This is a genomic window from Jannaschia aquimarina, from assembly GCF_000877395.1.
In the GTDB taxonomy this organism is placed as follows: Bacteria; Pseudomonadota; Alphaproteobacteria; order Rhodobacterales; family Rhodobacteraceae; genus Jannaschia; species Jannaschia aquimarina.
This window is the reverse complement of the sequence record NZ_JYFE01000025.1, coordinates 1-56,133: the sequence shown is the minus strand read 5'-3', so window position 1 is coordinate 56,133 and position 56,133 is coordinate 1. Positions and strand designations below refer to the sequence as shown.

Here is a 56,133-nt window from a genome sequence, read left to right as displayed (position 1 = left end):
ATGTCGAGAAAGCAGAGTTCGTCCGCGCCCGCCGCATCATAGGCGCGCGCGCTTTCGACGGGGTCGCCCGCATCGACGAGATCGACGAAGTTCACGCCCTTCACGACCCGTCCATCGGCGACGTCGAGACACGGAATGATGCGGGTCTTCAGCATGGTCCGGGTGATGAACCGGGTGGCGTCCGGTGACAAGGCCCGGCGACAGCGCGGGCATCGCGCTCATGCTCGCGGGATCCTGGGAAACTTCAATTGTCGGGAAATGGGCTGCATGCCGTCGACGGCTGTTAATCCCGCGTTCATGAAACCTTCATATCGGTTACAGGACATATTTCAGCGCCAAACCACCTCTTCGAATGTGCGTACGCCACCCCACCACGCCGCACCAAGAGAGGAGCTCGGAAATGTTCATCGACAGATCGATTTCACGACGCCCCAGGGTCGCGCTTTATTCGCACGACACGCTCGGCTTTGGACATTTGCGCCGCAACCTCCTTCTTGCGCGTCGCCTCCGCGACCTGCCACAGGCGCCCGATGTCCTGCTGATCGCCGGAATGCGCGAGGCGGGGGCCTTCGATCTTCCCGAAGGCGTCGATCTGCTCAGCCTGCCGGGCTACGCGAAAGATTGCGGCGGAACCTACGCCGCGCGCCATCTGGGTCTGTCGCTTTCGGAATTGGCGTCCCTCAGGTCGCAAACGATCCGCTCTGCGCTGCTTGGCTACAAACCAGACCTCGTGGTGGTCGACAACGTGCCCCTTGGGGCTCAGGGAGAGTTGGAGCCGGCGCTTCAGGCGCTGCGCGCCGCAGGTGAAACGCGGATCGTGCTCGGCCTGCGCGACGTGATCGACGATCGGCGCAAGGTACGCAGCCAGTGGATCCGCGCACGCAATTTCGAGACCCTCCGCGAGCACTACGACCAAGTCTGGATCTACGGCGATCCCGGGTTCTACGATCCCGTCGCAGAATATGGGCTGGGCGAAGCGATCGCGGCGAAAACACGCTATACTGGGTATCTGCGCCGCGATGTGCCTGCCACTTCGGGCGTGACGGATGCCGGGCGCGCCTCGGACGAGGCGCCGCTCGTGCTCTGCACCGTCGGGGGTGGACGTGACGGCGTCGCGCTGGCCGAGGCCTTCGCCCGCGCCGCGCTCCCTGACGGAATGCAGGGCCTCTTGGTGACCGGGACGCAGATGGATGCGGCCGCGCAGGATCGGATCGCAGACCTGGCCGCACGAAACCCGGCCATCACCGTCGTTCCGTTCATGAAGGATCTCGTGTCCGTGATGTCCGGCGCCGAGCGGGTGATCGCCATGGGCGGCTATAACACGATCTGCGAGATCCTGTCGCTCCGCCGGCCGGCTCTGATCGTGCCCCGCACGGCACCCCGCCGTGAACAGGCAATTCGCGCTGAACGTCTGGCGGCGGTCGGTGCGCTGGACATGCTGCTGCCCGACGATCTGACGCCCCGCGCTCTGACGGATTGGCTCGCCGGACCGGCTTGCGCCGGGACGGGCGACCTGCGGTTCGATCTGAATGGGCTGGACCGCTTCGCGGCCTTCGCATCCGAAGCGCTGAGACTCGCCGAAATCGCAGTGCAAGCCGCCTGAGGAGAGATGCCATGCCCATCGAGCCGCCCAAGGTCGGATACGTTCTCAAACGCTATCCCCGCTTCTCGGAGACATTCGTCGTCAACGAGATCCTTGCCCACGAAGCGGCCGGCTGGAACCTGGAGATCTTCGCGCTCGGCCCCGTCGAAGAGACGCACTTCCAGGATGCGATCGCACACGTACGCGCGCCGGTCACACGGTTGATCCGTCCAGAACGTTCCGGTGCGGGTTGGTCGATGCTCATGCGGGCGGCGCAGCGATTTCCCGGCGCGGTCGAGGCGCTCGCGGCGCAGGGCGCTTCCCATGGCGATGGCATGCAGGCGCTCGCCTTGGCCTGCGAGGCGCGGGAAAGGGGCGTCACTCACCTTCACGCGCATTTCGGGACGCAGGCCGCCAGCGTCACCCGGCTCGCGGCCAGGATCGCAGGCCTGAGTTGGAGCTTCACCGCACATGCCAAGGACATATACCACGACTATGCCGAACCGGTGCGTCTGAACCTCAAGATGCGCGAGGCGGATGCGACGATCACCGTCTCCGACTACAATCTCGCCCATCTGCGGACGCTGGCGGGCAGGGACGCGGATCGGACGATCCGCATCTACAACGGCCTCGACCTTAGCCGCTTCGACCATATGCCGCCCGGATCCGACGCGCGCGAGATCCTCGCCGTAGGGCGGCTGGTCGAGAAGAAGGGGTTCCATATTCTCCTCGAAGCCTTGCTGGTGATGAAGGAACGGGGCCGCCCCCACCCGTGCCGGATCATCGGATCGGGCGAGGAGGAGGCCGCCCTGCGCGAACAGATCGCTGCGTCCGGGCTGGAGGATATCGTGACCCTCGCCGGTCCGATGGCCCAGTCGGACGTGATCGCGGCAATGCGCGGGGCGGCCGTTCTGGCATGCCCCTGTGTGGTCGGGCGCGACGGCAATCGGGACGGGCTGCCGACCGTCGTGTTGGAGGCCATGGCCCTCGGGCTCCCGGTCGTGTCCAGCGACGTGACGGGCCTGCCCGAAATCGTGCGCGATGGGCAGACCGGCCTGTGTGTGCCCGAAGGCGATCCGCTCGCACTGGCGGATGCGCTGGGGCGCATGGTCGGGAACGACGACCTGCGCATGTCCGTCTCGTCGGCGGCTCGCCGTCTGATCGAGGCGGAGTTCGATATCGACCGGAATGCCGCCCGACTGCGCGAGGTCTTTTTAGGCGCGGCGGCGCCCAGGCTGGAAGGCGTGGCGTGATGCGGATCGCTTATCTCTGTACCGATCCAGGCATCCCGGTCTTCGGCACCAAGGGTGCCTCGGTCCATGTCCAGGAAGTCTGCCGCGCCTTTCTTCGCCGCGGCATGGACGTGACGCTGATCTCACCCCGGATGGAGGGCGATGTTCCCGACGGCCTGCAAGGGCTGACCCGCATGCCGCTTCCGGCTTTGCCCGGAGGCGATGCGGAAGGCCGGGCGCGCGCCCTTCTCAGGCAGAACGACACCGTCACCGAAGTGCTGGCGAAAGCGCGGCCCTTCGACATGATCTACGAGCGGCATGCGCTCTTCGCTCATGCCGGTATGGAATACGCCGACGCCACCGGAGCGCCCGGCCTCTTGGAAGTGAACGCACCTCTGATCGAGGAGAGCCGGCGGCATCGCATCCTTCCCTTGCCCGGCGAAGCGGAAGTGGCCGCTCGTCGCCAGTTCCTCTCGGCTCGGGCGGCCATCGCGGTCAGCTCCCCCGTGGCCGACTACGTACGGGATTTCGGGGCGGACCGTGTCGAAGTGATCCCCAACGGCATCGACCCCGCGCGGTTCCCGCCGACCGCACCGGCGGATGGTCCGTTCACGATCGGCTTCCTCGGAACCTTGCGACCCTGGCACGACGTCGCCACGATCATCGACGCGCTGGCTCTGATGGAACGCGCGGAACCGGACGCCAGGGTGCTGATCGTCGCTGACGGGCCCGAGCGGGCAGCGTTGGAAGCGCAGGCGCGCGATCTCGGTGTTGCGGACAGGGTGAAGTTCACTGGGACCGTCCGCCCCAAGGACGTCCCCGGCTGGCTCGCCCAGATGCATGTGGGTGTCGCCCCCTATCGCGCCTCGGATCCCTTCTATTTCTCTCCGCTGAAGCTGCGGGAATACATGGCGGCTGGTCTGCCGGGGGTGGTTTCGGATGTCGGCGATCTGGCCGAAGCGGTCCGCGAGGGCGGCATCGCCGTGCCGCCGGACGATGCCGAGACACTGGCCCGCATCCTGATCGCACTTGCCGCGGATCCCGACTACCGGCACCGTCTGGGTGCCGCGGGCAGGGCGCATGTGCTGGCGCATCATTCCTGGGACCGAGTGGCGGGACGCGTCCTCGACCTCGCGCGCGAAAGTCGGGTCACGGCCGGCGCAGCCTGATGGCGGACCCGTCCCTGACCGACAGCCTGCCAGGCCTGCGGCACGTCCTGCGCAGACTCGCCCCCTATACCGCGCGCAACAAGGCGCTCGTCGCGGGCGGGGCAGGGGCACTGCTGGCCGGTGTCGCATTCAAGCTGCTGGAGCCGTGGCCGCTCAAATTCGTGATCGACCATGTCGTCACATCGGCGGGCGGGACCGATCCGATGGGCACGGCGCTCGATCCGATGACGCTCTTGCTGAGTTGCGCGGCGGGGCTGCTTGCAATCGTGGCCCTGCGCGCGGCGTTCGAGTATCTTGCCACGATCGCCTTCGCGCTCGCTGGAAGCCGGATCTTGACGGAGGTCCGGGCCGACCTGTTCCGGCATTTGCAGGCCTTGCCGCTCTCCTTCCATACCGGAACGCGGACCGGAGATCTGACGGTGCGGCTGATCTCCGATATCGGAATGCTGAAAGAGGCCGCGGTCACGGCCCTGATGCCGCTTGCGGTAAACGTCCTTGTTCTTGCGGGCATGGTCGCCGTGATGCTCTGGCTGGATTGGCAATTGGCGCTGATAGCGCTTCTGCCTCTGCCGATCCTCTATCTCGCCTCGCTCCGCATGGGACGGCGGATCCAGGGGATAAGTCGCAAGGTCCGCAAGACCGAAGGCGCCATGGCCGCGACCTCGGCCGAAGCGCTGGCCGGCATCCGCACGGTGCAGGCGATGGGATTGGAGGAGAAGGTCGCCAGCCAGTTCGGCGCGGCGAACGCGCGCAGCCTGGGCGAGGGGGTGAAGGCGAAGCGCCTCGCCGCAGGATTGGAGCGGTCGGTGGACGTTCTCGTGGGCGTGAGCCTCGCGCTCGTCCTGCTCTTCGGGGCGCGGTCCGTCCTCGATGGGCGGATGACGCCCGGCGACCTTATCGTCTTCATCACCTACATCAAGAACACGTACCGCCCGGTCCGAGGCTACGCAAAGCAGGCGGCCCGCCTCGCGCGCGCGACCGCCGCCGGCGAGCGGGTGATCGAACTGCTCGACCGGCCCGTCGCCATCGCCGACCGTCCCGATGCAAGGGCGGCCTCGTTTCCGAACGGCGCGATATCGCTGGAACGCGTGTCGTTCCGGTATGACTCTGAAGGCGCCCCGGTGCTACAGGACGTATCGCTCGACATCCCCTCGGGCCAGTTCGTCGCTGTCACCGGCCCGTCGGGTGTGGGGAAGTCGACCCTGGCCTCTCTGATCCTGCGTCTCGCCGAACCTCAAGCTGGCGCGTTGCGCATCGACGGTGAGGACGTGCGGGACGTCACGCTCTCCGGCCTCCGTCGTCATATCGCCTTCGTCCCGCAAGAGACGTTGCTCCTCCGTGCGAGCGTGGCGGAGAATATCGCACTTGCCTCCGGGCGCGACGTCACGCGCCAGGAGATCGAGGACGCAGCCCGACTTGCCGAAGCGCATGGTTTCGTCTCGGCGCTGCCACAGGGCTATGACACCGAACTGGCCGAGCGGGGCGCGACCCTCTCCGGGGGGCAGCGGCAACGGCTCGCCATCGCCCGCGCGGCGCTGCGGAACGCCCCCATCCTGATCCTGGACGAACCGACGGCGGGACTGGATCGGAAGGCATCCGTCGCCGTCGAGGAGGCGCTCATCAGGCTGGCCCGGGGGCGTACGACCATATTGGTCACCCATGACCTTGCCCTTGCGTCCCGCGCCGAAAGGGTGGTCGTACTGGATCGCGGGCGGATCGCCCAAGATGGCGCGCCCGGCACGCTGCGCGACCGGCCGGGCGCGTTCGCGGATCTTCTCCAGACCGGTGGCCGAAGTGATATCGCCGCCGAATGAGCAATTGATCCGCCGTGACTCGGCGCTGCCTGGCCTCGCGCTTTTGCTGGACGATGTGGCGCTGGCCGAGGCGCTGGGAACGTCCAGGATCGAGCGCCTGTACCTGCGCTACAAACCCGGTACCAGTTGCCGCGTCGCGGTCCGGAAGGCGGACCACAGTATCGAGGTTCTCAAGGCCGTGCCGCGCAAGCGCTTTGCCCGGAAGCAAAGCTCAGGCGACCTGTCCGGGCTGGCGATCCATCGCAAAAACCCCGCGAAGGATCAGGCGCTCCCCGGCGCACGGCACTTCTTCGGCAAACCGCACCGCATCCTGCGCCCGCTGTTCGGGGATCATCCGCTCGCCAGAGGTCGGATCGAGATCCTGCGATACAAGGCCGGGCGGCGCCTGGTCGCGCGCGTCACGACATTCGGCCAGGCGGCGCTCGTCAAGCTGCACACGCCCTCCGGGTTCGCACGCGCGCAGGCGGGGGCAGTACGCAGCGATCTGCTGGGCCACGCCCCGCTTCTGGGGGCGGACGCTTCGTTGTGCGCAATTGCATGTGGTTGGCTCGACGGGGCGCCGGTCGATCTGGCCGGGCATCGCGCAGCGGGAGAGGCCTTGGTCCGCCTCCACGCCGCGCCATCTCCGGGGGGCTTTGACGAGGCTCCGGGTGAAAGTGCCGAAACCCTGCGCCGGATCTGCGCGTACGCCGCCAATCTATTGCCAGAATTGGAGGACCGGCTGGCATCCGCCTGCGACGCCGTCCTGCGCAGCCTCTTGGCCTCCCCCGGACGCTTCGGATCGGTCCACGGCGATTTCAGTGCCGATCAAGTCCTCGTCGCGGCGGACGGCGCACGGATCGTCGATTGGGACAGGGCAGGCCGGGGCGATCAACTCGTCGATCTGGGCAGCTATCTGGCCCGGCTGGACATGGACGTGCTGGACGGCACCCGATCGGCCGCGGAGGCGCGGCAGGCGGCGGCGTCCTTTTTGTCCGGATATGGTCCGGACGCCGCCGCGATGGCCTGGATCGCCTCGCAGCACGCCGCGCATCTACTCCGGCTGGTGACAGAGCCGTTCCGCCGCCAACTGCGCGACTGGGACGAGATGACGGCGGCGCTTCTGCGGCGCGTCGCCGATGTGGTGCCCCGCACTACGGAGCCGATCGATGCGGCGATGCCGACGCTGGCGGAATGCCTCGACCGCAGGGCCATGGCCTCCGTCGTCGCGGCGACCGGGGTGGAGTTGACGGGCTCACCGGAATTGCTGCGCCACAAGCCGGGACGCCGCGCGATTGTGCGCTTGCCCTGCGCCGCAGGGGATCGGTTGATCAAACTCCGGGCCAAGGGGCCCGACCGCGCGACACCGGCGCTGCATCATACGCTCAGAGAGGCGGGCTTCGACGGAAGGGCGGCCCCCTTCGCCATCCCCCGTGCGTGGCCCGGCCCGGACCGGTTGGACGCCTTCCTGATGGAGGCCGTTGCGGGAGAGCCACTGGCGGATCATGCCCGGCCGGGCCGGGATGCCGCGCCGTTCGAACGTGCAGGGCGCGCCCTCGCCGCACTGCATCGTCTGGACGTTTCGCTACCGCAAGACTGGGGCCTGGCCGACGAGTGGGCCGTCCTTTCCCGGGCTCTCCGTCAGGCGGCAGAGCGCGAACCGAAACACAAGGATCGCATCGACAAGCTCGCTTCAGAACTCAGGCGCGAACTCGACCGTCTGTCGGATGCGCGGCCGGTGCCGCTGCACCGGGACTTCTATTTCGATCAGATCCTCATCGACGGCGAGCGCATGTGGCTGGTCGATCTGGACCTGATGGCGCGGGGACACCCGGCGATCGATCCCGGAAACTTCACGGCGCATCTGGAGGAGCTGGCCCTGCGCCGAGATGGCGATCCGACGACGCTTCGGCCCCAGATCCATGCGTTTCGAGAGGGGTATGCGGATGCCGGTGGCCCTGCATCGGGGGACGATATCGACCTGATGCATCGGATCTCGCTTGCCAGACACCTCGCCATCTGCTTGCGGATCCCTGGGCGGACAGAAGCGTTTCCACGGCTGTTGCACCATCTGGCCCCGACCGCCCAATCGCTGTCCGCAGCTTCCGCGCGATCAGCCTGACCGGCAGATCTCTCGCGCATTGCAGCGAACCGCGCATCGCGCTTCCGTCACCGCGATGTGATCGGGACGGCGCGCAAGATCGTGCAGGGTGCTGTCACATCCCGATCACGAAGGAGCTTCGGCATGATCAGATCGCTTACCCTCGCCCTCATCCTTGCGGGCGCGCCCGCCATGGCGGAGATCGTCACCAAGCCGTCGCCGCATTCCGTCGGCGAGACGGCCGACCGCCTCGTCGCCGCGGCCGAGGGGGCGGGCGCCACGATCGTGGCCCGTGTGCTGCATTCTCAGGCCGCTGCCGGAGTGGACATGGAGCTTGCGGAGGCTGAACTGGTGATCTTCGGAAATCCGCGCGCCGGTACTCCGGTCATGCAGCAGGACCTTCGCGCCGGTGCGGTCCTTCCGCTGCGCGTGCTGGTCCATGCGGACGGGGACGCGGCGGCCGTCACTTATCAGAGCGCGGAAAGCCTCTTCGCCGGGCTGGATGTGGATCTGTCTTCGGAGGCTGCAATCCGGATCGATGGTGCGCTCTCGACCCTCACCGATGCGGCCGTCGCATCCGACTAGCAGTCGGACGGGCATGTAACCGGTGCCTTGCGGCGTTCCCCGTCCTGGCGACCCTAGCGGCGCTTCGCCCGCCACGGATAGGCCACCGCGAGGAAGGTGGCGGCCGCCAGGACCAGCGGCAGGGCGCGGTGCCAATCCGCGACCTGCAAGGCCCGCGCCGTCTGCACCCCTCCGTCATCGGCACAGAATGCCGCCCAAGAGGGCCACCAACCGGGGAGCCAGCCCACCGCACAGGCTTGCGCGTCGAGAAAGGCCGCCATCCCGAACCGGGCTGCGACATAGACCGCGCCCGCAAGAACGACTGCCAATGCCATCCGGGCGGCGGGGTTCATCCGCGGCAGACGTCGAGCGCGGCGCCCAGGTCGATCGCACCATCATAGAGCGCGCGCCCGGATATGGCGCCCGCCACGACGCCGGTCGCCTTGAGCGCCCGCAGATCGTCCAGCGACGAGACACCGCCCGACGCGATCACGGGGATCGAAACGGCACGCGCCAGCGCCTCCGTGGCGGGGACATTCGGTCCGCCCATCGCGCCATCCCGGTCAATATCGGTATAGATCAGCGCTGCGACGCCGGCATCTTCGAAGCGGCGCGCGAGATCGGTGGCCTCGACATCGGTCTCTTCCGCCCAGCCGCGCGTCGCGACCTTTCCGCCGCGTGCGTCGATGCCGACGGCCACCTGGCCTGGAAAGGTGCGCGCCGCCTCGCGAACCAGATCCGGGTCTTCGACGGCCACCGTCCCCAGGATTACCCGACCCAGCCCGCGGCCGAGCCAGCCCTCGATCGTCGCCATGTCCCGGATGCCGCCCCCGAGTTGCGTGGGCACGTCGATGGCCTGCAGGATCGCTTCGACCGCCTCGCCGTTCACGGGCCGACCGGCAAAGGCGCCGTTCAGGTCGACGAGATGCAACCATTCGCAGCCTGCTTCAACGAAGCTGCGGGCCTGGGCGGCCGGGTCGTCGTTGAAGACCGTGGCCGCCTCCATCTCTCCCCGCAGGAGACGGACGGCCTGGCCGTCCTTCAGGTCGATGGCAGGGTAAAGGATCATGCGCGCCTCCGGGATCTCGACCTCCTGTGCCGCAGCCTGACGGGATATTAAAGCCCGTGCCGGTACGTCACACTTGCGCCGGGCGCATCGGGCTGGCGATTGTCACCGCGGGAGGACCAAAGACATGAAGAGACTTTTCCTGATCGCCGCCGCCACGTTCGGCTTTGGAACCGCCGCGCTGGCCGACCCCGTCTTGGGGCTATGGCGCAGCGAGCCGGGTGAGACCGGCGGCTACGTCCACGTCCGGATCGCGGGATGCGGCGGAAAGGTCTGTGGCACGATCACCGAGGTGAAGGGCAATTCCAACACCTCGATCGTCGGACGCCAGATCATTTGGGACATGCAGGCACGGGGAAACGGCCAGTATCGCGGCGGCAAGATCTGGGCGCCGGATCAGGACAAGACCTACAACTCCAAGATGACCATGAACGGTAACTCCTTGAAGGTAGAGGGGTGCGTCACCGTCTTCTGTCGTGGCCAGACCTGGACGCGCATCAACTGATCCGCGATCACGCCTTACCGATCCGATTGAACGGCCCGCCTCGGCGGGCCGTTTTTCGTTGGCCCGACTTTTGGTCAGGCCTGCTCGGCAACAACCCGCCGCCCGGGCCAACTTCGTTCGACACGAATTCGTCTCAAGCCTTAACGAAGCCACGATTCGATCACGCGGACGGCACTGCGGTCCGCGACAAAGAGTCTGCGCCGATGATCGGCGATTGTAGCTGGTGTTCGAGTTGATCCGTGTTCAAGGCGAGAAAAAGACTGACTGACTTCCTGAAAGATGAGCGGGGTGCCGTATCGGTCGACTACGTCGCCGTCACGGCGCTTATCTGCGGCCTCGTCATCATGGTCGCGGCCCTGGTGAAGGCCGGGCTGGACGCACAGAGCGGGATTCTCGCGGAGAGGCTGACAACAATTGAAATCGAGACGACGTTCGATTCCACGAATGGCGGCGCAAGCAGCGGGGGCAGTTCCGGAGGGGCGAGCTCTGGTGGCGGCGGTGCATCTTCCGGCGGTGCGTCGTCGGGCGGTGCGTCGTCGGGCGGTGGCTCGAGCAGCGGAGGCGCCAGCAGCGGCGGCGCGTCCGGCGGAGGATCGGGCGGGAACGCGGGCAATCCCGGCAACGACAAGCCGGTCGGCAATGGCGGAGAGAACCCGAACGGCCAGGACGGCTGGGGCGGTGGCAGCAACGGCCAGGGCGACACCAACGGCGGCGGGAATGACGGCGGACGCGCGAACGCCACCGGACCGTCGGGGGGTGTCGGCAATCCCGGCAACGACAAGGCCGTCGGCAATGGTGGCGAGAATCCCAACGGAAAGGGCGGTTGGGGTGGCGGGTCGAATGGACGCTCCCGCTAGGGCGTCCATTCGAGGAAGTTGGCGATCAGACGCAGCCCCGTGCGCTGGCTCTTTTCCGGGTGGAACTGGGTCCCCGCGATATTGCCACGCGCGACGATCGCCGTGACGTCCCCGCCATAGGAGGCGTAGGCCAGCCGGTCTTTGGTGTCGGTCACCTGCATCGCATAGGAATGCACGAAATAGGCATGATCGCCGGAGCTCAGTCCGTCGAGCAGGGGGTGTGGCTGTTCGATCACCAGATCATTCCAACCCATATGCGGCACCTTCAGGCCCGGAGCGGGAATTCGGTCGACCGTGCCCGCGATCCAGCCCAGACCGGGCGTCTCCTCGAACTCAAATCCCGCCGTCGCCAGAAGCTGCATGCCCACGCAGATCCCCAGAAACGGCACGCCCCGGCTCTCCACCGCGTCGCGCAAGGCTTCTTCCAGCCCGTCCACGCCGGCCAAACCCCGTCGGCATGCAGGAAAGGCACCATCTCCGGGCAACACGATGCGATCCGCCTGTGCCACCGCGTCCGGATCGGACGTGACGGCGATCCGGGCGCCGGATCCTTCGGCCGCCATCCGTTCGAACGCCTTCTGAGCCGAATGCAGGTTGCCGTGGCCGATATCGACCAGGATGCAACTCACAACGTCCCCTTGGTCGAGGGGATGGCGTCGGATTTGCGCGGGTCAACGTCCAGCGCGTCGCGCAGGGAACGCGCGACCGCCTTGAAGCTGGCCTCGGCGATGTGGTGGCTGTTTATGCCGCGGATCAGATCCACATGCAGCGTGATCCCCCCATGGGTCGATAGCGCCTGGAAGAATTCCCGCACCAGTTCGGTGTCGAAGGTGCCGATCTTCGCGGACGTCATCTCCACACCCCAGCCCAGCCACGGCCGCCCTGACAGGTCGAGTGCGGCGCGGACCAAGGTATCATCCATCGGCAGGGGGCATTCGCCGTAGCGGCGGATGCCACGCTTGTTGCCCATCGCCACCGCAAGGGCCTGGCCGATGGCGATGCCCGTATCCTCGACGCTGTGGTGATCGTCGATATGCAAATCGCCCTTGGTCGAGACGGTCAGGTCGATCAGGGCATGGCGCGCGAGTTGGTCGAGCATGTGGTCGAAGAAGCCCACGCCCGTGTTGCAATCGTAGGCCCCGGTGCCGTCGAGGTCGATCTCGACCACGATCTCCGTCTCGGCCGTCCGCCTTTCGATCCGCGCCTTGCGCATGCCGTACCTCCTGAAGTCGCGCGGCTTATAGGCAGGGCAATCGGGGCGCGAAAGGTGATTCCTTTCGGTCCCGCTGCCACTCCGGGGGCCTGTCAACGCCAAATTGCGACCAGAAAGATAAAGTACGAGTCGAGTGTCCGAATAATTTAACGAGTAGCGAAACGGACCTGGATGCCCACCTACAACCTCCGCTTCTATGGCGCCGACCCGCGTCTGATCTTCGGCACAGGTGTCGGGGACGAGGCCGTCTATGGCGGCCCCTCCGTGGCGGACGTGCTGGCGACGGTGGTGGACAACGGCATCGGGACCGAAGCGGACTTCCTTACGGATGACAACCGCTCGGAGACGGCGACCGCGACCATCGTAGATGGCGGCACCACGACGACCGGCCTGATCGACGCCGAGGAAGCATGGCTGGTCCGCGACACCGTCACCGGAGAGACGATCCGCGTGGTCCGCGTCGACACGGTCGGCGACGATTACATGCTGACGTCGGCGCCCCTCGTCGAAGGCCGCGCCTACGAGACGATCGGCTACGACGGCCTGCCTGCGGACAATGACGGCTTCGGCTTCGCCTATGCCGAGTTCAACGATGGCATCGTCACCGGAACGAATGGCGACGACGTTATCGACCGGGACTATACCGGCGATCCGAATGGCGACGTGGTCGACGGGAACGACCAGATGGGGACAGGCCGCCAGGAGGGGTCGTTCCAGTGGTCGGATTACGGGACCGGCACCGATCTGTCCGGCAGCCAGACCCAGGTTTCGGGCGACGTCGAGGTTACCGTCACCACGGGCCTTGCGGCAGGCACGACCTTCACGGCCACCGATACGACGATCTTCGTTCCCGGCGATGTCGATATCGCGAGCGACAGCTCCGCCTGGCTCTTCGCGAACGGAAACCAGGCCGACAGCACGCTTCAGATCGACTTCGCGGCGGCTCAGGGCGCGGACGTCACGGGCGAGGTGCAGGACGTCCGCTTCCTGATCACGGATATCGACGGTGTGGTCGATGCCGCGAACAACTTCCAGGACATCGTCACCGTTCTCGCCTTCGATGCCGAGGGCAACGCGGTCGAGGTCGCGCTCACGGCGCTCGGCAATGACAGTGTGTCCGGCAATACAGTCACGGCCCTCATCGACAGCGACGAGGGGTTCCAGGCGGATGGGGCCGCCCTCGTCCAGATCGACGGACCCGTCGCGCGGATCGAGCTCATCTACGACAATGGCGGAAATACCCAGCAGGCCGTCTACGTCTCGGATATCCACTTCGCGACCGTCCAGACCGGCGGCAATGCGGACTCGATCGAAGCCGGGGCCGGAAACGACAGCGTCTTTGCTGGGTCCGACGATGATACCGTCGACGGGGGTGTGGGCAACGACACGCTGGATGGCGGATCTGGCGACGACAGCCTCATCGGCGGCGGCGGGCGCGATCTGATCGAGGGCGGAACGGGCGACGACACCGCCTTCGGGGAAGGCGGCAACGATACCCTGTCCGGCGGGGCCGGGAACGATAGCCTCGATGGCGGCGGCAATTCCGACAGCCTGCTGGGCGGCGAGGGCGATGACACCCTGATCGGCGGCAACGGCTCCGACACGCTGGAGGGCGGCGAGGGCGCGGACAGTCTCGATGGCGGCATCGGGTCCGACCAGCTCGACGGCGGTGCCGAAAATGACACGCTGGATGGCGGCAACGGCACCGATACGCTGAGCGGCGGCACGGGCGACGACCTGATCCTCGGCGGAGGCGGCGACGATACCCTGTCGGGTGGCGACGGCGCCGATACGCTTGATGGCGGCAACAATTCCGATGTCCTGTCCGGCGGTGCGGGGGACGATGTCCTGAGCGGCGGGACGGGTCGCGACACGCTGGACGGCGGTGCCGGGGCGGACGTGCTCGACGGCGGGGACGGCGACGACAGCCTGACGGTCGGAGGGGGCGATACCGCAACGGGGGGCGAGGGGGATGACCTCTTCATCCTTGACCCGGCCGCCTTGGATGGCGATCCGATCACCATCGTCGGCGGCGAAACCGGCGAGACCGCAGGCGACACGCTCGATTTCAACGGCCAGCTTCTGCAGGGCTCGATCGTCTACAGCAACACGGACGACGCGGCGGGCGGCTTCTCCGGCACGGCCGAACTGCTGGACGGGACGATCGTCACCTTCAGCGAGATCGAGACGATCATCTGTTTCGTGGCAGGAACGCGCATCGCGACGCCCCATGGTCCGCGCGCGGTCGAGACCCTGCGCGAGGGCGATCTCGTGTTGACGCGCGACGCAGGGTTGAGGCCGATCCGCTGGACCGGGCGCCGCGACGTGGCAGCGCGCGCGTCCCAGGCCCCGGTCACGATTCGCGCGGGCGGGATCTGGGGAAACCGGCGCGACCTGCGCGTCTCTCCCATGCATCGCCTGCTGGTCGCGGATTGGCGCGCGCAATTGCTCTTCGGAGAGCCTGAGGTCCTGGTCCCCGCGCACGTCCTCGTCGACGGAGAGCGCATCCTGCGCGCCGACGCGTCAGAGCGCATCACGTATCACCATCTCATGCTCGATGATCACGAAGTCATTCTGGCCGAGGACGTTCCCTGCGAGAGCTTCCTTGGCGGAGACGAGGCGCTGCGGGGCCTCGATCCCGCCGACCGCGCGCGTCTCATCGCGTTGCGTCCCGATCTGGCCTGCGGATGCGGTCTGCGACCGGCACGAACGCTGCCCAAACCTGCACATGCACGCGCGCTGGCTGTCGCCTGAGAGCCGGGAATATCGAAAATGAAAACGCCCCCGGCCATCTGCGGCCGGGGGCGTTTTCAATTGGAGCGGGCGATGAGATTCGAACTCACGACCCTTACCTTGGCAAGGTAATGCTCTACCCCTGAGCTACGCCCGCCCCTTTCGGTGAGAGCGGAGATAGGAAAAGCGAAAGACGGGCGCAAGGGCTATTTTCAAGCCGCTGCGCCCGTTGCTCAACCCGTGCTCCAGCCGTCAAAGTTCGAGGCCGGACCGGATCCGACTCCGCCGCGTATTCCAGTCCGTCAGGACTGGTCGACGCCCGTGATCGAAAAGTTGTCGATCCCGTAGCTCTCATAGTTGTGGTCGCCCTGGTTCTCGCCCTGATTGGCGGTGGAGCCAAAGCCGAACGTGACCGCGTCGTCGGGATCGTCCAGGGTGATCTTCACGATCGTATGGGTGTCGTCCAGTTCGCTGTCCGTGGCGGTGTTCGGATCTCCGTAGCCGCCGAGATTGTCACCGGTCGAAACAGTCGTCGTCTCGATGGTGACGCCGTCCACCGAACTCGTGACCAACGTCGCATCTCCGCCGGTGACCCGGCCGACTTCCACCCCGTTGATATAGAAGATCCCGGCGTCCCCTTCGCCGATGCCGTCGAAGGAGAAGAGATCGAAGGTGATCACTGACTCATCGACATTGGACGCCATGATGAAGTCGTGGCTCACGCTTTGCTCGCCGCCCGGTGTGCCGGTGATGTGACCGAGAATCTCCCCGAACCCCGGGACGTCGTAAACACCGCCGCCAGTCCAGCGGCCTGCTCCGTCCCCGAACGTATCGGAATGCGCCCCGTTTGCGCCGGCGCGGACGATCTCGGAATTGGTCAGCTCCTCGGAGATGTTGTCCGAATGAATTCCGAGCGCCGCCGCAAAGCTGTCCTTGCTCGCGATGATGATCCCGGTGATGAGAGCGGTGAGCACCACCCACTCGACCGTGATCGCGCCGATTTCATTCGACTGGAAACGAGAGAACGCATTTCGGCGCATTGAGAAGACTCCTGACTTCGTCGGCTTCTGTCCTCGCTACGTCGCAAATGCGGCGGGAACCGCGGCGGTTTGGTGGCGGAATGCGGGCGACAGGTTGCAAGTCTAGCGACGATAGGCCCGGCGCGCCCGGCATGTCGCCTGCGCGGCAACGTATCGGGTCACTCGAGTTCGACAAGCAGGTCCTTCGCGTCGATCTGGGCTCCGGGCGTCACATGGATGCGCGCAACCTTGGCGTCGCGCTCCGCATGAAGGCCTGTCTCCATCTTCATCGCCTCGATCGTGAGCAGCAGATCGCCTTTTTTCACGCTCGCACCCTCGGAAACCGTCACGCTGGCGACGACACCCGGCATCGGTGCGCCGACATGAGCCTCGTTCCCCAACTCCGCCTTCGGGCGCCGGGCCGCGCTGCCTGCGACCTTGCGGTCGGGCACTCGGATCACGCGGGGCTGGCCGTTCAACTCGAAGAAGGCGCGGACCTCGCCGTCGTCATGCGTTTCGGAGACCGCCTGGAGCCGGATCTCCAGCGTCACGCCGGGGTCGATCTCTGCCTCGATCTCGTCCCCCGGCTCCATCCCGTAGAAGAAGACGGGCGTCGGCAGGGCGCGGACGGGACCATAGGTCTGATGCCGCTCCGCATAATCGGAAAAGACCTTGGGATACATCAGGTAGCCGTTCAGATCCTCGTCGTCGATCGTCTGTCCCAGCTTCTCGGCGATCTCCGCGCGCACCGCTTCCAGGTTCACGGGATCGAGATGCTTGCCTGGTCGATCGGTCGCCGGTTTCTCGCCCTTGAGCACCTTCTTCTGCAGCTTGGCGGGCCAGCCGCCGGGCGGTTGTCCCAGATTGCCGCGCATCATGTCGATGACGCTGTCGGGGAAGGCGACCTCGATCTTCGGATCGAGGACCTGTTCCACCGTGAGCCCCTGCGCCACCATCATCAGCGCCATGTCACCCACCACCTTCGAGGACGGCGTGACCTTGACGATGTCGCCGAACATGGCGTTCACGTCCGCGTACATCTGCGCCACTTCGCGCCACCGGTCCTCAAGTCCCATCGAACGCGCCTGCGCCTTGAGGTTGGTGAACTGCCCGCCCGGCATCTCGTGCAGGTAGACTTCGGACGACGGCGCCTGCATCCCGCTCTCGAAGGCCAGATACTGCGCGCGCACCGCTTCCCAGTAGTCGGACATGGCCCAGACGGTCTTGAGGTCGATCCCCGTGTCGCGCGGATGCCCCCTCAGGGAATTGACTACCGTGCCGAAGGTCGCCTGCGAGGTGTTCCCCGACAGCGCGTCCATCGCGACGTCGGCGGCATCGACCCCGGCCTCGGCGGCCGCGAGGATCGTCCCGCAGGCGATCCCCGCCGTATCGTGGGTATGGAAGTGAATCGGCAGGCCGACCTCGTCCTTGAGAGCCTTGAAGAGGGCCGTTGCCGCGGCCGGCTTGAGCAGTCCGGCCATGTCCTTGAGGCCGAGGACCTGCGCGCCGGCGGCCTCAAGCTCCTTGGCCATATCGACGTAATACTTCAGGTCGTATTTCGACCGATCCGGGTCGAGGATATCGCCGGTGTAGCAGACCGTCCCTTCGCAGACCTTGCCGGTCTCGATGACGGCATCCATCGCGACGCGCATGTTCTCGACCCAGTTGAGGCTGTCGAAGACGCGGAAGACATCGACGCCGGTCTCGGCGGCCTGTTTCACGAAGGCCTGCACGACATTGTCGGGATAGTTGGTATAGCCGACCCCGTTCGATGCGCGCAGCAGCATTTGCGTCAGCAGGTTGGGCATCGCCTTGCGCAGGTCGCGCAGCCGCTGCCACGGGCATTCCTGCAGGAACCGGTAGGCGACGTCGAAGGTGGCGCCGCCCCAGCATTCGACGCTGAAGAGCTGCGGCAGGTTCGCCGCGTAGGCAGGGGCGGCCCGTACCATGTCGATCGACCGCATCCGCGTGGCCAGCAGCGACTGGTGCCCGTCCCGCATGGTCGTGTCGGTCAGCAACAGACGATCCTGTGCGAGCATCCAGTCGGCGAGGCCCTTGGCGCCCTCGCGTTCGAGGATCTGACGCGTCCCGTCCGGTGGCGTATCGCGCAACTTCTCCGGTGCGCGTGGCGCCCGGATGTCGGCGGGCGGGCGCGGCCGGCCTGCCGTTTCCGGGTGCCCGTTCACCGTGATGTCGGCGATATAGGTCAGCAGCTTCGTCGCCCGGTCGCGGCGGGGCCTGAAGTCGAACAGATCCGGCGTCTCGTCGATGAACTTCGTCGTGTACTGGTTCGACAGGAAGGTCGGGTGCTTCAGCAGGTTGATGACGAAGTCGATATTCGTCGTCACCCCGCGGATGCGGAACTCGCGCAGGGCGCGGTCCATCCGGGCGATGCAGGCCTCGGGCGTCTTGGCCCAGGCCGTGACCTTGGTCAGCAGGCTGTCGTAGTAGCGCGTGATGACCGCGCCGGAATAGGCGGTGCCCCCGTCGAGCCGGATGCCCATCCCCGTCGCGCTGCGATAGGTCGTGATCCGCCCGTAATCCGGGATGAAGTTGTTGGTCGGGTCCTCGGTCGTGACCCGGCACTGCATCGCGTGCCCGTCGAGCTGGACGTCATACTGGCTGGGCACGCCGGTGGCTTCGGTCAGGCTCTTGCCCTCGGCGATCAGGATCTGTGCGCGGACGATGTCGATGCCCGTCACTTCCTCGGTGACGGTATGCTCGACCTGAACGCGAGGGTTAACCTCGATGAAGTAGAATTCTCCCGAGTCCATATCCATCAGGAACTCGACCGTTCCCGCGCATTCGTAGCTGACATGCTCGCAGATGCGCTTGCCCAGATTGCAGATCTGTTCGCGCTGGGCGGGCGACAGATAGGGGGCAGGGGCCCGCTCCACGACCTTCTGATTGCGCCGTTGGACAGAGCAATCGCGTTCCCACAGGTGATACATCGCGCCGTGCTTGTCGCCGAGGATCTGCACCTCCACGTGACGGGCGCGCTGGATCATCTTCTCCAGATAGCCTTCGCCATTGCCGAACGCGGCCTCGGCCTCCCGGCGGCCTTCGAGGACCTTCTCCTCCACCTCCTCCTCTGAGAAGATCGGCCGCATGCCCCGGCCGCCTCCACCCCAGGACGCCTTGAGCATCAGCGGATAGCCGATCTCTCCGGCCTCCTTGCGGATTGCGGCCATGTCGTCGCCAAGGACCTCGGTCGCCGGGATGACGGGCACGCCCGCCTCGATGGCGACCCGGCGGGCGCTGGCCTTGTCGCCGAGTGCGCGCATCGTCTCGGCCTTGGGGCCGATGAATGTGATCCCGTTCGCCTCGCAGGCATCCACGAATTCCGGGTTCTCCGACAGGAGCCCATAGCCCGGATGGATCGCGTCGGCCCCGGACTCGCGGGCGACGCGGATGATCTCCGGGATCGAGAGGTAGGCCTGCACGGGCCCCATGCCCTCGCCGATCTTGTAGGCCTCGTCCGCCTTGAACCGATGCAGGCCCAGCTTGTCCTCTTCGGCGTAGACCGCCACCGTCCGTTTGCCCAGTTCGTTGGCGGCGCGCGCGATACGGATGGCGATCTCGCCGCGATTGGCGATGAGGATCTTCTTGAACTCGGCCATACGGTCCCCCCTGGGTCGATGACGGTTTGGTAACGTCAACGCTGCAACGCGGCAACTCCGGGGAAGTGGGGAGGGGGCGCGGCCTCTGCTCGATCGGGCTGGTCCGCCGACGGAGTGATTGGAGCGCACTAAGGACGTCGGGTCGATTGAGATCGCGGCGATAGTCGCCTTGTGGAACTTGGGCTAGAATCTCCGACGACTTCCGAACGCGGCCCGCAGGCATCGTCAGGGGCTCTGCGACGTGACCGTACCTCGCAATCCCGCATCGACCGCCTCGACCAGTGCCGCAAGCCGCCGGGTCCGTCGCTCGGGGGACCAGGCCAGGTGGACGGGCAGGGCCCGGTCCAGCGTGTCGAGGCGCACGACACGGCCGCTTCCCAGCGCGTCTTCCATGTACCAGTCCGGGGCGATCGCGACGCCGACGCCCTCGGTCAGGGCGCGCCCGACGACCGCGACGGAATTCGTGTTCAGGACCGGCTTCACCTCGAGCATCCGTCCGTCCAGCGGGATGCGACGCCCTTCGAACGGACCCAACGTGATCCACGGGCAGGCCTCCAACGGACGGCCTGCGAACCGCGGATGGCCCAAAACCGACCGGTGCACGTCGCCGACATGGCGCACCACGAGCCGGTCGTCGGGAACCGGCCCGACCCGGATCCAGAGGTCGCACCCCACCTCATCCATCCGGATCGCCTCATCGTTCAGTTGCCAATTGAGCGTCACGCCGAGGTTTTCGGTGCGGAACCGGGCGAGCACGGGCACGAGCGCGGTCTGACCCAGCGCGATGGGTGCGACGACATGGAGGGGGCCCGACAGCGCCTCGCTTTCAGACAGGTCTTCGGCCAGCCCCTCCCATGCGGCCAGCATCCGACGTGCGCGGGGGACCAGCATCCGTCCCGCTTCGGTCAGCGCGATGGAATGGGTCGTGCGGTGCAGAAGCGACGCGCCAAGATCGGCCTCCAACCCGTCGATGGCGCGGGTCACCGTCGGTTGGCTGACGCCCAGATCCCGCGCCGCTGCCGTGAGGCTGCCGCGCTCGGCCACGCGGAGGAACGCGCTCAGACGGTCGAGCCGGTCCGGCATGATGCAGAAAATGAATATCCACTTTTCATGCCATGCCTGTACCGTTTGGCCGCTTTGGCGTCCAGTTTGATCCCCGAAAGGAGATCCATCATGACAACCTTCATCTTCATGGACGGCAGGACCATCGACCGCATCGGCATGGGTGTGATGCGCCTCACGGGTCAGCCCGGGAACTTCGGACCGTATCCCGAATGGGACGCTGGCATCGCCCTGTTGCGCGAGGCCGCGAATGCGGGCGTCCGCCTCTTCGACAGCGCGCGCGCCTACGGTCCGCGCCATGCAGATCGTTTGCTCGGCGACGCGCTGGGCGAGGATCCGCGCGTGATGCTGGCTACCAAGGGCGGCATCGACAAGCTCTCCCCGACCGATCTGCAGCGCGATGCGTCGCCCGCGGTGCTGGATCGGCAGATCGCCGACGCGACCGAGGATCTGCGCCGCGTCCCCGATCTGTTCCAGTTGCATTGGGTCGACCCCGAAGTGCCGCTGGAAACCTCGGTCGAGGCATTGGCACGGGCGCAGTCCGATGGCCGCATCCGCAGGATCGGGCTCAGCAACGTGTCGCTTGACGAATTGGAGCGCGCCAGCCGGATCGCGCCCATTTCCAGCGTGCAGAACCGGCTGAACCTCGAAGATGCGGAACATCGGGAAATGGTCGCCGAGACCGCCGCGCGTGGCATCGCGTTCCTGCCCTACGGTCCGCTCGGCGCGGCCCCGATGAAACCGGGCGCCAAACTGGAACCGGGCGAGGCGCTGGGCTGGCTGGTCCGCCTTGCGCCGAACGTCATCCCCATCCCGGGCACCACGCAGGCCGCGCACATGCACGCGAATATCGAGGCGATGCGCGCCGCGGCCCTGGAACGGGCGTGACCTCGACGAGGCGGGCGGCGGTCCGTGGCCGCGTCGCCCGCCTCGGGTGCGGAGCAAGGTCGGCATGGCGGACGGCGCGCCGGCGCGGGGAAAGACTGGAACACATCGCGAACGCCTCCTTCCCATTCGGGTCCGGTCGCCCTACCTTGCGACCATGACCGATCTCGACGAATCCGAGGCCTTCGAGGGTGCAAGCCTGTCATCGCGTGCGATGGCTGCGCGGCCGGCGCCCTATCTGGACGGGCTGAACGAGGCGCAGTTGCGCGCGGTGAACACGCTCGACGGGCCGGTGCTGATGCTGGCGGGCGCGGGCACAGGCAAGACCCGCGCGCTGACGGCGCGGATCGCGCATCTGCTGATGCAGGGAAAGGCGCGTCCGAACGAGATCCTCGCCGTCACCTTCACCAACAAGGCCGCCCGCGAGATGCGCGAGCGGGTGGGCCGCATGATGGGCGAGGTCGCCGAGGGAATGCCCTGGCTGGGAACCTTCCATGCGATCTGCGTCAAGCTGCTGCGCCGCCATGCGGAACTGATCGGCAAAACCCAGATGGACCCGTTGCTTGAGGGCGCGACCCGCGACATCCACCTCAAGTCGAACTTCACGATCCTCGACACCGACGACCAGACGCGGCTGCTCAAGCAGCTCATCCTCGCTGCCGACATGGACGAGAAGCGGTGGCCCGCGCGGCAGCTTTCGGGGATCATCGACCACTGGAAGAACCGCGCCTGGACGCCCGACAAGGTGCCCGAGCACGAGGCGGCCGCCTTCGACGGTCGCGGCGTCGATCTCTACCGGCGATATCAGGACCGCCTGCTGACGCTGAACGCCGTGGATTTCGGGGACCTGCTGCTCCACGTCATCCGCATCTTCCAGGAACATGACGACGTGTTGGAACAGTATCGGCGGTGGTTCCGGTACATTCTCGTTGACGAGTACCAGGATACCAACGTCGCGCAGTATCTCTGGCTGCGGCTATTGGCAGGCGGGCATCGCAACATCTGTTGCGTGGGCGACGACGACCAGTCGATCTACGGCTGGCGCGGTGCCGAGGTCGGCAACATCCTGCGCTTCGAGAAGGATTTCGAAGGGGCCGAAGTCGTGCGGCTGGAGCAGAACTATCGCTCCACCCCGCATATTCTGGCCGCCGCCTCGGGCGTCATCGCCTCGAACAAGGGTCGGCTGGGCAAGACGCTGTGGACGGATGCCGATGAAGGCGAGAAGGTCCGCCTGATCGGCCATTGGGACGGCGAGGAAGAGGCCCGCTGGATCGGCGAGGAAGCCGAGGCCATGCAAGGGGGCACGCGCGGGATGCGGCCGTTCTCGCTCGACGACATGGCGATCCTCGTGCGCGCCGCCCATCAGATGCGCGCCTTCGAGGACCGGTTCCTGACCATCGGTCTGCCCTACCGTGTCATCGGCGGTCCCCGCTTCTACGAACGGCTCGAGATCCGGGACGCGATGGCCTATTTCCGCCTCGTCGTCTCGCCGGACGACGATCTCGCCTTCGAGCGGATCGTCAACACGCCCAAGCGCGGTCTCGGGGACAAGGCGCAGGGCACGATCCAGCGCATGGCGCGGTCGAACGGCGTCTCATTGCTTGAGGGCGCGAAGCTTTGCGTGCGCACCAAGACCATCGGTGGCAAGGGCGGGGCGGCGCTCAAGGAGCTGTGCGACGGCCTCGATCGCTGGCGGGCGGAGCTCTTGGATGGCCGCGATCACATCCACCTCGCCGAAGAGATCCTGGACGAAAGCGGCTACACGGGCTTCTGGCAGAACGACAAGACACCCGAGGCGCCTGGCCGCCTGGAGAACCTCAAGGAACTGGTCAAGGCGCTGGAGCAGTTCGAGAACCTGCAAGGCTTTCTCGAACATGTCTCGCTGATCATGGACAACGATGCGGGCGCCGAGGAAGAGCCGAAGATCACGCTCATGACGCTGCACGCGGCGAAGGGGCTCGAATTCCCGGTTGTGTTCCTGCCCGGGTGGGAGGACGGCCTGTTCCCCTCGCAGCGCTCGATGGACGAAAGCGGCCTGAAGGGACTCGAGGAGGAACGGCGGCTTGCCTATGTCGGCATCACCCGCGCCGAGGAGGTCTGCACGATCTCCTTCGCCGCCAACCGTCGGGTCTATGGGCAATGGCAATCGGCACTGCCCAGCCGCTTCATCGACGAGTTGCCGCAGGACCATGTGGAGGTGCTGACGCCGCCGGGGCTTTACGGTGGCGGCTTTGGCGCGACCGGGATGGCGGCGGCGCAGAAATCGGCGATGGGCGGCGGCGTGGACAGCGATCTGGAGGATCGCGCGACGCGCGCCGACGTCTACAATTCCCCCGGCTGGCGCCGCCTGCAGCAGAACGCGACGCGCCCCGTGCGTCAGCCCACCGAGGCCAAGAACCTCGTCATCGACGCGAGCGCCGTCAGCGCCTTCGCCGTCGGGGACCGTGTCTTTCACCAGAAGTTCGGCGGCGGCGAGGTGATGGGGATCGAGGGCGACAAGCTGGAGGTCGAGTTCGACCACGCCGGAACCAAGAAGATCGTGGGCCGGTTCCTGCTGGCCGAGGCGCAGGCGGGCGACGTTCCGTTCTAGGGCTTCCGGTGCCTCTGTCGTCTGTGCGTGCGCCGGCGAGGGGCCAGCCCCTCGCGCTCCCCGGGATATTTGAGAAGCGAAGAAGGGGCGATTTCTGCCTAGTCTTTACGCTTTGCTAACCGCTCTGGCCGATTTCTTTCGACCGTTCGAACACCGAAGAAGACGACAGGGGGCGCCCGACCCGGCGCTCCGCCCACATGATCATCGGGTGACGAGCCGGCATCGAGCCGGACGAGCCCAACGGGTGCCCGGCGGCGGTGACGCGTCGCGGGCCATGTCTGGACGTTCGCGTCCACGGCGCCGATCTTCCTCTTCATGTCTGCGTCCGCCTGCAGGCACATCCAGATCCGAGATTTCGCGGCTTCTGGCCGCTCTGGCCCGACCACCCCCCCCGTAGCGCCTGCGCTCCGGGGCCGGTGTCGTCGTTCGGGAAATCCACGCACGAAAACGGCGGCGCCGAAGGGAGGAGTGGCGCCGCCGTTCAAGTCGCGCACGGCCCCGATTTGGGAGGAGGAGGCCGCCGCTGCCCGTCTCGGACGCGAAGGGAGGAATGCGTCCGGACGGTATGTCTTGGACCGCGCGGCACCCCGAGGGAGGAGGGGGGTGCCGCCGGTCCAATCGCCGACCCCGATGGGAGGAAAGGGGCCGGGTCGTCCGAAGGGGTCCAAGGGAGGATGGACCGCCTCCGTCAGGATCCCCGCCGCGCCCAGGGAGGAGGGCGCCGGGAGATCCGTCGCTATCGCTCAGGCGCCGTAGGCTGCCTGCATGGCGACGTTGCGGATGTCGCCGGGCGCGAGGCCCAGATCGTCCAGCTCACGCTCGGACAACTCGGACAATTCGCTGACCGTCTTGCGGTAGGTCCGCCACTTGGCGAACCGGGTGACCAGCTCGTTGCGGAGCAGGGCAAGACGACCGAAGGTGGCGGTACGCTCGGCACTGCCGTAAGTGGTGAAGGCCATGTCGTTTCCTCTCGAAGTTCGGAGCCGTTTCGGCCCCCGGCTGTGCGGCCCCGCCCGGATGGCGTGGGCCGTTCGTTTCGTTGACCAACAGATGGGGCACATGCTGCAGCCGCACAATCGGTCTGTCGTCAATGCTGCTATGCAGCATCTGCAAGGCTGGCGCAGCGTCATCCAGACCCCCTTTCCCAAGTCGAATTAGGCCCTGTCCGCTTTCGCCCATACCGGCTTTCGGGCCTATTTCGCCGGCGCGGTGCCGCTGGTTCAGGCCATGTGGGCGCAGCGCGTCACCTTGGGCTGGCTGGCTTGGGAGGTGTCGGGCGATCCGGCTTTCGTCGGCTTGATCGCCGCGCTGGGCGTGGCGCCCATGTGGCTGACGGGGCCGGTCTTCGGCGCCCTCGTGGACCGGGCCGACATCCTGAAGGCCCTGCGCCTGACCTCCGGCGGCATGGTCCTGCTGCTGGCTCTGGCCGCGACGCTAGAGGGGACCGTCGGGCTGGGGCGGGGCGGATTGGTGGCGATGTCGCTGGCCATGGGCGTGGTCGTCTCGGCGCATCATCCGGTCCGCATGTCACTGGGGCCGCGTCTCGTCCCCATGGCCGAGGTGCCTTCGGTGATCGCGCTCTCGGCGTTGAACTTCAATCTCGCACGGCTTCTGGCGCCGGTGCTGACCGGTATCGCCCTGGCGACGGTGGGCGCCGTGGCGACGCTGTGGGTGGCGGCGGCGCTTTTCGCGCCGATGCTGTTCGTGACCCGGTGGATGAACCCACGGGCCTTGCCCGACGAGGATCCGGAGCCGTTGCGCGCCCGGCTGCTGACCGGCGCGCGTTATATCGCGCGCACGCCGCTGGCCCGGCGCGCGATCCTGCTGACCTTTCTGATGGCGGTCCTCCTGCGCGGTTATCTCGAATTGCTGCCCGTCATGGCCGAGGGCATTCATGGGCGGGGCGCGACCGGGCTGGGCTGGCTGACCGCCTCGGCCGGCGCCGGCGCAGTGCTCGCGGCCCTTGGCAAGGCGGCCGGTCTGCGGCGGCGCGGCCTGCTGGGCCTCATGCTGGTCGCCGGGATGGGCGCGCTTCTGGGGCAGGGGCTCAGCGGGTCGTGGGTCGCGACGCTGGCCTGGACCGGGCTGATGGGGTTCGCCTCGACCTTCGCCGGGGTCAGTCTGCAGGCGATGATGCAGGAGGATCTGCCCGACGGGATGCGGGGCCGGGTGATGTCGCTCTGGGTCGTCGTCGGGATGGGGGCCGTCGCCATCGGGGCGGGCGGCATGGGCTGGCTCGCGGGGCAGGTCGGGCTGCCGACGACACTGATCGCGGCCGGGGTCCTGGGCCTCTCGCTGCTGGCGCTGCTCTTGCCAAGATGGGCGGGGCGGACCACCTGACAGCCCGAACGGGCAGATGGAGAGAAAGATGGCGACCCCCGACGACGTGCGCGCGACCCTGTCCCGGATCGCGACCCCGGACGGGGGCAACCTGATCGCCGACGACATGATCCGGGCGCTGCGGATCGAAGGGGAGCGTGTCTCATTCATCATCGAGGCGCCCTCCGCGGAGGTCGCCCGGCTGATGGAGCCTCTGCGCGCGGCGGCCCAGGCGGCGGTCGAGGGGATCGCGGGCGTCGGCTCGGTCCAGGCCGTGCTCACCGCGCCGACCGACGCCAAGGCGCCCCCGTCGCTTAAGATCGGGGGACACCCGAAGCCGCAGGATGGGCCCAAGCGGATCCCGAACGTGGCCCGGGTGATTGCCATCGCCTCCGGAAAGGGCGGGGTCGGCAAGTCGACCATTGCCTCCAACCTCGCGGTTGCGCTGGCGCGGCAGGGGCGGAAGGTCGGTCTGCTCGACGCCGATATCCACGGGCCGAGCCAGGCGCGGATGATGGGCCTGACGGCGCGGCCCGCTTCGCCGGACGGCAAGACGATCATCCCGCTGCACGCCCATGGTGTCACCGTGATGTCGATCGGGCTGATGCTGGCCGCCGAAAAGGCGGTGATCTGGCGCGGCCCGATGCTGATGGGCGCCTTGCAGCAGATGATGGGGCAGGTGGCTTGGGCGCATCACCACGGGCCGCTCGACATCCTGATCGTCGATCTGCCGCCGGGGACCGGGGACGTGCAGTTGACGCTCTGCACCAAGGCGGTGGTCACCGGTTCCATCGTCGTCTCCACGCCGCAGGACGTGGCCTTGCTGGACGCACGCAAGGCCTTGGACATGTTCGCAACGCTGAAGACCCCGGTTCTGGGCCTGATCGAGAACATGTCGCTGTTCCATTGCCCCAATTGCGGACATGAGGCGCATGTCTTCGGACATGGCGGCGTGGCGGCCGAGGCGGAGAAGCTGAGCCTGCCGTTGCTGGCGGCTCTGCCGATCGATCTTGCGACGCGCGTCGCGGGCGATGATGGGCGGCCCGTGGCGAGCGGAGACGGGCCCATTGCCGAGGCGTTCGCGAAGCTCGCCTCTGGGTTGATCGAGGGGGGCGTGGCGTAAGCCATCGCCGACCGGCGCCGATTCGCCGAGAGAATCACGGATTCCCATGCCATTTCGTGGTCGTTCCGGCTGAAAATCCGGCGCGGAGTCCGATCGGATTTCGCAAGTCGTTCTCTGACAAAGCAGAATCCGGACGGGCGGATATCGGCCAGGGCGAGGGCCGAATATTGCCTTCCGTTACGGTAAGTCGTCGAAGGGGGCTTCCCCTGTGTTTTGGCTGCCACGCAAGAGATCAGGCACCTAGATTCTTCGTATCTTTTTTGAAGACAATATACCGCTTTAGACCACGCTGTGCGCACTACATATAGTATAAAACCATCGAAATGCCTCTTTTATCCACAGACTGTGGATCAACCTGTGGGTTAAAATGGCATGAAAAGGCTTGGCGTGGCGCGGGGTTCGTGGCATCACTCTCGACATCGGAGCACGGGGACAAGGAAAGAGGCGAAGACCTCACCCCAGACCCAGAAGAGGCAGGGCAGAACAGGCAACCCCCACATGTCTCCGGACGACGAAAGATCCGAAGCGCGCGGTGAGCAGCATCCCCCCAGGTGAGCGCGCGCGAAGGACGCCCGGTTTTCGGGACCCGCGGCGGATCGGGTTTGGCAGACCCCGATCCGCCGCTTTTCCTTTCAGGGGGCGGCACAACTGGCGGTTGCACTCGCGCGACCCCGCATGGTTGAGAGGTCATGGCCCAGAGGTTCCGCGGCACCAGCACCCATAAGGTGGACGCCAAGGGGCGGGTCTCGATCCCGGCCGACTTCCGCCGCGTGCTGGATGCGCAGGATCCCGACCGCGATCCCGGCACGAACCCATCGGTTGTCCTTCTCTATGGCGATACCCGGAACCCGTGGTTCGATTGCTACTCCGTCCAGGCGATGGAGGAGATCGACGAGCTGATCGACCGGATGGACGAAGGCGATCCCGATCGCCTGACGCTGGAAGAATACTTCTACTCGAACGCCGAGACGATGCGGATCGACGATAGCGGCCGTCTGGTCCTGTCCCAATCCCTGCGCGAGCAGATCGGGATCGGGTCGGAGGCTGTGTTCCAGGCGCGGGGCAAGACCTTCCGGATCTTCTCGCCCGACGTCCCGACACAGGCGACGAGCCGCCTCAAGACCCGCCTCGACGAGATGCCGCCCGAGGTGCCGGTCACGTCCCTCCTGCCGGCACGCCGCAGGGATCCTGCGGAATGAGCAAGGGCACGGCCCCGCACGTTCCCGTCCTGATCAACGCCATCCTGAGGGTCTGCGCGCCGATCCGCGGCGTCTGGCTGGACGGAACGATGGGGGCGGGCGGGTATGCGCGCGCCCTGCTCGACGCCGGAGCCGAGCGGCTGATCGGGCTCGACCGCGACCCCCTGGCGCACGAGATGGCCGCGACCTGGGCCGACGGGCGGGTCGAGACACATCTGACCGAGTTCTCGCGGCTGGACGAGTTCGCGACCGGCCTCGATGGTGTGGTGCTGGATCTGGGCGTGTCGTCCATGCAGCTTGACCGGGCCGAGCGGGGCTTCAGCTTTCTGCGCGACGGCCCGCTCGACATGCGGATGGCAGGCGAGGGGCCGACGGCGGCGGAGTTGGTGAATACCGCCAGCGAAGCCGATCTGGCCGATATCCTGCATCGCTACGGAGAAGAGCGCGCCGCCCGCCGCATCGCCCGCGCCATCGTCCGTCGCCGCGAGGACGCGCCATTCGAGCGGACGCTGGACCTGGCCGATGTGATCGCGGGCTGTCTGCCGCGTCCGAAGCCGGGGCAGGTCCATCCGGCGACGCGCAGCTTTCAGGCGATCCGGATCGCGGTGAACGACGAACTGGGCGAGTTGCATCGCGGCCTGATGGCGGCCGAACGCGCATTGGCGCCGGGCGGATGGCTGGCGGTCGTGACCTTCCATTCGCTGGAGGACCGGGCGGTGAAGCGCTTTCTGGCCGACCGGTCGGATGCGGGGGGCGGCGGCTCGCGTCACGCCCCGGCGGCGCCGGTCCGCGATCCGGCCTTTGCCGATCTGTCCAAGGCCATCTCTCCGGATGCGGATGAGGTCGCCGCCAATCCCCGCGCCCGGTCGGCGCGCCTGCGTGTTGCACGCCGGACTCACGCGCCGGCGGCCGAGGTGCCGCGGGCGACGCTGGGGCTTCCCGAACCGATTCGCCTGATTCACCAGTAGCCCATGCGACCGTTCCTCTACGCCTCCTCGATCCTCAGCGTCGTCGCCCTGGCCTTCTGGGCCTACGGCGAAGGCTACAAGACCCGCGCGACGGCGCGCGCGGTCAGCCACCTGTCGACCGAGATCGGTCGCCGTCACGAGGAGCTTGCGATGCTGCGGGCGGAATGGGCCTATCTGAACCGCCCCGACCGGCTGCGGGCGCTCGCCGAGATGAACTTCGAGCGGTTGCAGCTGATGCCGCTGGCCTCCGAGCATTACGCGCTGGCCGAACAGGTGGCCTATCCCGTCGTGCGCGACGCCTCGTGGGCGGATGGTCCCGCGCTGGACGAGAAGCTGGAGGCGATCGCGACGCTCCGCCACGAATTCGGGGCCGACGCCCCGCCGGCCTTGATCGCCCCTCCGACGCTTGCCGACGATGGAGAGCAGTTGCCATGATCGGACCGTTCCGCCGCCGCCGCATCGTGCCGACAGATCCGTTCCGACCGGTCCCGTCGCTGGAGGCTGCGCCGCCCAAGGCCCGGCCCGCGCCCACGCGCGAGCCGGCCGCCGTCGTGCGGGCCCGCGCCGAGCGGCGCCTGAAATTCACCGCCGGGTGCTTTCTGGCCGCCTTCATGACGGTGGGTCTGAAGATGGGCACGATCGCTGCGACCGACGCGCGCGAGCCGGTGACCACGCGTGGCGCAGGGGCGGCCATCGTCAACGCGCGCGCGGACATCGTCGACCGGGCCGGGCGTGTCCTGGCCACGAACGTCGACGCCACCGCGCTCTATGCGCAGCCGCATCTGATGGTGGACCCGAAGGCCGCCGCCGAGGGGCTGGCGCGCATCTTCCCCGACATGGATCCCGAGGTCTGGCACCGCCGGTTCACCTCGGACAGCCGCTTCTTCTGGCTCAAGCCCAACATCTCGCCCGAGCAGCAGCAGGCGGTGCACGATCTGGGCGAGCCGGGATTGCTGTTCGGACGGCGCGAGATGCGGCTCTATCCGAATGGGCCTCTCGCGGCGCATGTTCTCGGGGGCTACCGCTACGGTCAGCAGGACGTGCGCGCGGCCGAGATCATCGGGATCGCCGGGATCGAGAAGGTCTTCGACGACGAGTTGCGCGACCCCGCGCGGGAGGGGGCGCCGCTGCGTCTGTCTCTGGATCTGGGCGTCCAGTCCGCGGTCGAGAGCGTCCTCGCCTCGGGCATGCGCCTGACGAATGCCAAGGGCGCGGCGGCCATCGTGATGGATATCCACAGCGGCGAGTTGATCGCGCTGGCCAGTCTGCCGGACTTCGATCCGAATGCCCGGCCGCGCCCGCTGCTGGAGGGGGATCCGGCAGAGGATCCGTTGTTCAACCGCACGGTGCAGGGGCTCTATGAGCTGGGCTCCACGTTCAAGATCTTCGCCTCGGCCCAGTCGCTGGACCTCGGTCTGACGAACGCATCGACGATGATCGACACGAAGCCCGGCCTGCGGGTGAACCGGCGGCGGATCCGCGACTTCCACAATTACGGCCCCGAACTGTCGGTGACCGACATCATCGTGAAGTCGTCGAATATCGGGACGACGCGGCTGGCGCTTCAGATCGGCGCGGAGCGGCAGAAGGCGTTTCTGGCCTCGCTGGGGTTCTTCGATCCCTCGCCGGTCGAACTGATCGAGGCACGCGGCGCCCGGCCGCTGATCCCCGACCGTTGGCCCGACATCGTTACCGCGACCGTGAGCTACGGCCACGGGATGTCGGCCTCGCCGCTGCATCTGGCGACCGGATACGCGTCGCTCCTGAATGGGGGCACGCGGGTGCAGCCGACCTTGTTGGCGGGCCGGCCATCCGAGCCCGGGCCCCGTGTGGTCAGTGCGCGCACGAGCGCCGAGTCGCGCCTGATGCTGCGCAAGGTCGTGACCGAAGGGACCGCCTCTCTGGCCGAGGTGCCCGGCTATTATGTGGGCGGCAAGACCGGAACGGCCGACAAGCCAAAGCACACGGGCGGCTATTGGGAAGACAAGACGATCACCACCTTCGCCAGCATCTTCCCGGCCCACGATCCGGAATACGTGCTGGTGGTGACGCTGGACGAGCCGCAGGTCTTCGCCGCCGGAGAGGAACGGCGGACCGCGGGCTGGACGGCCGTTCCCGTCTCGGCCGAGGTAACGCGCCGCATCGCGCCGCTTCTGGGCGTGCGGCCCGACTTCGATCCGGCGCATGAGGCGGCAGCGGCATATCTGGCGGCGGCGCGATAGCTGGACGGGACCCGGTTGCGGCGGTAGTCCGGCGCGAAACGAGCAGGGGGTTGAACCGTGCGAAGACACGACCTGACGCCGCGATGGAACCGCGCCCCCGAGGGGCGATGCTTACCTCGGAGGGAGGCGTGAAGTCCCTGTCCGAACTCGGCCTGACGGGTCCTTCGGATCTGAGGATCGCTGGCCTCGCCGTCGACAACCGGCGCGCAGGGCCCGGCGATCTGTTCGCCGCGCTGCCCGGCAGCGTCACCCATGGCGCCCGCTTCGCCCCCGACGCGGTGGAGCGGGGCGCCGTCGCGATCCTGACCGACCGGGCCGGCGCCGCCACGCTGGAGAACCTGAGCGTGCCGGTCCTGACCGTCGAGGATCCGCGCGCAGCCCTGGCTTTCGCCGCCGCGTTGATGGCCGGGAGCCAGCCCGAGACGATGGTCGCCGTCACGGGAACGAACGGGAAGACCTCGGTCGCGGCCTTCGTGCGGCAGATCTGGGAGGCGCTGGGCCTGAGCGCCGTCAACATCGGCACGACCGGTGTCGAGGGCGCATGGACGGCGCCCAGCCCCCACACCACGCCAGAGCCGATCACCCTGCACCGGATGCTGGCCGAGATGGCGCAGGCGGGGGTCACCCACGCCGCGATGGAGGCGTCCTCCCACGGGCTGGACCAGCGCCGGCTGGAAGCCGTGCGTCTGGCCGCCGCCGGATTCACCAATCTGACGCAGGATCACCTCGACTATCACGGCGACATGGACAGCTATTTCGCCGCCAAGGCCGGGCTCTTCGACCGCCTATTGCCCGGCGACGGCGTCGCGGTCGTCAATCTCGATGACCCGAGAGGCCCCGATCTCGCCGCCGCCTGCGAGGCGCGCGGGCAGGAAGTCATCGGTGTCGGCCGAAACGAGGCGGCGCGGCTGCGTCTGACGGGGCAACGCTTCGACGCGACGGGGCAGGAGGTTCTGTTCCGCTGGCAGGGACGCGCCCGTTCCGTGCGGCTGGATCTCATCGGCGGGTTCCAGGCGGCGAACGCGCTTATCGCGGCCGGGCTTGCCATCGGTGCCGGAGAGGAAGCGGAGCGCGTCTTCGGCGTGCTGCCTTCGCTGCGCGGCGTGCGCGGCCGGATGGAGCTTGCCGCCACCCGCGAGAACGGCGCGGCGGTCTTCGTCGATTACGCCCATACGCCGGATGCGGTGGCCACGGCGATCCAGGCATTGCGGCCCCACGTCATGGGCCGGCTCGTCGCCATCGTCGGCGCGGGCGGCGACCGCGACCGGGGCAAGCGCCCGTTGATGGGGGCCGCGGCCCACGCCCATGCCGACAGCGTGATCGTCACCGATGACAATCCCCGCTCAGAAGAGCCCGCCGCGATCCGTGCCGCCGTGATGGAGGGCGCACCCGGAGCGATCGAGATCGGCGACCGGGCCGAGGCGATCCTGCGGGGCGCCGGCATGCTGGAGCCCGGCGATACGCTTCTGGTGATGGGCAAAGGCCACGAGACCGGGCAGACGGTCGGCGACATGGTCCTGCCTTTCGACGATGTGGAGCAGGCCTCGATCTCGGTCGCGGCGCTGGAAGGGAGAGAGGTATGACCCTCTGGACCGCCACCGACGCGGCGGCAGCGACGGGCGGGACGGTCGCGGGCGACTGGGCCGCCGGTGCCCTGAGCATCGACAGCCGGGCGATCCGGCCCGGCGAGATGTTCGTGGCCCTGAAGGCCGCGCGCGACGGGCACGATTTCGTGGCCGACGCGCTGGCGAAGGGGGCTGCGGCCGCGCTGGTCAGCCGCATTCCCGATGGCGTCGATCCCGCCCGCTGCCTGCTGGTGAATGACGTGCAGACCGGGCTCGAGGCGTTGGGCCGCGCCGGACGCGCACGGACAGGCGCCAAGGTGATCGCGATCACCGGCAGCGTCGGCAAGACCTCGACCAAGGAGATGCTGGCCCACGCGCTTTCCCCGCAGGGTCGAACCCATGCCGCGATCAAGAGCTACAACAACCATTGGGGCGTGCCGCTGACCTTGGCGAATTGCCCGCCCGATGCGGATTTCGCCGTGATCGAGATCGGCATGAACCATCCGGGCGAGATCGCCCCCCTGGCGCGGCATGCACGACCCCATGTCGCGATGGTCACGACCGTCGCGCCCGTCCACCTGGAGGCTTTCGCGGATGGCATAGAGGGGATCGCACGCGAAAAGGCTTCGATCTTCGAGGGACTTGAGCCGAATGGCGCGGCGATCTGGAACGCCGATGTCGAGACGGCGGCGATCCTGGCCGAGCGGGGGACGATTCCCTTCGGTCATTCCGAAGACGCGATCTGGCGCTTGACCGATCTGAATGCCGGGCCGAACGCGGTGACCTGCGCGGCCGAGACGCCGGACGGCACGCTCGCCTTCCGGGTCGGCGCGCCGGGCGGGCATTTCGCTCTGAATGCGCTGGCGGTTCTGGCGGCCTGCCACGCGGCCGGCGCCGATGTGCCGCAGGCGGCGATGGCCTTGGCGGATTGGACACCGCCGGAAGGCAGGGGGCGGCGCCATTCCGTGCCTCTTGCCCCCGACGCGCCGCCCGTCGACCTGATCGACGATGCCTACAATGCCAATCCTGCCTCGGTCGCCGCTGCGCTGGACCTGCTCGCGGGGACGGAGCCTCCGCGCCGGGCCCGCCGCATCGCGATCCTTGGCGACATGAAGGAGCTCGGTCCGACCGGCCCCGCGCTCCATGCCGATCTGGCAGAGCTGCCGGCGATGTCGGATCTGGACGAGGTGCACACGGTCGGGCCGCTGATGCGTCACCTGCACGATGCATTGCCCGCCGACATGAGGGGCCACCATACCGAGACCTCCGGCGCGATGACCAAGTACCTGCCGGACATGGTGCGGCCGGGGGATGCGGTGATGGTCAAGGGCTCGCTGTCCATGGACATGGCGAGGATCGTCGAGGGGGTCCGTGCCCTGGCCCGTCGATGAGGGGCGGCGTCGGCCCCCTGTGGCCCCGGCGCGACGGCGCGGCGCTGACGCCCGGGCAGGCGTTGGACCTGCCGGAGCACCGCTGTAAACGCCACCGACCAAGCGCGTAGGGGGCTTCGCGATGTTCTACTGGCTGGCCGAATTGTCCGATGGCGGAGGGGTCCTGAACCTCTTCCGCTACATCACCGTGCGCGCGGGTCTCAGCTTTTTCACAGCCCTGGTCTTCGGCTTCCTGTTCGGCCCCCCGCTGATCGGGCTTCTCCGCAAGCGGCAAGGCAAGGGACAGCCGATCCGGGACGACGGGCCGGAGACGCATTTCGTCAAGGCGGGGACGCCGACGATGGGGGGCGTCCTGATCCTCGGGGCGATCACGGTTGCGACGCTGCTGTTTGCGCGGCTCGACAATCCGTATGTCTGGCTCGTCCTCGGTGTCACGATCGCCTACGGCGCCATTGGCTTCGTGGACGATTACGCGAAGATTTCGGCCGGGGACACGAAGGGCGTGCCCGCGAAGGTTCGCCTCGCGCTGGGATGCGTGATCGGCGTGCTGGTGGCGCTGGTCGCCGTCTGGGCGCACCCGACCGAGCTGGAATATCGTCTTGCCTTGCCTTTCGTGAACGAGTTCCTGCTGAACCTGGCCTGGTTCTACATCCCTTTCACGCTGATTGTGATCGTGGGGTCGGCCAATGCCGTGAACCTGACGGACGGGCTCGATGGCCTCGCCATCATGCCGGTCATGATCGCCGCAGGGACACTCGGCGTCATCGCCTATGCGGTGGGTCGGACGGACTTCACGGAATATCTGGGCGTCCACTACGTCCCCGGGACCGGGGAGCTGCTGGTCTTTTCGGCCGCGCTGATCGGTGGAGGGCTGGGGTTCCTGTGGTACAACGCGCCGCCCGCGGCCGTCTTCATGGGCGATACCGGATCACTGGCGCTTGGCGCCGCTTTGGGCACGGTCGCGGTCGTCACCAAGCACGAACTGGTCTGGGCCATCGTCGGCGGTCTCTTCGTGGTCGAGGCGCTGTCGGTGATCATTCAGGTGCTTTACTTCAAATCGACGGGCCGCCGTGTCTTCCTGATGGCGCCGATCCACCACCATTTTGAGAAGAAGGGATGGGCCGAGCCGCAGGTCGTGATCCGGTTCTGGATCATCGCGCTGATCCTCGCGCTCATCGGTCTCGCGACGCTGAAAGTTCGCTAAGGGTGGACAAATCGCGTCGAAGCGATTTGCAAATGCTTCCAAGGCACTTGTTCATCCAGCGGAGGTGACATGACCAGACGCGTCCTCGTGACCGGCGGCAATCGGGGAATAGGCCGGGCCATCGCGGCCGGACTGGTGGAACAGGGGCTGGACGTGATCCTGACCTCTCGCGATGCCGAGGCGGGGGCGGAGGTCGCGCGAGAGATCGGCGCCCGCTCGCAGCCGCTGGACCTCATGTCGGAAGCCTCGATACAGGAGGCCGTCGCCCGGTCGGGCGAGGTGGACGTGCTCGTGAACAACGCCGGCGTGCTATGGGACGAAGGGCTTTTCGAGGATCCGGACCATTTCGAGGCCTCCATGGGCGTCATGGTGCGTGCGCCCTACCTGCTGATGCGCGCGCTCCTTCCCGGCATGGAGGCGCGGGGCTATGGGCGGGTGGTTAACCTCTCGTCTGGATGGGGCAGCTTTGCCGAAGGGATCGGCGGCGGAGGCGCCTATGGGGTGGCGAAGGCCGCGCTGAACGCCCTGACGGTCCGCGCCGCGGGTACGGCGCCGACCGGCGTGAAGATCAACGCGATGTGCCCCGGTTGGGTGCGCACCCGGATGGGCGGGGCAAGTGCGACGCGCTCGCCCGAGGAGGGGGCCGAGACGGCGATCTGGCTTGCAACGTTATCCGAGGACGGTCCTACGGGCGGATTCTTCCGGGACCGCAGGCCGATCGCATGGTGATCTGGCGCCGTTATCTGGATTGGCGGGCGCGGACGGCGCGGCCGCCCGTGGCCTTGGGGGTCCGCGCGGCGCGTCTGGGGGCATTGGCCTGTTGCATCGCAATCGCCATTCTCGCGGTGCCGGTCTGGCAAGGTCACAGGATAGCCGAGCGGGGCGGGCCGCTGCCGACGGGAACCGATAGCTGGAGCGAACTTCAGCGCCTCGGCATGGAGATGGCACAATGATTCCGGTCCGCGGCTTCGACGGGCAGACCGTCGCAGTTCTGGGGCTGGGCCGGTCCGGGCTGACGGCTGCGCGCGCGCTCCGGGACGGAGGCGCCCATGTCCGGGCTTGGGACGACGGCGCCGGGGGCAGGGAGGCGGCCGAGGCCGAGGGCTTCGAGCTGCGCGATCTGACCAGACCCGGCGCGCTCGACGATGCCGTGACGCTTGTGACGAGCCCGGGGATCCCGCATCTCTATCCCGTGCCGCATACTGCGATCGCCGCGGCCTGGGCAGCCGGCGTGCCGGTGGACAACGATATCGGGCTCTTCTTCCAGTCACTGGGGCATGACGATATCCCGCCGAAGGTCGTCGCGATCACCGGCTCGAACGGCAAGTCCACCACCTCTGCGCTGTTGCACCACATCCTGATCCGCGCAGGAAAGCGGGCTCATCTGGCGGGGAATATCGGGCGCGGGGTGCTGGACCTCGATCCGCCGGGCGAGGACGACGTGATCGTGCTGGAGCTTTCGTCCTACCAGACCGAACTCGCGCGGAGCCTTACGCCGGACATTGCCGTTTTTACCAACCTCACGCCCGACCACCTGGACCGGCATGGCGGGATGGGCGGCTATTTCGCCGCCAAGCGGCGCCTGTTCTCCGAGGGCGGACCGGATCGTGCGGTGATCGGGACCGACGAGGTGGAAGGCGCCTTCCTGGCCAATCAGTTGGCCGAGGCGCCCGGCGACGATCGCGTGATCCGCGTGACGACGGCAAAGCCCTCCGGGGCCGGGTGGCAGGTCAGCCACCGCAAGGGCTGGCTGGCCGAACACCGCAAGGCGCGTCAGATCGCTTCGGTGGACCTTCGCACGGTCGCGGGATTGCCGGGCGCGCACAACCACCAGAACGCCGCCTGCGCCTGGGCGGCGGCCCGCGCCCTCGGGCTGGCCCCGCGGGACATCGAGGCCGCGCTGAACGATTATCCCGGCCTGCCCCATCGGTCGCAGCGCATCGCCGAGCGGGACGGCGTCGTCTTCGTCAACGACTCGAAAGCGACGAATGTCGATGCGGCCGCAAAAGCGCTTGCAGCCTTCCCGCGCATCCGCTGGATCGCGGGGGGCTTGATGAAGGAAGGCGGTCTGGACGGGTTGCGCCCGCATCTGGGCAACGTCGTCCGGGCCTACGTGATCGGGCGCGAGGCGGCGGGCTTCGCGGTCGCGCTGGGGCCGGGGGTCGAGACCGAGATCTGCACCGACATGGCCACCGCCGTCGCCCGCGCCGCAGAGGATGCGCAGGCCGGCGAGACCGTTCTGCTTGCCCCGGCCGCGGCCAGTTTCGACCAATACGACAGCTTCGAGCGGCGGGGCGAGGACTTCGCCGCCCGCGTCGCGGAACTCCCATGATACACGGCGCGCTTCTGCGGCCGGGCGACGGTCGATGATCGACGCCCGCCCTGTCGGCTACGTGATCGGCCTGCTGCTGCTGATCCTGGCGACCTCGATGCTGCTGCCGATGGCCGCCGACCTGATCGAGGGGAACGGCGAGTGGTTCGTATTCTTCGAGTCGGCCGCGATGACCTGGCTCGCGGGCATGTCGCTTGCCTTGTCATGCTCGAATGCAGTGCGGGATCGTCTCAGCCTGCAGCAGACGTTTCTGCTGACGGTCACGGTCTGGGTGGCCCTGCCGATCTTCGCCGCGATCCCTTTCATGCTGGGCGCGACGAATGCCAGCGCGACCGATGCCTTCTTCGAAGCGATGTCGGGGCTGACGACGACGGGGTCGACGGTCTTCAGCGGTCTCGACGACCTGCCGGCGGGAGTCCTTCTGTGGCGGGGCCTTCTGCAATGGTTTGGAGGCATCGGCGTCATCGTCATGGCGATGGTGTTCCTGCCCGAATTGCGCGTCGGGGGGATGCAGATCTTCCGATCCGAGGCGTTCGACACGATGGGGAAGGTGCTGCCGCGTGCAGCCGAGATCAGCGCTCAGATCTCGACGATCTATGTGGGCATCACTGTCGCTTGCGCCCTGGCTTACGGTGCCGCCGGAATGAACGCGTTCGACGCTGCGGTTCACGCCATGACGACAGTCTCGACGGGCGGGTTCGCGAATTACGATGCCAGCTTCGGCGCCTTCAAGGGTCCGCACGAATACATCGCGGTCATCTTCATGCTGTCGGCGGCGATCCCGTTCGTGCTCTATGTCCGGCTCGTGAACGGGGATGCGGCGCCCCTCTGGCGGGACAGTCAGGTGCGGGTCTTCCTGGCGATCTACGCGACCCTCGTGACGGCCACAGTCGTTACGCTGATCCTGGATTTCAACTACGGTGTCGAGACTGCCCTGCGAGAGGCCCTGTTCAACGTCGCCTCGATCATGACCGGCACGGGCTATGCCAGCGTGGACTACATGCAGTGGGGCGGTTTCGCCGTGGCGCTGTTCTTCTTCCTCGGCCTGATCGGAGGCTGCGCGGGATCGACTTCCTGCTCGATCAAGGTGTTCCGCTACCAGATCCTCTTCGCGGCCGCGAAGGCGCAGATCCGGCGCATCCACTCGCCGCACGGCATCTTCCGGCCCCGCTACGAGGGCCGCCCCGTGACCGACGATGTTCTGAATTCAGTCATGGCTTTCTTCGTGATGTTCGTGGTCTCGCTAGGAATCACGGCGGTGGCGCTGGCGATGACGGGCCTGGACTTCACCACATCCGTCTCGGGTGCGGCGACGGCGATCGCGAATATCGGCCCGGGCCTCGGTGACACCATCGGACCCGCTGGAAACTTCGCGCCGCTGAACGATACGGCGAAATGGATCCTCTCGGCGGCGATGCTGACCGGGCGGCTGGAACTGATGGCCGTCTTCGTCCTGTTCACGCGACGGTTCTGGCTGGCCTGAGCGCACGAGCACGGCTCGACACCATCCGAGCCTGTCGACAATCCGTGATGATGGCGGGGGATGGTGCTGCCGGAGAGATTTGAACTCTCGACCTCTCCCTTACCAAGGGAGTGCTCTACCCCTGAGCTACGGCAGCGCTTGTGGCGGCGCGGATAGACTGTCGCGGGGGCGCCTGCAACCCCTCTTGCTGGACCCTCCTCCGGCCCGAAGCTATGTGGGCTTCAGGCAACGGGGGCAGGACCATGGGAAAGCCAACGAAGGGCCGTGAGGACCGCCTGAAAGCGGCGCTCAAGGCCAACATGGCGCGTCGCAAGGCGCAGACCAAGGCACGCGGATCGACCCCCAACCACGAAGGGCGGGCGAAGACCCGCGAGCAGGAGAAGCCGAATGGATAGCATCGTCGTGCAGGGGGGCGGGCCGCTGTCGGGAACGATCCCGATCTCGGGTGCCAAGAATACCTGCCTCAAGCTGATGTGCGCGGCGCTTCTGACCGACGAGCCGGTTACGCTGACCAATGTCCCGCGCCTGTCGGACATCACCACCCTGGCCCATCTGCTGGAGACGCTCGGCGTCGAGGTCGCGCTGTTGCAGGATGGGCGCGTCATGGTCTTGTCGGCGCGCGAGATCACAAATCGCAAGGCCGACTACGACATCGTCCGCAAGCTGCGCGCGTCCTTCAACGTGCTTGGGCCGCTACTTGCGCGGGAACATGACGCGGTCGTTTCCTTGCCCGGCGGCTGCGCGATCGGGGCGCGTAAGGTGGATCTGCATCTCAAGGCGCTTGAGACGCTAGGTGCCACGGTCGAATTGCGCGAGGGCTATGTCCACGCTTCCGCCCCCGGCGGCCTGAAGGGCGCCGAGATCGACTTCCCCTTCGTGTCCGTTGGCGCGACCGAGAACGCGCTGACGGCTGCCGTGCTTGCGCAGGGCACGACTGTCATCCGCAATGCCGCGCAGGAGCCGGATACCGCCGATCTGGCGCTTTGCCTGACGCAAATGGGCGCGAAGATCGACGGGATCGGCACCTCGACGCTGACGATCGAAGGCGTCGACCGGCTGCATGGCTGTACGCATGAGGTGATCGCTGACCGGATCGAGACCGGCACCTTCATGATGGCGCCGCTGATTGCGGGGGGCGAGGTGACGCTTAAGGGTGCGAGGCGCGACCTGATGAACCGCTTCTGCGAGACGATCGAGGCTGCGGGCGCCGAGATCGATGCGGTGGATGGTGGGCTGACCGTCCGCCGCTCCAATGGCCCCCTGACAGCGGTCGACGTCCGGACGGAGCCCTATCCCGGCTTTCCGACCGACCTCCAGGCACAGCTCATGGCTGCGATGTGCACGGCCAGGGGGACGTCCCGGCTGGAAGAGACGATCTTCGAGAACCGGTTCATGCATGCGCCCGAACTGATCCGTATGGGTGCGCGGATCGACGTTCATGGCGGGACGGCCGAGGTGACCGGGGTGGAGCGCCTGCGCGGCGCGCCGGTCATGGCGACCGACCTGCGGGCAAGCGTGAGCCTGATCCTCGCGGGACTCGCGGCAGAAGGAGAGACGCGCGTCAGCCGTGTCTACCACCTCGATCGCGGCTACGAGCAGTTGGTGCGCAAGCTGGAAGGCGTCGGCGCCAGGATCGAAAGGGTGGCCGAAGATGGGTGACGCGACCTTCGCTGATGGCGCGCCCGACCGGCCCTTGCGCCTCTGGGCGACCGATGCCGAGGACTTGCAGGTCGTCGCCGCCCTCTGTCAGGACGCCGTGCTGCCGGCATCCGAGATGCGGTGGATCGCCTCGGAACGCCGGTTCGCCATGCTCCTCAACCGGTTCCGGTGGGAAGATCGCAGGGATGCCGAGCGTGTAAGGTCGGTTCTGGTCGTCTCGGACGTGACGCGGGTCGGGGGGCAGGGGATCACGCCTGGCGACCCGGACACCATCCTCTCGCTGCTGACGCTCGAGTGGGAGCCCGGGGAGGACGGGCAGGGCGCCCTGATCCTGACCTTCGCCGGGGACGGGGCCGTGCGGGTCGAGGCGGAATGCCTCGACATCCGTTTGAGCGATGTCACGCGCCCCTACGCCGCCCCGTCCGGAAAGGCCCCGGATCACGACGCGTGACGGTCCGCAGGCTCGAACCCGAGGATGGGGAAGCGTGGTTCCGCCTGCTGGTCGAGGGCGCGACGCTCTTCCCAGCCGCGTTCCTCCAGACACCCGGGGAGGCCCGGGCGACGCCACGGGACAGACTCCCATCCATCATGCGCGACGGCCATCACTGGGGTGTCTTCGAGGGTGACGATCTTGTCGGCTTTGCCTCGATCCGGTTCCAGACGCTGTCCCGCATGGCGCACCGTGCCTATCTCGGCCCATTCTACATCCGCCCCGCATGGCAAGGAACCGGAGCGGCCTATCGGCTCTTGGACGGCGTCCTTGCTATCTTGCGCGAGAGCGGGATCCGTCAGGTCGATCTCTGGGTCGCGGAGGCGAACGGACGCGCATTCGCCTTCTACGAGCGGCACGGGTTCGTGAAGGTCGGCCGGATGCCGCGTGCCGTGATAATGGAGGATACCGGTCCCGAGGCGGATCTGTTGATGGTCGCCATGTTGGACGGCGCGGACCCCTCTGTCTGACGGGCGGTCATTCGGCCGCCGCGACGGGGTGTTACAAATGACCCCGCGTGGTCAGCCGGCCCGAACCCTTATCTCTCGATCACGCCGATCGCGTCCATCATCGCCTCGAAGGCATCGCGGTGTATATCGCGCCCCTCGGCGACGCGCGCCTTGATCCGGTCGAACCGGATGCGGAGGTCCGCCTTTTCTTGCCCGCGGCAATCGTTCCACGCACGGCCCTGAAGGGCCATCTCGATGACGTAGTAGGGGATGAAATGCGGACGGAGGCCGTCGCGGAGCAGCCTTTCGTAGGCCGCATCGGTCCCGAGGTCCCGAAGCGTCTCGGCATCGGGAATGCCGACCTTGATGAACGAGCTTTCCATCGCCGGTCCAAGGCCCGGCAGCGTTGAAATGGCGGTCATGCCGGCAGGCTAGCCGGACATGCGCCTCGCCGGAAGGCTCAGATCGAGGCCCAATCCGTGAACCGCACGGTCGGCCTCGGTTTCCGCTTGATCGGCGCCTGAGGCGGTGTCGTCGGTTGGGGTTTTGCCTGAGTCATCGGATTGCTCCGTACTGGATACAGATCCAGCGGTAGCAAAGGACGATGCGGTTGGCGGGGCGCAAAGATGGCCGAAATAAGGCAGATTCCGATGAGTTTGTTCGCGGATCGGCGACAAACCGGACGACCGTACCCTGAAAACGCATCAGCCCCGCCCAGGGAGGAGGTGGGGCGGGGCTGCGCATTCAATCTTGGCGCGGGTCAGGGAGGAGGAGACCCTTGCTTCGATGAGACCGAGATTAAGCTGCACTGCAGCAAAGTCAACGATGCGAGTGCAGAAAGAATAGGCAGTTTACGAAGGCCGGCGGTCCTGTGTGGTCTCAAGGCCTCAGCGCGCGCCGATCCCGCCACCGCGAAACCGCAAATGCGCCCAGAAAAGCAAGGGTCAGGACCATCACGATGGACGCTGCCGGAGACGCGTCGATGGCCACGGAGAGCCACATGCCCGAAACCGCCGACAGCAGGGAAACGCCGACGGAAAGGCCCATCATGGCGGAAAACGACCGGGCAAGGAGGAACCCGATGGCCCCCGGCGTGATCAACAATGCGATGGCGAGGACGATGCCGACGGCCCCGAGCGCCGCGACGACGGCAGCGGAGATCATCGCAAGCATGGCGTTCGCGATCCACGTCGTCCTCAGGCCGATGGCGCGAGCATGGGACTCGTCGAAGGCGTGGGTCAGGAAATCCCGCCACCGCGCGCCGAGTGCCAGGACGACGATGGCTGCGACCACCGCGGCGGTGCCGAGCTCGAACGGGGATACCCCCAGGAGATTGCCGAACAGGATGTGGTCCAGATGCACGTCGGTCGGAAAGGCGACGATCAGGACGGTGCCGACGGCGAACATCCCCGAAAAGACGACCCCCATCAGCGTGTCCCGCTTGACCCGGCTGTTGGCATCCAGCCAGCCCGTCAGCAGCGCGCTGCCCATCCCGGCAACGAAGGCCCCCGCGATCAGGGGCAGCCCCATGAAATAGGCGATCGCCACGCCGGGCAGGACGGCATGGGCGATGGCGTCGCCGATGAGGCTCCAGCCCTTGAGCACGAGGAAGGGCGAGAGTGCCCCACACGTGCCCGCGACGAGGAGTGCGGTCAGAGTCGCATCCCGAAGGAAGGGAAGCTGCCAGAGGAAGGTCAGACTCTCCATCAGCCGCGCCTCGCGCGCAGGCCGTGGGTAGGCGCCAGAAGGAAGGCCGCGCCGAAGACCAGCGTCTGGAGGATCACGATCACGCCTCCGGTCGCGCCATCGAGGAAATAGGACAGGTAGGCACCCAAGGCGCAGGTTCCGGCCCCAAGCCCGACCGACAGAGCGATCATGGTTCCGAACCGGTCGGTCAGAAGGTAGGCCGTCGCGCCGGGGGTCACGACCAGCGCTATGACGAGAAACGCGCCAACCGTCTGCATCGCCGCGACCGTCGAGGCTGCAAGCAGCGTGAACAGGATCGCGTTCCACAGCCGCGGGTTCAGCCCGACCGCGCGGGCATGGGCCGGGTCGAAGGACACGGCCAGAAAATCCCGCCACTTCAAGGTCAGGACGGCCAGGGTCACGGCCGCGATGATGACGACCTGCCAGCGGTCGGACGGTGTGATGGCCAGGATATTGCCCAGCACGATGCTCTGCAGGTCGATGGGGGCGGGCGACAGCGACGCCATGAAAAGTCCAAGCCCGAAGAAGGCGGTGAAGATCACGCCGATCACGGTGTCGGTCTTCAGCCCCGATCTTTCGGTGAGCAACAGCATGGCCGCCGCCGCGAGGCCGCCCGAGAGGAACGCCCCCAAAGCGAAGGGCAGGCCCAGCATGTAGGCGCCCGCCACGCCCGGGATCACCGAGTGGGACAGCGCATCTCCGATCAGGCTCCAGCCCTTGAGCGTGAGGAAGGCGGACAGGAACGCGCAGGTCGCGCCGACAAGGGCGGAAACCCAGATCGCGTTGAGCATGTAGTCGTAGCTGAAGGGCTCCAGCAGGATCATTCGGGGTGCTCCGGACCACGGTCAGTCATGCTTGTCCCCGTAGATCACGAAGGGGCGTTCGTCGTCGGTCAGGACCGTGACACGCCGTTCGTCGTCGTCGTCGTGCAGGTCGGCGCCGCCCAGATCGTAGCGGCGCAGGACGCCACCGAAGGCCCGGCGCAGATTGTCGGGGGTGAAGACCTCCTCGGTCGGGCCGTAGTCGAGAACGGTGCCCTTGATCAGAACGGTCCTGTCGCAGAACTCGGGAACCGATCCGAGATTGTGGGTCGAAACGAGCATGACACGACCCTCTTCCCGCATCTCCCGCAGAAGCGCGACGATAGCGTCCTCGGTTTTCACGTCGACGCCGGTAAAGGGCTCGTCCAGAAGGATGACCTGTCCGTCCTGGGCGAGCGCGCGGGCCAGGAACACGCGCTTCTTCTGGCCGCCGGACAACTGGCCGATCTGGCGGTCGGCTAAATCGGACATCGACACGCGGGCGAGAGCGGCGGCCACGGCCTCGCGGTCGGCGGCGGAGGGGCGGCGCAGGAAGCCCATCCTGCCCTGACGCCCCATCATCACCACGTCCCGGACGAGAACCGGGAAGGACCAATCCACCTCTTCGGACTGGGGGACGTAGGCGACGAGGTTGCGTGACAGCGCCTCTCGCACCTCCAGTCCCAGCATCGTGACGGTCCCGGCCCTGACTTGAAGGAAGCCCATCAGAGCCTTGAAAAGAGTGGATTTCCCGGCACCGTTTACGCCGACCAGCCCGGCGATCGTTCCTGTCGGAAGCTGAAAGGTGGCATCGCGCAGCGCGACCACGCCGCCCGGATAGGCGACGGTCAGGCCGCGTGCGTCGATGCCTTCGCCGCTCACTCCGTCAGGCCTTGCATGATCGTCTCGGAGGTTACCCTCAGCAGGTCCAGATAGGTCGGGACCGGGCCATCCTCTTCTGAGAGGCTGTCGACGTAGAGCACGCCGCCATAGGCCGCTCCGGTTTCGCGCGCCACCTGCCGCGCGGGATCGGGTGAGACGGTGGACTCGCTGAATACCACTTTGATATCGTTGGCCCTTACCTCGTCGATGACGCGGCGGACCTGCTGCGGCGTGCCCTGGGAGTCGGCGTTGATGGGCCAAAGGAACAGCTCTTTCAGGCCGTAGTCGCGGGCGAGGTAGCTGAAGGCGCCTTCCGACGTCACGAGCCAGCGCTCCTCCTCGGGCAGGGCGAGGATCGCGTCGCGGAGCGGGCCGATAGTCGCAGTGATGTCTGCCTTGTAGGCCTCGGCATTGGCCATGTAGGTCTCCGCGTTTTCGGGATCGTGCTCGGCCATGGCGGCGGCGATATTGTCCACGTAGATGAGCGCGCCGGAAAGTCCCATCCAGGCGTGAGGGTTGGGGCGGCCATCATAGCTGCCGCCGGTGATCGGAAGGGGGTCGATGCCTTCGGAAACAACGGCTTGAGGAACATCGCTCAGGTTTCGGAAGAACTGTTCGAACCAAAGCTCGAGGTTGAGCCCGTTCCACAGGACGAGGTCGGCATCCCGCGTGGCGATGATGTCGCCCGGCGTCGGCTGGTAGCCGTGGATCTCGGCCCCGGGACGAGTGATCGAGACGACCTCGGCGGCGTCTCCGGCGACGTTGCGGGCCATGTCGGCGATGACAGTGAAGGTTGTGGCGACCTTGAAGCGGTCCTCGGCCCACGCCGGAGCGGCGAGGGACAGGAGGGCGGCGAAAAGGGCGGCGAAACGCATGGGAACCTCCGTTCTGATACTTGCGAATTAGTCGCAAGAAAGGTGCCCGGCAAGGTCCGAAATCGTCGAAATCGGTGTGCACCCCCTGTGCACCCCCTGTGCACCCCCCGTCTGCACAAGTGGCAGACAAAGCATCCCGGCGGCCGCCAAGGGGAACGGGGTACGGGACGGAGCGGTCCTCTTTCAGCGGCCGATATACCGGTCGCCCCTGTGGTTCACCGCGACGATCAGATTGACGATGACAGCGCCGATGGCCGAGGCCGTCACGAGCTGGAACGGCAGGGCGAGGAGCGCTGCGGCGAAGAGCCCGAGGTCGAAGCCGAGCTGGACCCAGCCCGCACGGATGCCGGACTGTTCCTGGAGCCACAGGGCAAGGATGCCGACCCCACCGAGCGATGCGCCATGGCGGAAGACGGCGAGCAGCCCCATGCCGATCAGCGCGCCGGAGATCGGCGCCGCAACCCAGGGCGAGGCCTGAATCGTGACCACATCCGGCAGCAGGCGCACGAAGACCGAGACCAGCGTCACTGCGATCGCTGTCTTGACGACGAACCGTGGCCCGAGCTGGATCCAGCCGAGCGCATAGAAGGGCAGGTTCAGAACGAAGAACCAGACAGGGAACCCGTAGGGCGTGAGGTAGGAAAGTAGCACGCCCAGCCCCGCCGTCTGCCCGGTGACGAGCCCCGCCGCCTGAAGCAGCAGCACCCCGAGCGCGCAGAGCGACGTCCCGATCAGGAGCGCGAAGGCGTCTTCGAGGGGTGTATGCGCAGTGGGAGCCGGCTCCGGGCGCGGCGGTGACGGGGGGCGTGCGGTGGTGGAAGTCGGCATGGTTGGTCCGAAAGCGGAGGGTCTGTCGTGCGGCGTGGAGACCGCTCGGGCATCCCCGTCGATGGACGGTGCTTGCCCGGTGCGTTCTCCGGCATTACGCCTTGGATGCGATTTAACGCTGAATTCTACATTTCCTGGAGATTTCCGAGTGCCTCCTTCCAAATCACAGAACTCTCGCCGGGATGCACCGGCCTCGATGAAGACTGCTATCGCATCGCTGCTTTCTTCTACAGAAGTCTCGCGTATCAGCTTCGTCTTCGGCCCCGTCTCGGTCTTGTCCCACGACTTTGCAGCGGTTGCGACCGCCGTCCGGTCCGGGGACCTCGCTGTCGAAATCGACCCCGGGTTTCTGGGCGCGATCGACGGGACAGCCGCCTACGATCAGGATTTGAACGCATTCGTCTTCTCGTCGGCCCTCCAGCTTGGAGGCGACAGTCTGACCTCGATCGGGATGAGTGCGTTCGTGGTGCACGAAGCAGTGCACGCGATTTCCGACCGGAAAGCCGCCGCGGTCTCGATACAGATGGACGAGGGCGCAGCTTATGTCGCGACCGTGTGGTACATGTTGGAACGGGGTGTCGTGGACCTCAGCAACAGCGATGCGCCGGAAGCGGACCGCCCTCTCCTTGAAGCGGTGGACGCGATGCGCAAGCGGGCGTTGGACGGCACCGTTCCGGTCTCGGCGACCGACTCGGAGGTCAAGGCTGTCGTGGGTTACGTGCTGAACCAGCCCCGGTACCGCACGCCCGGGGTCTACGAGTACAACGGCTGGTAGGGGCATCCGTCTCTCGCGGGCGGCTTGATGCCGTTCACGCAGAAGACGAGCCGAAGGCCGGAGCAGCGCCCGCCGGACGATCCGATCCATTTGCGGGATCCCCCCGGTCCGAATGGCAGCCTATCGGAGCGGGGCCTGCCCTCTGGAATCGCACATCCGCGCGCGGTAAGGTCCCGAACCATATTTGATTTCATCTGGAGCCATTCTCATGCCGGCCACGACACAAGTTCCAGTCGCCACCTTTCCCGACGCGTTCAAGGAACGATTTGACCTTTCGGACGCCCGGCCCGCACCGCGTGACCTGGTCGAGGAGCTTATCAGGCTCTACGAAAGCAGGGCTGTCCAGCGGATCGCCTTCGAGTTGGAGCACGTGCGTGTCACGCCCGAAGGATTTCGGCAGGTCGCGCTCCGCCTTGCCCTGGGCGAGATCGCCGTCGTCATCAATTCCGAGGCGATCGCCATTCGCAACCCCGGAAGCGAACCTGACGATGTCCTCGCGATGTATGTGAGCGAGGATCGATTCAACGCCATGATCTTCCACGACGACATGGATCTGACGACCATTCCGCAGAAGCGCCGTGCGGTCCATGAGGGCGTGCATGCGATGCACGATATCTGGGGGCGGCAAACAGCGATCTTCCATGAAGAGGGTGCGGCATACATCGCCGGAGCCTGGTTCGAGCAGGAGATTGGCTATGTCGGCAATCACACGGGGTCTCAGAAGATCGCCGACTATCTGGCGCGAGAGATGCGCAGCCGCATCACGGCGGGCGGCCGGATCGTGGAAGGAACCGCGGACGAGATCAACGCGGCGCGCTTCATCGCCCATATGCGCGGCTACGACATGGACTTCTACAATTGGGACGGCGTGCCCAAAAACCCCGCGGCGCGACGGATTGCCGGGATGGATTGAAGTCCGGGCAACGAGAGCCTGTCCCCGGATGTGTGGCGGGGCGCTACCGTCTTCGGTAGGCCCTGACATCCGACCGTAACGGAAGGGTGGCCGGACCGAGTCGTCGAGACGTGCGGGGCGCCTTGGCAGGATCTGCCATCGAAAATGCGAAGGGGGCCCGTGCGGCCCCCCTCTCAGGTTCGGCTCAGAGAGCGGCCTGAAGGTTCTCGTCGATTTTTTCGAGGAAGCCCATCGTCGTCAGCCATTTCTGATCGGGGCCGACCAGCAGCGCGAGGTCCTTGGTCATGTGACCCGACTCGACGGTGTCGACGATGACCTTCTCCAGCGTCTCGGCGAAGGTCTTGAGCTGGTCGTTGCCGTCCAGCTTGGCGCGGTGCTTGAGGCCGCCGGTCCAGGCGAAGATCGACGCGATGGAGTTGGTCGACGTCTCCTTGCCGGCCTGATGCTGGCGGTAATGGCGGGTGACCGTTCCGTGGGCCGCCTCGGCCTCGACGATCTTGCCGTCGGGCGTCATCAGCTGCGAGGTCATCAGGCCCAGAGAGCCGAAGCCCTGCGCCACGGTGTCGGACTGCACGTCGCCGTCGTAGTTCTTGCAGGCCCAGACATAGCCGCCCGACCACTTCATCGCGGCGGCCACCATGTCGTCGATCAGGCGATGCTCGTAAGTCAGGCCGGCCTTTTCGAACTGGTCCTTGAACTCCTCGTCGAAGACCTTCTGGAAGAGGATCATGAACTGGCCATCGTACTGCTTGAGGATGGTGTTCTTGGTCGACAGATAGACGGGGTAGCCGCGCTTGAGGCCGTAATTGAACGAGGCCCGCGCGAAGTCGATGATCGACTGGTCGAGGTTGTACATCCCCATGTAGATGCCGCTGGCGGGGGCGTCGAAGACCTCTTCCTCGATCACGGTGCCGTCGGCACCCTCGAACTTCATCGACAGCTTGCCGGGTCCGGGGAACTTCATGTCGGTGGCGCGATACTGGTCGCCGAACGCGTGGCGGCCGATGATGATCGGCTTGGTCCAGCCCGGCACCAGGCGCGGCACGTTGGAGCAGATGATCGGCTCGCGGAAGACGACGCCGCCGAGGATGTTGCGGATCGTCCCGTTTGGGGAGCGCCACATCTTCTTGAGGCCGAACTCCTCCACCCGCGCTTCATCGGGGGTGATGGTGGCGCATTTCACGCCGACGCCGACTTCCTTGATCTTCTCGGCGGCGTCGATGGTGATCTGGTCGTTGGTCTCGTCCCGGCTTTCGATGCCGAGGTCGTAATAGAGCAGGTCGATGTCCAGATAGGGCAGGATCAGCTTGTCTTTGATGAACTGCCAGATGATGCGGGTCATCTCGTCGCCGTCGAGTTCGACGACGGGGTTCTCTACCTTGATCTTGGACATGGTCCCTCCGGGCGGTCTGGTTTCGGGGCTGCCCTTAGCCCATCGGAGCGCCGGGGGCCAGTGGTATGCCGTCGCATACCGAACCTTTGTCGGCCTTGGGCGTTTGTCGCCGTATTCATCTGGAGAGCACCATGGCCAAGATCGCGATCGTCTATCATTCCGGCTACGGACACACCAAGAAGCAGGCGCTGGCCGTCGCCGAGGGCGCGCGCGCGGGCGGCGCTGAGGTGGATGTGCTGGAGGCCGATGCGCTGGGCGATCCCGAAGGCGACGACTGGGCGCCGCTGGATGCCGCCGACGCGATCATCTTCGGCTCGCCGACCTACATGGGCAGCGTCTCGGGCCCGTTCGAGAGCTTCGTCGACAAGACGTCGAAGAAGTGGTTCACGCAGGCCTGGCACGGCAAGATCGGCGCGGGCTTCACCTGCTCGTCGTCGTTTCACGGTTCCAAGCAGGTGACATTGCAGCGCCTGTGCGAGCTGGCGATGCAGCACGGCATGATCTGGGTCGGACCCGGCCTGATGCCGACCGAGCCGACGCATCCCGACACCGACAAGGACGGCAACAATCGCCTTGGCTTCTATCTGGGCGCCGCCGCGCAGGCCGGGCAGAATGCGAGCCCGGAGGAGGCGCCGACGAACGGCGATCTGGCGAATGCCCATGCGCTGGGCAAGCGCGTCGCCGAGGTCGCGGCCCGGATGGGGTAGGGCGGCGCCGGATTCGGTCGTATGAGCGGCACTAGCCTGCCGCGAAATGGGCTGCGATGCGGGGAGAGAGCCAGTCCCACAAGTCGGGGGCGCCCCGCGCGATGCGGGTGCCGACGCGGGCGCGCACCTGATCTTCGGAGACGTCGTAATCCACCCAGGAGCCGCCTCCATTGGCGAGATTGAGGTTCGGCGGCTGGAACCGGTCGAGCGCCTTGGCCCACCGGGCGGTGGGTGTCTCGTCCGCTTCGAAGGCATCCCAGAGTGTGCGGAAGGCCGTGCCCTGATCGTCGGGCAGGTAACCGAAGAGGCGATCGGCGGCGGCGCGTTCCTCGGCAGCCTTGTCGGCGCCGCCCCAGCCGGCGGCAAAGACGGGCAGATCGCCGGCGTCGATCTCGATCACGTCATGAAGGACCAGCATGCGGATCGCTTCGGCATCGTCAGCGTCGCCGGACCACGGCGACAGCGTCAGGGCCATGAGCGCGAGATGCCAAGAATGCTCTGCGCTATTCTCGAAGCGGCTGCCGTCGGTAAGACGGGTGGCGCGAGTCACGGTCTTGAGCCGGTCCGCCTCGGCGAGGAAGGTCATGCGGTCGGCAAGCGGGCCGGCAGCCGGGCTTTCCCCTGCGAGAAGTGAAAGAGCGTGGGCATGGGCCTCGGGCCACTCCCTTTGCAGGGGTGCCGCGCGGCCCTCGGTCAGGGTGTGGCCAGCGATCCGGAGATGGTCGGCGGGCGGCGCGGGGTTCCAGAGCACCTGGAGCGCGGGCAGCAGATGATCGAGCCTCTTGAGATAACGGGCGGTCGGGGTGGCGGCGTCCTCGAACTCGTCCCAGAGCGCACGCAGAGCGGGTCCGCCCGGATGCATCGCAAAGAGGCGGTCGGCGGCGCGGCGTTCGGCGTCGGCCTGACCGTCGGCGGGCAGGTGGACGGGATGGTCGCCTGCGTCGATCTCGACCAGGTCGTGGACAAGCGCCATCGCGATGGCCCGGTCGATATCGGCGCCCTCGCCGTGGGTCGCCATCGTCATCGCCGCGAGGGCGAGGTGCCAGGAATGCTCGGCCGCGTTCTCGGGCCGGGAATTGTCGGTCAGAACGTTGGCGCGCTCGACCGACTTGAGCCTGTCGGCCTCCATCGCGAAGGCCATCGTCCGGTCCAGGGCGTCAGCCTGCATCGGGCGGCGCTTCGGCCAGCTTGCGGGCGCGGGCGGCGAGGTCCTTCTTGGCGCGGATCGCGGCGCGTTGGACCCGGATCGAGGTGATGAACGCCTCCTGAAGGGTCTGCGAACTGTCGCCCATGGTCGTGGCGAGCATCTGGACGATGTCCTCGTCCCCGGTCTTGTCGATATGCTCGATGGTCATCGCGGCGATTTCGTCGGCGAGCTTTTCGGCGAGACGAGACATGGCGGGTCCTTCGGCTGATCTCGTCGGGTGGTTAGCCGACACGCCGGGCGGGGGAAAGGCGGGGGATGCGACGCGCGGACCGGGCCATGGCGCCGAAGCAACGCGGGCAGCACGTGGCTGACCCGCGGCAGAACATCTGTTAGCGGACAAGGATGCCCGATCCTTGCCGCTGACCTGAGACGGAGATGCGATGCCGCCGCGTTTGAACATTCATATCGGGCTCGCCAAGACGGGCACCACGACGATTCAGGCCGCAATGCATGGCAACCGGGATCGCCTGGCTGAGCATGGCGTGACCTATGGCTTCGAGCGGATGAACCACTCCGTCCGGCTGCTCGTAGCCTTCCAGAGCGATCCGATGGGTTATCCCGTCGTCGTGAATGCGGGGATCGACGCCGCCGATCTGCCGCGCCTCGGCGAGAGCGCCCGCCAGCGGCTGGCTTCGGAAATAGCCCGGTGCAAGACACCGCATTACCTGATCTCGGGGGAGGCGGCGTCGAGTTTCAGCCTCGAAGACGTCAAGAGGATCCGGGCGCTGACCGATGATCTGGGCGTCGGTGATATTCGGATCCTCTGCTATGTCCGTGACCCCATCTCGTTCGCGCGAAGCATCGTGCAACAGCGGCTGAAATCGGGCGCGCGCCTTGGCGAGTTGAAATACCGTCGTCCGGGGCCTGCCTTCCGGCAGCGTATCGAGCCGTGGATCGAGACCTTCGGGCGGGACTCCTTGAAGATCGTCGCGTTCGAAACCGCCTGCCGGCATCGCGGCGGACTGCCCGGATCCATGTTGGAGGCGATCCTCGGAACAGAGGTGACCCTTCCGGAGATTCCGGAACAGAAGCGACAGAACGCCTCGCTCTGTCTCGAAGCGGCGCTCTTGCTGGACGCCCTGAATGCGCGTCATCCGTACCTTGTCGATGGAGGGATCGGCCCGAACCGCTCGCGCGGGGATGCGAACGTCCTTCTGCGCGGCATCAGGGGGACGCCCTTTCATCTGGGGCCTGATTTCGATCGGGAGGTCGCGGCGGACGCTGCCGACGACGTCGCGTGGCTGCGAGAGGTGAGTGGACAGGCGGACCTTTTTGGAGGCTACGAGGCTATGACGCACCGGACGTATCCCGAGCCTGCCTGGAGCACCGAGACGCTGGAGGACGTCGCCGCAACGCTGTTTAGCCAGCGGGCGGAATTGACGCAGCCGAAGGGCTGATCCCGTTCACTTGCCACCGAGGAAGGCAGCGATCCGGCGTTCGACCCGAGTCGAAAGCCGGGAGGGATCCGGATCGAAGGGGGACGCCGCAATGGCCTTCAGCACGTGGGCGTGTAACGGCTCCGACAGGGTCGCATCCCTCTCGTCGGGCGCCCCGGCGGACGGAACCCCGAGGGCGGACCGTTCGCTGGCCGTCAGCACGAATGGCTCTGACGGAAGGGCGTCGTCGCGGCGGATTGCGGTCCTGAGCTTGCTGGAAAGCGTCTTGTAGTTCGCCACGTCCGGTCTTTCGTCGAGAAGGCGGAGGCCCGCGTTCAACCCACACATGGCGGCTGCTTCGGCGGTGGAGATCCGGACATTCGCCATCGGCGCCGACAGCGTCACCCCTGGAGGTGAGCGACCTATGGCGGCGAAGAAGGCCTTCGTCACGTCCGCCCCGGCCAGATCCGCCAGCGGGATCTCGTGAACGGGGACGCCGGTCTCGCGCCAGCAGTTCACAAGGACGTCCTGATCCAGAAGGTCGATGCCGACGAGGCGGCGCGGCCCCGTCTCGGCGGCGTCCGCGATCCACTCGCAGAACGTCTTGGCGAGACGCATCTTGAGTTGCTCGGTGTAGAGCGAGGGGGCCAGAGAAGCCCGCTCGCGGCTGAAAGCGACGATCTCGACTGGACCGATGCTGCGCTGCGAGAGAAACTCGGCCGTGTCCTTTATCCGGGAAAAGCCTTCATTGGACAGGATCCAGTCGGCACCGGGATCGGCGGCAATCTCCGCTTCCATGTCCTTCAACGTGCCGAGGGCGGGGTCGAAGGAATCGTGGCCGAGATATTCCCAGCCCAGGTTGCTGTGGATGATCTGCTCCCGCACCTTCGCACGGCCTGCCTTCGGAAAGCGGATGCCGGCGGCCGCGAGCGCGGCTTCCTCGCGCGCAAAGAATCTCTGAAGCCCGGTCGAGCCGGTCTTGTGCAGGCCGATGTGGAGAAAGACGGTCATATCCGATCGGATCGCCCCGCCCGAAGATCGCGCCGCGCGCGGGGCATCATCTTAGCGGGTCGTTTCCGTCAGCCGGCGGGAGACGTAGGATTTCACGCTTTCGATCATGGGATCCATATGCGGGTCCTCGAAGAAGTGGCCCGCGCCCTCGACCTCCTCGTGGGTGATCGTGATGCCCTTTTGCTCGTGCAGCTTGGCCACGAGCGCGCGCGTATCGGCGGGGGGCGCAACGCGGTCGCCGAGGCCGTTGATGATCAGGCCGCTGCTGGGGCAGGGGGCGAGGAAGCTGAAATCGTAGCGGTCCGCCGGCGGCGAGACCGAGATGAAGCCCGTGATTTCCGGCCGGCGCATCAGGAGCTGCATGCCGATCCACGCGCCGAACGAGAAGCCCGCGACCCAGCAATGCTTGGTGTTCGGGTTCATGCTCTGGAGGTAGTCGAGGGCCGAGGCGGCATCCGACAATTCTCCGACGCCCTGATCGTACTCGCCCTGGCTGCGGCCCACGCCGCGGAAGTTGAACCGCAGGACGGTGAAGCCCAGATCCATGAACGCATAATGTAGGTTGTAGACCACGCGGTTATTCATCGTGCCGCCGAATTGCGGATGCGGATGCAGGATGATCGCGATCGGCGCGTCCTTGATCTTCTGCGGGTGGTAGCGTCCCTCGAGCCGTCCTTCGGGTCCGGGGAAGATCACTTCAGGCATGTGCGGTCCCTTTTGCGCGCGTCCGCGGAGAGGTATGCGAGCGGGACCGGTTGGTCAACGGATGGAGGGGGCGCATGAAGCTGAGTACGAAAGGACGCTACGCGATGGTGGCGCTTGCCGATCTGGCGATGCGGCCCGATGGGGAGCTGACGTCGCTGGGCGAGTTGTCGAAGCGGCAGGACATCAGCCTGCCCTATCTGGAGCAGCTCTTCGTCAAGCTGCGCCGGGCCGGATTGGTGGAGTCGGTGCGCGGACCGGGCGGGGGCTACCGCCTGGCGCGCCCGGCCGAGCAGGTGCGGGTCTCGGACGTCCTGGGCGCCGTCGACGAAACGGTGAGCGCCATGCACAAGGGGGCCGCGGCGAGTGGCGGGCTGTCGGGCAGCCGGGCGCAATCGATGACCAACCGGCTGTGGGAATCGCTTTCGGCGCATGTCTACGTCTTCCTGCATCAGACGCGCCTGTCGGACGTGGTGAAGAACGAACTCACCCCGTGCCCCGCCGTGCCGTCGCTGTTCCAGGTGGTGGACGAGTAGCGGCCGGATCGGACGGGGCATCGAGC

At 66.9% G+C, this 56,133-nt stretch carries 53 protein-coding genes and 2 tRNA genes (1 of these 55 only partly in view); 33 read left to right on the top strand and 22 right to left on the bottom strand.

Features of this window, described 5'->3' with window-relative positions; translation table 11 throughout:
• Positions 1-155, bottom strand: the 5' portion of a protein-coding gene (gene hisF, locus jaqu_RS06710; RefSeq protein WP_043918190.1) for an imidazole glycerol phosphate synthase subunit HisF. 613 nt of this gene lie to the left of the window's left edge; the window shows 155 of its 768 coding nt (coding positions 1-155); it begins with the start codon at positions 153-155; the stop codon falls past the left edge of the window.
• 245 nt (positions 156-400) lie between these two features.
• Between hisF and jaqu_RS06705 the strand changes: the two genes are divergently transcribed.
• The 6 genes from jaqu_RS06705 to jaqu_RS06680 all read left to right on the top strand — a co-directional run bounded on the left by jaqu_RS06705 (position 401) and on the right by jaqu_RS06680 (position 8,462).
• On the top strand, positions 401-1,603 hold the full coding sequence (locus tag jaqu_RS06705) for a glycosyltransferase family protein (RefSeq protein WP_043918189.1): 1,203 nt from the start codon (positions 401-403) through the stop codon (positions 1,601-1,603).
• An 11-nt stretch (positions 1,604-1,614) separates the two neighbouring features.
• Positions 1,615-2,835, top strand: a complete 1,221-nt coding sequence (locus tag jaqu_RS06700) for a glycosyltransferase family 4 protein (RefSeq protein ID WP_043918188.1) — start codon at positions 1,615-1,617, stop codon at positions 2,833-2,835.
• Entirely contained in the window at positions 2,835-3,983 is a 1,149-nt protein-coding gene (locus jaqu_RS06695; protein ID WP_043918187.1) for a glycosyltransferase family 4 protein, read from the top strand. Before jaqu_RS06700 ends, jaqu_RS06695 begins: the two co-directional genes overlap by 1 nt.
• Entirely contained in the window at positions 3,983-5,797 is a 1,815-nt protein-coding gene (locus jaqu_RS06690) for an ABC transporter ATP-binding protein (RefSeq protein WP_043918186.1), read from the top strand. The genes jaqu_RS06695 and jaqu_RS06690 overlap by 1 nt, the downstream gene beginning before the upstream one ends.
• Positions 5,798-5,801: 4 nt before the next feature.
• Positions 5,802-7,898, top strand: coding sequence for an aminoglycoside phosphotransferase family protein (locus jaqu_RS06685; RefSeq protein ID WP_161793837.1), 2,097 nt, complete (start codon positions 5,802-5,804; stop codon positions 7,896-7,898).
• A 123-nt stretch (positions 7,899-8,021) separates the two neighbouring features.
• Positions 8,022-8,462, top strand: coding sequence for a DUF302 domain-containing protein (locus jaqu_RS06680; RefSeq protein WP_043918184.1), 441 nt, complete (start codon positions 8,022-8,024; stop codon positions 8,460-8,462).
• A 53-nt stretch (positions 8,463-8,515) separates the two neighbouring features.
• Here jaqu_RS06680 and jaqu_RS06675 read toward each other — a convergent pair whose 3' ends face one another.
• Entirely contained in the window at positions 8,516-8,794 is a 279-nt protein-coding gene (locus tag jaqu_RS06675; RefSeq protein WP_043918183.1) for a hypothetical protein, read from the bottom strand.
• Complete coding sequence (hisA, locus tag jaqu_RS06670; protein WP_043918182.1) at positions 8,791-9,510, bottom strand: 1-(5-phosphoribosyl)-5-[(5-phosphoribosylamino)methylideneamino]imidazole-4-carboxamide isomerase; 720 nt, start codon at positions 9,508-9,510, stop codon at positions 8,791-8,793. Before hisA ends, jaqu_RS06675 begins: the two co-directional genes overlap by 4 nt.
• 124 nt (positions 9,511-9,634) lie before the next feature.
• Here hisA and jaqu_RS06665 point away from each other — a divergent pair, with 124 nt between their 5' ends.
• Complete coding sequence (locus jaqu_RS06665; RefSeq protein ID WP_043918181.1) at positions 9,635-10,012, top strand: DUF2147 domain-containing protein; 378 nt, start codon at positions 9,635-9,637, stop codon at positions 10,010-10,012.
• A 239-nt stretch (positions 10,013-10,251) separates the two neighbouring features.
• Positions 10,252-10,869 (top strand): Flp family type IVb pilin, encoded by a 618-nt coding sequence (locus jaqu_RS06660; RefSeq protein WP_052500819.1) that lies wholly within the window; start codon positions 10,252-10,254, stop codon positions 10,867-10,869.
• Here jaqu_RS06660 and hisH read toward each other — a convergent pair.
• Positions 10,866-11,498, bottom strand: a complete 633-nt coding sequence (hisH, locus tag jaqu_RS06655) for an imidazole glycerol phosphate synthase subunit HisH (protein ID WP_043918180.1) — start codon at positions 11,496-11,498, stop codon at positions 10,866-10,868. The genes jaqu_RS06660 and hisH overlap by 4 nt on opposite strands.
• Positions 11,495-12,082, bottom strand: coding sequence for an imidazoleglycerol-phosphate dehydratase HisB (gene hisB, locus jaqu_RS06650; protein WP_043918179.1), 588 nt, complete (start codon positions 12,080-12,082; stop codon positions 11,495-11,497). Before hisB ends, hisH begins: the two co-directional genes overlap by 4 nt.
• A gap of 171 nt (positions 12,083-12,253) precedes the next feature.
• On the opposite strand from hisB, the gene jaqu_RS20540 reads away from it, so the two are divergent.
• Positions 12,254-14,836 (top strand): Hint domain-containing protein, encoded by a 2,583-nt coding sequence (locus tag jaqu_RS20540; RefSeq protein WP_052500818.1) that lies wholly within the window; start codon positions 12,254-12,256, stop codon positions 14,834-14,836.
• Between the two features lie 61 nt (positions 14,837-14,897).
• Here jaqu_RS20540 and jaqu_RS06640 read toward each other — a convergent pair.
• The 4 genes from jaqu_RS06640 to jaqu_RS06625 form a co-directional block, all read right to left on the bottom strand.
• A tRNA-Gly gene (locus jaqu_RS06640) sits at positions 14,898-14,972 on the bottom strand.
• Between the two features lie 145 nt (positions 14,973-15,117).
• Positions 15,118-15,855, bottom strand: coding sequence for a Flp family type IVb pilin (locus tag jaqu_RS06635; protein WP_043918178.1), 738 nt, complete (start codon positions 15,853-15,855; stop codon positions 15,118-15,120).
• 158 nt (positions 15,856-16,013) lie between these two features.
• Positions 16,014-19,454 (bottom strand): pyruvate carboxylase, encoded by a 3,441-nt coding sequence (locus jaqu_RS06630; protein ID WP_043918177.1) that lies wholly within the window; start codon positions 19,452-19,454, stop codon positions 16,014-16,016.
• 225 nt (positions 19,455-19,679) lie between these two features.
• Entirely contained in the window at positions 19,680-20,537 is an 858-nt protein-coding gene (locus jaqu_RS06625; protein ID WP_043918176.1) for a LysR family transcriptional regulator, read from the bottom strand.
• Between the two features lie 90 nt (positions 20,538-20,627).
• Here jaqu_RS06625 and jaqu_RS06620 point away from each other — a divergent pair, with 90 nt between their 5' ends.
• Positions 20,628-21,404 carry an aldo/keto reductase gene (locus jaqu_RS06620; RefSeq protein ID WP_043918175.1) on the top strand — a complete coding sequence of 259 codons (777 nt, stop codon included), beginning with the start codon at positions 20,628-20,630 and terminating at the stop codon, positions 21,402-21,404.
• A gap of 154 nt (positions 21,405-21,558) precedes the next feature.
• Positions 21,559-23,991: an ATP-dependent helicase gene (locus tag jaqu_RS06615; protein ID WP_043918274.1), complete on the top strand. Its 2,433-nt coding sequence runs from the start codon at positions 21,559-21,561 to the stop codon at positions 23,989-23,991.
• A gap of 743 nt (positions 23,992-24,734) precedes the next feature.
• On the opposite strand, the gene jaqu_RS06610 is transcribed toward jaqu_RS06615, so the two are convergent.
• On the bottom strand, positions 24,735-24,950 hold the full coding sequence (locus jaqu_RS06610; RefSeq protein WP_043918174.1) for a DUF1127 domain-containing protein: 216 nt from the start codon (positions 24,948-24,950) through the stop codon (positions 24,735-24,737).
• Between the two features lie 202 nt (positions 24,951-25,152).
• Here jaqu_RS06610 and jaqu_RS06605 point away from each other — a divergent pair, with 202 nt between their 5' ends.
• The 13 genes from jaqu_RS06605 (at position 25,153) to jaqu_RS06545 (ending at position 39,797) form a co-directional block, all read left to right on the top strand.
• The gene (locus jaqu_RS06605; RefSeq protein WP_084629501.1) at positions 25,153-26,331 is read left to right on the top strand and encodes an MFS transporter; all 1,179 of its coding nucleotides are present in this window, start codon (positions 25,153-25,155) and stop codon (positions 26,329-26,331) included.
• 28 nt (positions 26,332-26,359) lie between these two features.
• Positions 26,360-27,433, top strand: coding sequence for an Mrp/NBP35 family ATP-binding protein (locus jaqu_RS06600; RefSeq protein ID WP_043918172.1), 1,074 nt, complete (start codon positions 26,360-26,362; stop codon positions 27,431-27,433).
• A 689-nt stretch (positions 27,434-28,122) separates the two neighbouring features.
• Positions 28,123-28,632: a division/cell wall cluster transcriptional repressor MraZ gene (locus tag jaqu_RS06595; protein WP_043918171.1), complete on the top strand. Its 510-nt coding sequence runs from the start codon at positions 28,123-28,125 to the stop codon at positions 28,630-28,632.
• Positions 28,629-29,600 carry a 16S rRNA (cytosine(1402)-N(4))-methyltransferase RsmH gene (rsmH, locus tag jaqu_RS06590; protein ID WP_043918170.1) on the top strand — a complete coding sequence of 324 codons (972 nt, stop codon included), beginning with the start codon at positions 28,629-28,631 and terminating at the stop codon, positions 29,598-29,600. The genes jaqu_RS06595 and rsmH overlap by 4 nt, the downstream gene beginning before the upstream one ends.
• A gap of 3 nt (positions 29,601-29,603) precedes the next feature.
• Positions 29,604-30,035 carry a cell division protein FtsL gene (ftsL, locus tag jaqu_RS06585; RefSeq protein WP_201774355.1) on the top strand — a complete coding sequence of 144 codons (432 nt, stop codon included), beginning with the start codon at positions 29,604-29,606 and terminating at the stop codon, positions 30,033-30,035.
• A complete protein-coding gene (locus tag jaqu_RS06580) occupies positions 30,032-31,822 on the top strand; it encodes a peptidoglycan D,D-transpeptidase FtsI family protein (protein WP_043918169.1) in 1,791 nt (596 codons plus the stop codon). The genes ftsL and jaqu_RS06580 overlap by 4 nt, the downstream gene beginning before the upstream one ends.
• A gap of 107 nt (positions 31,823-31,929) precedes the next feature.
• Positions 31,930-33,405 (top strand): UDP-N-acetylmuramoyl-L-alanyl-D-glutamate--2,6-diaminopimelate ligase, encoded by a 1,476-nt coding sequence (locus tag jaqu_RS06575; RefSeq protein ID WP_043918168.1) that lies wholly within the window; start codon positions 31,930-31,932, stop codon positions 33,403-33,405.
• Positions 33,402-34,778 (top strand): UDP-N-acetylmuramoyl-tripeptide--D-alanyl-D-alanine ligase, encoded by a 1,377-nt coding sequence (locus jaqu_RS06570; protein ID WP_043918167.1) that lies wholly within the window; start codon positions 33,402-33,404, stop codon positions 34,776-34,778. The genes jaqu_RS06575 and jaqu_RS06570 overlap by 4 nt, the downstream gene beginning before the upstream one ends.
• A 121-nt stretch (positions 34,779-34,899) precedes the next feature.
• Entirely contained in the window at positions 34,900-35,982 is a 1,083-nt protein-coding gene (gene mraY, locus jaqu_RS06565; protein WP_043918166.1) for a phospho-N-acetylmuramoyl-pentapeptide-transferase, read from the top strand.
• Between the two features lie 69 nt (positions 35,983-36,051).
• Complete coding sequence (locus jaqu_RS06560) at positions 36,052-36,711, top strand: SDR family NAD(P)-dependent oxidoreductase (RefSeq protein WP_043918165.1); 660 nt, start codon at positions 36,052-36,054, stop codon at positions 36,709-36,711.
• Positions 36,705-36,935: a hypothetical protein gene (locus jaqu_RS06555; protein ID WP_043918164.1), complete on the top strand. Its 231-nt coding sequence runs from the start codon at positions 36,705-36,707 to the stop codon at positions 36,933-36,935. The genes jaqu_RS06560 and jaqu_RS06555 overlap by 7 nt, the downstream gene beginning before the upstream one ends.
• Positions 36,932-38,314, top strand: a complete 1,383-nt coding sequence (murD, locus tag jaqu_RS06550) for a UDP-N-acetylmuramoyl-L-alanine--D-glutamate ligase (protein ID WP_043918163.1) — start codon at positions 36,932-36,934, stop codon at positions 38,312-38,314. The genes jaqu_RS06555 and murD overlap by 4 nt, the downstream gene beginning before the upstream one ends.
• Positions 38,315-38,348: 34 nt before the next feature.
• Complete coding sequence (locus jaqu_RS06545; protein WP_043918162.1) at positions 38,349-39,797, top strand: TrkH family potassium uptake protein; 1,449 nt, start codon at positions 38,349-38,351, stop codon at positions 39,795-39,797.
• Between the two features lie 61 nt (positions 39,798-39,858).
• Here jaqu_RS06545 and jaqu_RS06540 read toward each other — a convergent pair.
• A tRNA-Thr gene (locus jaqu_RS06540) sits at positions 39,859-39,933 on the bottom strand.
• A 76-nt stretch (positions 39,934-40,009) separates the two neighbouring features.
• Here jaqu_RS06540 and jaqu_RS21845 point away from each other — a divergent pair.
• From jaqu_RS21845 to jaqu_RS06525, 4 genes are read left to right on the top strand one after another with little or no spacing between them, the layout of a single operon-like run.
• Positions 40,010-40,192, top strand: a complete 183-nt coding sequence (locus jaqu_RS21845) for a hypothetical protein (protein ID WP_392387216.1) — start codon at positions 40,010-40,012, stop codon at positions 40,190-40,192.
• Positions 40,185-41,456 carry a UDP-N-acetylglucosamine 1-carboxyvinyltransferase gene (gene murA, locus jaqu_RS06535; RefSeq protein WP_043918161.1) on the top strand — a complete coding sequence of 424 codons (1,272 nt, stop codon included), beginning with the start codon at positions 40,185-40,187 and terminating at the stop codon, positions 41,454-41,456. The genes jaqu_RS21845 and murA overlap by 8 nt, the downstream gene beginning before the upstream one ends.
• A complete protein-coding gene (locus jaqu_RS06530; protein ID WP_043918160.1) occupies positions 41,449-41,907 on the top strand; it encodes a DUF2948 family protein in 459 nt (152 codons plus the stop codon). The genes murA and jaqu_RS06530 overlap by 8 nt, the downstream gene beginning before the upstream one ends.
• On the top strand, positions 41,904-42,416 hold the full coding sequence (locus jaqu_RS06525) for a GNAT family N-acetyltransferase (protein ID WP_043918159.1): 513 nt from the start codon (positions 41,904-41,906) through the stop codon (positions 42,414-42,416). Before jaqu_RS06530 ends, jaqu_RS06525 begins: the two co-directional genes overlap by 4 nt.
• Positions 42,417-42,484: 68 nt before the next feature.
• Here jaqu_RS06525 and jaqu_RS06520 read toward each other — a convergent pair whose 3' ends face one another.
• The 6 genes from jaqu_RS06520 to jaqu_RS06495 form a co-directional block, all read right to left on the bottom strand.
• A complete protein-coding gene (locus tag jaqu_RS06520; RefSeq protein ID WP_043918158.1) occupies positions 42,485-42,817 on the bottom strand; it encodes a TfoX/Sxy family DNA transformation protein in 333 nt (110 codons plus the stop codon).
• 457 nt (positions 42,818-43,274) lie between these two features.
• Positions 43,275-44,102 (bottom strand): metal ABC transporter permease, encoded by an 828-nt coding sequence (locus tag jaqu_RS06515; protein ID WP_043918157.1) that lies wholly within the window; start codon positions 44,100-44,102, stop codon positions 43,275-43,277.
• Complete coding sequence (locus tag jaqu_RS06510; RefSeq protein ID WP_043918156.1) at positions 44,102-44,926, bottom strand: metal ABC transporter permease; 825 nt, start codon at positions 44,924-44,926, stop codon at positions 44,102-44,104. The genes jaqu_RS06515 and jaqu_RS06510 overlap by 1 nt, the downstream gene beginning before the upstream one ends.
• A 21-nt stretch (positions 44,927-44,947) precedes the next feature.
• Positions 44,948-45,784 carry a manganese/iron ABC transporter ATP-binding protein gene (locus jaqu_RS06505; protein ID WP_043918155.1) on the bottom strand — a complete coding sequence of 279 codons (837 nt, stop codon included), beginning with the start codon at positions 45,782-45,784 and terminating at the stop codon, positions 44,948-44,950.
• A complete protein-coding gene (locus jaqu_RS06500; RefSeq protein WP_043918154.1) occupies positions 45,781-46,659 on the bottom strand; it encodes a metal ABC transporter substrate-binding protein in 879 nt (292 codons plus the stop codon). The genes jaqu_RS06505 and jaqu_RS06500 overlap by 4 nt, the downstream gene beginning before the upstream one ends.
• A 183-nt stretch (positions 46,660-46,842) precedes the next feature.
• On the bottom strand, positions 46,843-47,487 hold the full coding sequence (locus jaqu_RS06495; RefSeq protein WP_043918153.1) for a YitT family protein: 645 nt from the start codon (positions 47,485-47,487) through the stop codon (positions 46,843-46,845).
• Positions 47,488-47,683: 196 nt separating this feature from the next.
• Between jaqu_RS06495 and jaqu_RS06490 the strand changes: the two genes are divergently transcribed.
• Both jaqu_RS06490 and jaqu_RS06485 read left to right on the top strand, forming a co-directional pair.
• A complete protein-coding gene (locus jaqu_RS06490; RefSeq protein ID WP_043918152.1) occupies positions 47,684-48,262 on the top strand; it encodes a hypothetical protein in 579 nt (192 codons plus the stop codon).
• Positions 48,263-48,470: 208 nt separating this feature from the next.
• On the top strand, positions 48,471-49,175 hold the full coding sequence (locus jaqu_RS06485; protein ID WP_043918151.1) for a hypothetical protein: 705 nt from the start codon (positions 48,471-48,473) through the stop codon (positions 49,173-49,175).
• A 184-nt stretch (positions 49,176-49,359) separates the two neighbouring features.
• On the opposite strand, the gene jaqu_RS06480 is transcribed toward jaqu_RS06485, so the two are convergent.
• Positions 49,360-50,568 carry an NADP-dependent isocitrate dehydrogenase gene (locus jaqu_RS06480; RefSeq protein ID WP_043918150.1) on the bottom strand — a complete coding sequence of 403 codons (1,209 nt, stop codon included), beginning with the start codon at positions 50,566-50,568 and terminating at the stop codon, positions 49,360-49,362.
• A gap of 131 nt (positions 50,569-50,699) precedes the next feature.
• Between jaqu_RS06480 and jaqu_RS06475 the strand changes: the two genes are divergently transcribed.
• The gene (locus jaqu_RS06475; protein ID WP_043918149.1) at positions 50,700-51,275 is read left to right on the top strand and encodes a flavodoxin family protein; all 576 of its coding nucleotides are present in this window, start codon (positions 50,700-50,702) and stop codon (positions 51,273-51,275) included.
• 31 nt (positions 51,276-51,306) lie between these two features.
• On the opposite strand, the gene jaqu_RS06470 is transcribed toward jaqu_RS06475, so the two are convergent.
• Both jaqu_RS06470 and jaqu_RS06465 read right to left on the bottom strand, forming a co-directional pair.
• Positions 51,307-52,443 (bottom strand): HD domain-containing protein, encoded by a 1,137-nt coding sequence (locus tag jaqu_RS06470; RefSeq protein ID WP_043918148.1) that lies wholly within the window; start codon positions 52,441-52,443, stop codon positions 51,307-51,309.
• Positions 52,433-52,672: a hypothetical protein gene (locus jaqu_RS06465; RefSeq protein ID WP_043918147.1), complete on the bottom strand. Its 240-nt coding sequence runs from the start codon at positions 52,670-52,672 to the stop codon at positions 52,433-52,435. Before jaqu_RS06465 ends, jaqu_RS06470 begins: the two co-directional genes overlap by 11 nt.
• A 190-nt stretch (positions 52,673-52,862) precedes the next feature.
• Here jaqu_RS06465 and jaqu_RS06460 point away from each other — a divergent pair, with 190 nt between their 5' ends.
• On the top strand, positions 52,863-53,879 hold the full coding sequence (locus jaqu_RS06460) for a sulfotransferase family protein (protein WP_043918146.1): 1,017 nt from the start codon (positions 52,863-52,865) through the stop codon (positions 53,877-53,879).
• Between the two features lie 6 nt (positions 53,880-53,885).
• On the opposite strand, the gene jaqu_RS06455 is transcribed toward jaqu_RS06460, so the two are convergent.
• Complete coding sequence (locus jaqu_RS06455; RefSeq protein ID WP_043918145.1) at positions 53,886-54,869, bottom strand: hypothetical protein; 984 nt, start codon at positions 54,867-54,869, stop codon at positions 53,886-53,888.
• Positions 54,870-54,920: 51 nt separating this feature from the next.
• Positions 54,921-55,574 carry an alpha/beta hydrolase gene (locus jaqu_RS06450; RefSeq protein ID WP_043918144.1) on the bottom strand — a complete coding sequence of 218 codons (654 nt, stop codon included), beginning with the start codon at positions 55,572-55,574 and terminating at the stop codon, positions 54,921-54,923.
• A gap of 74 nt (positions 55,575-55,648) precedes the next feature.
• On the opposite strand from jaqu_RS06450, the gene jaqu_RS06445 reads away from it, so the two are divergent.
• Positions 55,649-56,107 carry a Fe-S cluster assembly transcriptional regulator IscR gene (locus jaqu_RS06445; protein ID WP_043918143.1) on the top strand — a complete coding sequence of 153 codons (459 nt, stop codon included), beginning with the start codon at positions 55,649-55,651 and terminating at the stop codon, positions 56,105-56,107.
• Positions 56,108-56,133: the final 26 nt, after the last annotated feature.

Excerpts from the sequence above, each read along its gene's own strand:
- jaqu_RS06705 (WP_043918189.1), top strand. The coding sequence starts at position 401 with ATGTTCATCGACAGATCGATTTCACGACGCCCCAGGGTCGCGCTTTAT.
- jaqu_RS06700 (WP_043918188.1), top strand. The coding sequence starts at position 1,615 with ATGCCCATCGAGCCGCCCAAGGTCGGATACGTTCTCAAACGCTATCCC.
- jaqu_RS06695 (WP_043918187.1), top strand. The coding sequence starts at position 2,835 with ATGCGGATCGCTTATCTCTGTACCGATCCAGGCATCCCGGTCTTCGGC.
- jaqu_RS06690 (WP_043918186.1), top strand. The coding sequence starts at position 3,983 with ATGGCGGACCCGTCCCTGACCGACAGCCTGCCAGGCCTGCGGCACGTC.
- jaqu_RS06680 (WP_043918184.1), top strand. The coding sequence starts at position 8,022 with ATGATCAGATCGCTTACCCTCGCCCTCATCCTTGCGGGCGCGCCCGCC.
- jaqu_RS06675 (WP_043918183.1), bottom strand. The coding sequence starts at position 8,794 with ATGAACCCCGCCGCCCGGATGGCATTGGCAGTCGTTCTTGCGGGCGCG.
- hisA (WP_043918182.1), bottom strand. The coding sequence starts at position 9,510 with ATGATCCTTTACCCTGCCATCGACCTGAAGGACGGCCAGGCCGTCCGT.
- jaqu_RS06665 (WP_043918181.1), top strand. The coding sequence starts at position 9,635 with ATGAAGAGACTTTTCCTGATCGCCGCCGCCACGTTCGGCTTTGGAACC.
- hisB (WP_043918179.1), bottom strand. The coding sequence starts at position 12,082 with ATGCGCAAGGCGCGGATCGAAAGGCGGACGGCCGAGACGGAGATCGTG.
- jaqu_RS20540 (WP_052500818.1), top strand. The coding sequence starts at position 12,254 with ATGCCCACCTACAACCTCCGCTTCTATGGCGCCGACCCGCGTCTGATC.
- jaqu_RS06635 (WP_043918178.1), bottom strand. The coding sequence starts at position 15,855 with ATGCGCCGAAATGCGTTCTCTCGTTTCCAGTCGAATGAAATCGGCGCG.
- jaqu_RS06630 (WP_043918177.1), bottom strand. The coding sequence starts at position 19,454 with ATGGCCGAGTTCAAGAAGATCCTCATCGCCAATCGCGGCGAGATCGCC.
- jaqu_RS06625 (WP_043918176.1), bottom strand. The coding sequence starts at position 20,537 with ATGCCGGACCGGCTCGACCGTCTGAGCGCGTTCCTCCGCGTGGCCGAG.
- jaqu_RS06620 (WP_043918175.1), top strand. The coding sequence starts at position 20,628 with ATGACAACCTTCATCTTCATGGACGGCAGGACCATCGACCGCATCGGC.
- jaqu_RS06615 (WP_043918274.1), top strand. The coding sequence starts at position 21,559 with ATGACCGATCTCGACGAATCCGAGGCCTTCGAGGGTGCAAGCCTGTCA.
- jaqu_RS06610 (WP_043918174.1), bottom strand. The coding sequence starts at position 24,950 with ATGGCCTTCACCACTTACGGCAGTGCCGAGCGTACCGCCACCTTCGGT.
- jaqu_RS06600 (WP_043918172.1), top strand. The coding sequence starts at position 26,360 with ATGGCGACCCCCGACGACGTGCGCGCGACCCTGTCCCGGATCGCGACC.
- jaqu_RS06595 (WP_043918171.1), top strand. The coding sequence starts at position 28,123 with ATGGCCCAGAGGTTCCGCGGCACCAGCACCCATAAGGTGGACGCCAAG.
- rsmH (WP_043918170.1), top strand. The coding sequence starts at position 28,629 with ATGAGCAAGGGCACGGCCCCGCACGTTCCCGTCCTGATCAACGCCATC.
- ftsL (WP_201774355.1), top strand. The coding sequence starts at position 29,604 with ATGCGACCGTTCCTCTACGCCTCCTCGATCCTCAGCGTCGTCGCCCTG.
- jaqu_RS06580 (WP_043918169.1), top strand. The coding sequence starts at position 30,032 with ATGATCGGACCGTTCCGCCGCCGCCGCATCGTGCCGACAGATCCGTTC.
- jaqu_RS06575 (WP_043918168.1), top strand. The coding sequence starts at position 31,930 with ATGCTTACCTCGGAGGGAGGCGTGAAGTCCCTGTCCGAACTCGGCCTG.
- jaqu_RS06570 (WP_043918167.1), top strand. The coding sequence starts at position 33,402 with ATGACCCTCTGGACCGCCACCGACGCGGCGGCAGCGACGGGCGGGACG.
- mraY (WP_043918166.1), top strand. The coding sequence starts at position 34,900 with ATGTTCTACTGGCTGGCCGAATTGTCCGATGGCGGAGGGGTCCTGAAC.
- jaqu_RS06560 (WP_043918165.1), top strand. The coding sequence starts at position 36,052 with ATGACCAGACGCGTCCTCGTGACCGGCGGCAATCGGGGAATAGGCCGG.
- jaqu_RS06555 (WP_043918164.1), top strand. The coding sequence starts at position 36,705 with ATGGTGATCTGGCGCCGTTATCTGGATTGGCGGGCGCGGACGGCGCGG.
- murD (WP_043918163.1), top strand. The coding sequence starts at position 36,932 with ATGATTCCGGTCCGCGGCTTCGACGGGCAGACCGTCGCAGTTCTGGGG.
- jaqu_RS06545 (WP_043918162.1), top strand. The coding sequence starts at position 38,349 with ATGATCGACGCCCGCCCTGTCGGCTACGTGATCGGCCTGCTGCTGCTG.
- jaqu_RS21845 (WP_392387216.1), top strand. The coding sequence starts at position 40,010 with ATGTGGGCTTCAGGCAACGGGGGCAGGACCATGGGAAAGCCAACGAAG.
- murA (WP_043918161.1), top strand. The coding sequence starts at position 40,185 with ATGGATAGCATCGTCGTGCAGGGGGGCGGGCCGCTGTCGGGAACGATC.
- jaqu_RS06530 (WP_043918160.1), top strand. The coding sequence starts at position 41,449 with ATGGGTGACGCGACCTTCGCTGATGGCGCGCCCGACCGGCCCTTGCGC.
- jaqu_RS06520 (WP_043918158.1), bottom strand. The coding sequence starts at position 42,817 with ATGACCGCCATTTCAACGCTGCCGGGCCTTGGACCGGCGATGGAAAGC.
- jaqu_RS06515 (WP_043918157.1), bottom strand. The coding sequence starts at position 44,102 with ATGGAGAGTCTGACCTTCCTCTGGCAGCTTCCCTTCCTTCGGGATGCG.
- jaqu_RS06510 (WP_043918156.1), bottom strand. The coding sequence starts at position 44,926 with ATGATCCTGCTGGAGCCCTTCAGCTACGACTACATGCTCAACGCGATC.
- jaqu_RS06500 (WP_043918154.1), bottom strand. The coding sequence starts at position 46,659 with ATGCGTTTCGCCGCCCTTTTCGCCGCCCTCCTGTCCCTCGCCGCTCCG.
- jaqu_RS06495 (WP_043918153.1), bottom strand. The coding sequence starts at position 47,487 with ATGCCGACTTCCACCACCGCACGCCCCCCGTCACCGCCGCGCCCGGAG.
- jaqu_RS06490 (WP_043918152.1), top strand. The coding sequence starts at position 47,684 with ATGAAGACTGCTATCGCATCGCTGCTTTCTTCTACAGAAGTCTCGCGT.
- jaqu_RS06485 (WP_043918151.1), top strand. The coding sequence starts at position 48,471 with ATGCCGGCCACGACACAAGTTCCAGTCGCCACCTTTCCCGACGCGTTC.
- jaqu_RS06480 (WP_043918150.1), bottom strand. The coding sequence starts at position 50,568 with ATGTCCAAGATCAAGGTAGAGAACCCCGTCGTCGAACTCGACGGCGAC.
- jaqu_RS06475 (WP_043918149.1), top strand. The coding sequence starts at position 50,700 with ATGGCCAAGATCGCGATCGTCTATCATTCCGGCTACGGACACACCAAG.
- jaqu_RS06470 (WP_043918148.1), bottom strand. The coding sequence starts at position 52,443 with ATGCAGGCTGACGCCCTGGACCGGACGATGGCCTTCGCGATGGAGGCC.
- jaqu_RS06465 (WP_043918147.1), bottom strand. The coding sequence starts at position 52,672 with ATGTCTCGTCTCGCCGAAAAGCTCGCCGACGAAATCGCCGCGATGACC.
- jaqu_RS06460 (WP_043918146.1), top strand. The coding sequence starts at position 52,863 with ATGCCGCCGCGTTTGAACATTCATATCGGGCTCGCCAAGACGGGCACC.
- jaqu_RS06455 (WP_043918145.1), bottom strand. The coding sequence starts at position 54,869 with ATGACCGTCTTTCTCCACATCGGCCTGCACAAGACCGGCTCGACCGGG.
- jaqu_RS06450 (WP_043918144.1), bottom strand. The coding sequence starts at position 55,574 with ATGCCTGAAGTGATCTTCCCCGGACCCGAAGGACGGCTCGAGGGACGC.
- jaqu_RS06445 (WP_043918143.1), top strand. The coding sequence starts at position 55,649 with ATGAAGCTGAGTACGAAAGGACGCTACGCGATGGTGGCGCTTGCCGAT.